At 69.7% G+C, this 57671-nt stretch carries 51 protein-coding genes and 1 pseudogene (2 of these 52 running past the window's edge); 33 read left to right on the top strand and 19 right to left on the bottom strand.

The window, feature by feature from the left end:
• The 11 genes in view from NQ151_RS15540 to NQ151_RS15490 are tightly spaced (at most 50 nt apart) and all read right to left on the bottom strand, a layout consistent with a single transcriptional unit that may run on beyond the window.
• Window positions 1-764, bottom strand: partial view of an acyltransferase family protein gene (locus NQ151_RS15540; protein WP_257528646.1) — the 5' portion only. The gene continues 289 nt to the left of window position 1, outside the view; 764 of the gene's 1053 nt are visible here — the first part of the coding sequence; the start codon lies at window positions 762-764; its stop codon lies off the left edge, out of view.
• 50 nt (window positions 765-814) lie between these two features.
• Entirely contained in the window at window positions 815-1375 is a 561-nt protein-coding gene (locus NQ151_RS15535; protein ID WP_286130185.1) for an acyltransferase, read from the bottom strand.
• On the bottom strand, window positions 1372-2271 hold the full coding sequence (locus NQ151_RS15530; RefSeq protein ID WP_257528645.1) for a glycoside hydrolase family 16 protein: 900 nt from the start codon (window positions 2269-2271) through the stop codon (window positions 1372-1374). Before NQ151_RS15530 ends, NQ151_RS15535 begins: the two co-directional genes overlap by 4 nt.
• Window positions 2268-3509, bottom strand: a complete 1242-nt coding sequence (locus NQ151_RS15525; protein ID WP_257528644.1) for a hypothetical protein — start codon at window positions 3507-3509, stop codon at window positions 2268-2270. The genes NQ151_RS15530 and NQ151_RS15525 overlap by 4 nt, the downstream gene beginning before the upstream one ends.
• Window positions 3510-3517: 8 nt before the next feature.
• On the bottom strand, window positions 3518-4501 hold the full coding sequence (locus NQ151_RS15520; RefSeq protein WP_257509517.1) for a polysaccharide pyruvyl transferase family protein: 984 nt from the start codon (window positions 4499-4501) through the stop codon (window positions 3518-3520).
• The gene (locus tag NQ151_RS15515) at window positions 4498-6084 is read right to left on the bottom strand and encodes an oligosaccharide flippase family protein (RefSeq protein ID WP_257528643.1); all 1587 of its coding nucleotides are present in this window, start codon (window positions 6082-6084) and stop codon (window positions 4498-4500) included. Before NQ151_RS15515 ends, NQ151_RS15520 begins: the two co-directional genes overlap by 4 nt.
• A 3-nt stretch (window positions 6085-6087) precedes the next feature.
• Window positions 6088-7860: a hypothetical protein gene (locus NQ151_RS15510; RefSeq protein ID WP_257528642.1), complete on the bottom strand. Its 1773-nt coding sequence runs from the start codon at window positions 7858-7860 to the stop codon at window positions 6088-6090.
• Entirely contained in the window at window positions 7857-9461 is a 1605-nt protein-coding gene (locus tag NQ151_RS15505; protein WP_257528641.1) for a glycosyltransferase, read from the bottom strand. The genes NQ151_RS15510 and NQ151_RS15505 overlap by 4 nt, the downstream gene beginning before the upstream one ends.
• Window positions 9458-10783 (bottom strand): polysaccharide biosynthesis protein, encoded by a 1326-nt coding sequence (locus NQ151_RS15500; protein WP_257528640.1) that lies wholly within the window; start codon window positions 10781-10783, stop codon window positions 9458-9460. The genes NQ151_RS15505 and NQ151_RS15500 overlap by 4 nt, the downstream gene beginning before the upstream one ends.
• Window positions 10780-11724 carry a glycosyltransferase family 2 protein gene (locus NQ151_RS15495; RefSeq protein WP_257528639.1) on the bottom strand — a complete coding sequence of 315 codons (945 nt, stop codon included), beginning with the start codon at window positions 11722-11724 and terminating at the stop codon, window positions 10780-10782. Before NQ151_RS15495 ends, NQ151_RS15500 begins: the two co-directional genes overlap by 4 nt.
• Window positions 11724-12542, bottom strand: a complete 819-nt coding sequence (locus NQ151_RS15490; RefSeq protein ID WP_257528638.1) for a glycosyltransferase family 2 protein — start codon at window positions 12540-12542, stop codon at window positions 11724-11726. The genes NQ151_RS15495 and NQ151_RS15490 overlap by 1 nt, the downstream gene beginning before the upstream one ends.
• A 669-nt stretch (window positions 12543-13211) precedes the next feature.
• Between NQ151_RS15490 and NQ151_RS15485 the strand changes: the two genes are divergently transcribed.
• Window positions 13212-14966 carry a proline--tRNA ligase gene (locus tag NQ151_RS15485; RefSeq protein WP_257528637.1) on the top strand — a complete coding sequence of 585 codons (1755 nt, stop codon included), beginning with the start codon at window positions 13212-13214 and terminating at the stop codon, window positions 14964-14966.
• Window positions 14967-14972: 6 nt separating this feature from the next.
• On the opposite strand, the gene NQ151_RS15480 is transcribed toward NQ151_RS15485, so the two are convergent.
• Window positions 14973-15794 (bottom strand): DUF1206 domain-containing protein, encoded by an 822-nt coding sequence (locus NQ151_RS15480; RefSeq protein WP_257528636.1) that lies wholly within the window; start codon window positions 15792-15794, stop codon window positions 14973-14975.
• 58 nt (window positions 15795-15852) lie between these two features.
• Here NQ151_RS15480 and NQ151_RS15475 point away from each other — a divergent pair, with 58 nt between their 5' ends.
• From NQ151_RS15475 to rbfA, 5 genes and pseudogenes are all read left to right on the top strand, one after another.
• Window positions 15853-17709, top strand: a complete 1857-nt coding sequence (locus NQ151_RS15475) for a lipase family protein (protein ID WP_257509526.1) — start codon at window positions 15853-15855, stop codon at window positions 17707-17709.
• 101 nt (window positions 17710-17810) lie between these two features.
• Entirely contained in the window at window positions 17811-18800 is a 990-nt protein-coding gene (gene nusA / locus NQ151_RS15470) for a transcription termination factor NusA (protein WP_257509527.1), read from the top strand.
• Window positions 18801-18854: 54 nt separating this feature from the next.
• Window positions 18855-19106, top strand: a complete 252-nt coding sequence (locus tag NQ151_RS15465; protein WP_257528635.1) for a YlxR family protein — start codon at window positions 18855-18857, stop codon at window positions 19104-19106.
• A 93-nt stretch (window positions 19107-19199) separates the two neighbouring features.
• A pseudogene (gene infB / locus NQ151_RS15460) lies at window positions 19200-21987 on the top strand (translation initiation factor IF-2).
• Window positions 21988-22167: 180 nt separating this feature from the next.
• The gene (rbfA, locus tag NQ151_RS15455) at window positions 22168-22599 is read left to right on the top strand and encodes a 30S ribosome-binding factor RbfA (RefSeq protein ID WP_257528634.1); all 432 of its coding nucleotides are present in this window, start codon (window positions 22168-22170) and stop codon (window positions 22597-22599) included.
• A gap of 44 nt (window positions 22600-22643) precedes the next feature.
• Here the strand turns inward: rbfA and NQ151_RS15450 are convergent, their stop codons facing one another.
• Complete coding sequence (locus NQ151_RS15450; protein WP_257528633.1) at window positions 22644-23510, bottom strand: iron-sulfur binding domain-containing protein; 867 nt, start codon at window positions 23508-23510, stop codon at window positions 22644-22646.
• A gap of 94 nt (window positions 23511-23604) precedes the next feature.
• On the opposite strand from NQ151_RS15450, the gene NQ151_RS15445 reads away from it, so the two are divergent.
• The 5 genes from NQ151_RS15445 to NQ151_RS15425 are packed head-to-tail and all read left to right on the top strand — an operon-like array spanning window position 23605 to window position 26966.
• Window positions 23605-24258, top strand: a complete 654-nt coding sequence (locus NQ151_RS15445; protein ID WP_257528632.1) for a nucleoside/nucleotide kinase family protein — start codon at window positions 23605-23607, stop codon at window positions 24256-24258.
• Complete coding sequence (gene truB / locus NQ151_RS15440) at window positions 24258-25145, top strand: tRNA pseudouridine(55) synthase TruB (RefSeq protein WP_257510209.1); 888 nt, start codon at window positions 24258-24260, stop codon at window positions 25143-25145. Before NQ151_RS15445 ends, truB begins: the two co-directional genes overlap by 1 nt.
• Window positions 25142-25510, top strand: a complete 369-nt coding sequence (locus NQ151_RS15435; protein ID WP_257510208.1) for a hypothetical protein — start codon at window positions 25142-25144, stop codon at window positions 25508-25510. The genes truB and NQ151_RS15435 overlap by 4 nt, the downstream gene beginning before the upstream one ends.
• Window positions 25511-25548: 38 nt before the next feature.
• Window positions 25549-25992, top strand: coding sequence for a hypothetical protein (locus NQ151_RS15430; RefSeq protein WP_257510207.1), 444 nt, complete (start codon window positions 25549-25551; stop codon window positions 25990-25992).
• Window positions 25989-26966 (top strand): bifunctional riboflavin kinase/FAD synthetase, encoded by a 978-nt coding sequence (locus NQ151_RS15425; protein WP_257510206.1) that lies wholly within the window; start codon window positions 25989-25991, stop codon window positions 26964-26966. The genes NQ151_RS15430 and NQ151_RS15425 overlap by 4 nt, the downstream gene beginning before the upstream one ends.
• Window positions 26967-26969: 3 nt before the next feature.
• Here the strand turns inward: NQ151_RS15425 and deoC are convergent, their stop codons facing one another.
• Window positions 26970-27686: a deoxyribose-phosphate aldolase gene (gene deoC / locus NQ151_RS15420; protein WP_257510205.1), complete on the bottom strand. Its 717-nt coding sequence runs from the start codon at window positions 27684-27686 to the stop codon at window positions 26970-26972.
• A 125-nt stretch (window positions 27687-27811) separates the two neighbouring features.
• Here deoC and NQ151_RS15415 point away from each other — a divergent pair, with 125 nt between their 5' ends.
• The 4 genes from NQ151_RS15415 to NQ151_RS15400 all read left to right on the top strand — a co-directional run bounded on the left by NQ151_RS15415 (window position 27812) and on the right by NQ151_RS15400 (window position 33554).
• Entirely contained in the window at window positions 27812-28711 is a 900-nt protein-coding gene (locus NQ151_RS15415) for a glycerophosphodiester phosphodiesterase (protein ID WP_257510204.1), read from the top strand.
• A gap of 366 nt (window positions 28712-29077) precedes the next feature.
• The gene (locus tag NQ151_RS15410) at window positions 29078-31231 is read left to right on the top strand and encodes a DEAD/DEAH box helicase (protein ID WP_257510203.1); all 2154 of its coding nucleotides are present in this window, start codon (window positions 29078-29080) and stop codon (window positions 31229-31231) included.
• Window positions 31232-31331: 100 nt separating this feature from the next.
• Entirely contained in the window at window positions 31332-32360 is a 1029-nt protein-coding gene (locus NQ151_RS15405; RefSeq protein ID WP_257510202.1) for a 6-phosphofructokinase, read from the top strand.
• Between the two features lie 357 nt (window positions 32361-32717).
• Window positions 32718-33554 carry an endonuclease domain-containing protein gene (locus NQ151_RS15400; RefSeq protein ID WP_257528631.1) on the top strand — a complete coding sequence of 279 codons (837 nt, stop codon included), beginning with the start codon at window positions 32718-32720 and terminating at the stop codon, window positions 33552-33554.
• A gap of 164 nt (window positions 33555-33718) precedes the next feature.
• On the opposite strand, the gene NQ151_RS15395 is transcribed toward NQ151_RS15400, so the two are convergent.
• Entirely contained in the window at window positions 33719-35854 is a 2136-nt protein-coding gene (locus NQ151_RS15395; RefSeq protein WP_257528630.1) for a S9 family peptidase, read from the bottom strand.
• A 194-nt stretch (window positions 35855-36048) separates the two neighbouring features.
• Between NQ151_RS15395 and NQ151_RS15390 the strand changes: the two genes are divergently transcribed.
• From NQ151_RS15390 to NQ151_RS15370, 5 genes are all read left to right on the top strand, one after another.
• On the top strand, window positions 36049-37362 hold the full coding sequence (locus tag NQ151_RS15390; RefSeq protein ID WP_257528629.1) for an inorganic phosphate transporter: 1314 nt from the start codon (window positions 36049-36051) through the stop codon (window positions 37360-37362).
• Entirely contained in the window at window positions 37359-37694 is a 336-nt protein-coding gene (locus NQ151_RS15385; protein WP_257528628.1) for a peptidase, read from the top strand. Before NQ151_RS15390 ends, NQ151_RS15385 begins: the two co-directional genes overlap by 4 nt.
• A 50-nt stretch (window positions 37695-37744) precedes the next feature.
• Window positions 37745-38650 (top strand): metallophosphoesterase, encoded by a 906-nt coding sequence (locus NQ151_RS15380; RefSeq protein WP_257528627.1) that lies wholly within the window; start codon window positions 37745-37747, stop codon window positions 38648-38650.
• A gap of 86 nt (window positions 38651-38736) precedes the next feature.
• Window positions 38737-40200, top strand: coding sequence for an aspartate ammonia-lyase (locus tag NQ151_RS15375; RefSeq protein ID WP_257510196.1), 1464 nt, complete (start codon window positions 38737-38739; stop codon window positions 40198-40200).
• Between the two features lie 80 nt (window positions 40201-40280).
• Window positions 40281-40751: a serine incorporator domain-containing protein gene (locus NQ151_RS15370; RefSeq protein ID WP_257528626.1), complete on the top strand. Its 471-nt coding sequence runs from the start codon at window positions 40281-40283 to the stop codon at window positions 40749-40751.
• 53 nt (window positions 40752-40804) lie between these two features.
• Here the strand turns inward: NQ151_RS15370 and NQ151_RS15365 are convergent, their stop codons facing one another.
• Complete coding sequence (locus tag NQ151_RS15365) at window positions 40805-41671, bottom strand: fumarylacetoacetate hydrolase family protein (RefSeq protein ID WP_257528625.1); 867 nt, start codon at window positions 41669-41671, stop codon at window positions 40805-40807.
• 54 nt (window positions 41672-41725) lie between these two features.
• Here NQ151_RS15365 and NQ151_RS15360 point away from each other — a divergent pair, with 54 nt between their 5' ends.
• The 4 genes from NQ151_RS15360 to NQ151_RS15345 all read left to right on the top strand — a co-directional run bounded on the left by NQ151_RS15360 (window position 41726) and on the right by NQ151_RS15345 (window position 45343).
• Entirely contained in the window at window positions 41726-42907 is a 1182-nt protein-coding gene (locus NQ151_RS15360; protein WP_257528624.1) for a PrsW family intramembrane metalloprotease, read from the top strand.
• 166 nt (window positions 42908-43073) lie between these two features.
• Complete coding sequence (locus NQ151_RS15355; protein WP_257510192.1) at window positions 43074-43442, top strand: FKBP-type peptidyl-prolyl cis-trans isomerase; 369 nt, start codon at window positions 43074-43076, stop codon at window positions 43440-43442.
• Between the two features lie 155 nt (window positions 43443-43597).
• Window positions 43598-44650 (top strand): DUF2776 family protein, encoded by a 1053-nt coding sequence (locus NQ151_RS15350; protein WP_257510191.1) that lies wholly within the window; start codon window positions 43598-43600, stop codon window positions 44648-44650.
• 123 nt (window positions 44651-44773) lie between these two features.
• Window positions 44774-45343: a YceI family protein gene (locus NQ151_RS15345; protein ID WP_257528623.1), complete on the top strand. Its 570-nt coding sequence runs from the start codon at window positions 44774-44776 to the stop codon at window positions 45341-45343.
• Between the two features lie 29 nt (window positions 45344-45372).
• On the opposite strand, the gene NQ151_RS15340 is transcribed toward NQ151_RS15345, so the two are convergent.
• Window positions 45373-46344 carry a DMT family transporter gene (locus NQ151_RS15340; protein WP_502883581.1) on the bottom strand — a complete coding sequence of 324 codons (972 nt, stop codon included), beginning with the start codon at window positions 46342-46344 and terminating at the stop codon, window positions 45373-45375.
• 218 nt (window positions 46345-46562) lie between these two features.
• On the opposite strand from NQ151_RS15340, the gene rpsO reads away from it, so the two are divergent.
• Entirely contained in the window at window positions 46563-46832 is a 270-nt protein-coding gene (gene rpsO / locus NQ151_RS15335; RefSeq protein WP_257510189.1) for a 30S ribosomal protein S15, read from the top strand.
• Between the two features lie 124 nt (window positions 46833-46956).
• Here the strand turns inward: rpsO and NQ151_RS15330 are convergent, their stop codons facing one another.
• Window positions 46957-48147 carry an acyltransferase family protein gene (locus tag NQ151_RS15330; protein WP_257528622.1) on the bottom strand — a complete coding sequence of 397 codons (1191 nt, stop codon included), beginning with the start codon at window positions 48145-48147 and terminating at the stop codon, window positions 46957-46959.
• 162 nt (window positions 48148-48309) lie between these two features.
• Between NQ151_RS15330 and NQ151_RS15325 the strand changes: the two genes are divergently transcribed.
• The 3 genes from NQ151_RS15325 to NQ151_RS15315 all read left to right on the top strand — a co-directional run bounded on the left by NQ151_RS15325 (window position 48310) and on the right by NQ151_RS15315 (window position 51399).
• Complete coding sequence (locus tag NQ151_RS15325; protein ID WP_257510216.1) at window positions 48310-49509, top strand: LLM class flavin-dependent oxidoreductase; 1200 nt, start codon at window positions 48310-48312, stop codon at window positions 49507-49509.
• A complete protein-coding gene (locus tag NQ151_RS15320) occupies window positions 49506-50168 on the top strand; it encodes an FMN reductase (protein ID WP_257528621.1) in 663 nt (220 codons plus the stop codon). Before NQ151_RS15325 ends, NQ151_RS15320 begins: the two co-directional genes overlap by 4 nt.
• A 79-nt stretch (window positions 50169-50247) precedes the next feature.
• Window positions 50248-51399, top strand: a complete 1152-nt coding sequence (locus tag NQ151_RS15315) for a N(5)-(carboxyethyl)ornithine synthase (RefSeq protein WP_257528620.1) — start codon at window positions 50248-50250, stop codon at window positions 51397-51399.
• A gap of 30 nt (window positions 51400-51429) precedes the next feature.
• Here the strand turns inward: NQ151_RS15315 and NQ151_RS15310 are convergent, their stop codons facing one another.
• Window positions 51430-51615, bottom strand: coding sequence for a DUF5302 domain-containing protein (locus NQ151_RS15310; protein WP_257510185.1), 186 nt, complete (start codon window positions 51613-51615; stop codon window positions 51430-51432).
• A 310-nt stretch (window positions 51616-51925) separates the two neighbouring features.
• Here NQ151_RS15310 and NQ151_RS15305 point away from each other — a divergent pair, with 310 nt between their 5' ends.
• From NQ151_RS15305 to NQ151_RS15285, 5 genes are all read left to right on the top strand, one after another.
• Window positions 51926-54196 (top strand): polyribonucleotide nucleotidyltransferase, encoded by a 2271-nt coding sequence (locus NQ151_RS15305; RefSeq protein WP_257510184.1) that lies wholly within the window; start codon window positions 51926-51928, stop codon window positions 54194-54196.
• Between the two features lie 253 nt (window positions 54197-54449).
• Complete coding sequence (locus NQ151_RS15300; RefSeq protein ID WP_257510183.1) at window positions 54450-55484, top strand: aldo/keto reductase; 1035 nt, start codon at window positions 54450-54452, stop codon at window positions 55482-55484.
• A gap of 66 nt (window positions 55485-55550) precedes the next feature.
• The gene (locus NQ151_RS15295; protein WP_257510182.1) at window positions 55551-56150 is read left to right on the top strand and encodes a histidine phosphatase family protein; all 600 of its coding nucleotides are present in this window, start codon (window positions 55551-55553) and stop codon (window positions 56148-56150) included.
• A 110-nt stretch (window positions 56151-56260) separates the two neighbouring features.
• A complete protein-coding gene (locus NQ151_RS15290) occupies window positions 56261-57232 on the top strand; it encodes a hypothetical protein (RefSeq protein WP_257528619.1) in 972 nt (323 codons plus the stop codon).
• A protein-coding gene (locus NQ151_RS15285; RefSeq protein WP_257528618.1) for a hypothetical protein crosses the window boundary here: on the top strand, window positions 57233-57671 show its 5' end (the start). The gene runs 1193 nt beyond the window's last position; 439 of the gene's 1632 nt are visible here — the first part of the coding sequence; the start codon lies at window positions 57233-57235; its stop codon lies off the right edge, out of view.

Raw genomic sequence — 57671 nt, 5'->3', positions numbered from 1 at the left:
AGGTTGCGCGCCAGGCACAGCCCGAAGCCGACGGCGATCAGCCCGACCGGGATCGCGGTGACGGCGTCCACGAGCCAACCCGTCGCGCCGCGCAGCACGATGAATGCCGCGAACGCCACCAGCAGCGCCGCCGTGGCCAGCCAGCGGCGGCGGTGCACGAAGCGCACGATGTCCTCGCGGAAGTACAGACCGATGAGGAAGAACACGAAGTACCGCACGATGCCGTCGTAGGCGACGTTGTCGAAGGTCACGCCGCCGTACATGACGGCGGATGCCACGGCGGTGATCCCCACGGCGACCCACCGGTTCACCCTGCCGTGGAGCGCCTTCGGGGCGATGAGGAACAGCGCGAGTGCGAAGAGGAACCACAGCCCATTCGAGGGGCGGACGACGGACAGGACGAAGTCCCACCAGCTGGACTGGTTGAGATCGATCGGCTCCGGGATCACCTGGTAGTAGGCGAAACGCAGCACCGTCCACACCAGGAACACCCACACCAACACCGCCAGCCGCGTGCGCCACAGCGCCGGCCACGAGCGCTCGACGGCCCCGACGGCGAGCATGCCCGCAACGAGGAAGAACAGCGGCATGCGCATGAGGGCGAAGACGAGATTGAGCGAATCCCACCAGGGCGACGCGAGCCCGGTGGGGACGGTGAACATGCCGGCGTGGAAGAGCACGACGAGCACGATCGCGATGCCGCGGGCGCCGTCGATCCACGTCAGGCGGCCATAGCCGGGTGCGGCGGGAGGAGGGGTCTGCATGAGGTTCCTTGTGGGGCGAGTCGGAAGAGACGGATCGGGCCGCGAGCGCTTCAGTCGGGAAGCGCGGCCGGCTCCTCCGCCAGGGCGCGGATCAGCCGGGCGGGCACGCCGCCGTACACCGCGCCCCCGGGCAGGTCGCGGGTGACCACGGCGCCCGCGGCGACCACGACGTCATCGCCGATCGTCACACCGGGGAGCACCGTGACGTTCGCGCCCAGCCAGCAGCGGTCGCCGATGGTGACACCGGCGCTGTCGCGGTCCTTGGACACGCCCGCCGGCCCCACGTCGTGGAAGCTGGTGACGACGGTGACGAACATCGCCAGCTGGCAGTCCCGGCCGATCCGGATCGGGGCGACGGCCTCGAAGTAGCATCCGACGTTGACGAACGTGCCCTCGCCGATGCGGATGTCCCGGCTGCCGGTGAAGGTGCACTTCGGGGAGAGGTTCGCGGTGCGCACGTCGAAACCGCGCACCCGGAGGATGCCGTAGCGCACCGCCCGAGGGCAGAGCACGGATCCGGCGACGCTGTTGGTGACGAACGACCGCCACCCCCACGACGCGTCCTCGGCGAGGCTGCGCAGCAGCGCGCCGACACGGCCCGGCCCGCTCACGGCACGATGCTCTCGGTCTGGTCGGCGGGGGTGTACGCGAGCCAGTCGATGACCATCTCGTTGACCTCGGGGGTGGTGGCATCCGGGTCCCCGGGCCAGTTTCCGCCGACGGCGAGGCTGAAGAGGGCATGGGTCGGCTGGTCGAACACCCAGCGACCGGTCAGCGGCACGTCCCACTCCTCGACGTCCATCACGACCTGATCGTCGATCGCGAGGATGATCCGGCCCGGCTGCTTCTCGACGGTGTAGATGTGGAAGTCGTCGGCCAGCGGCGCGGGCTGGTCCACGCCTTCGTTGATGGCCCAGTGCTCGGTCCAGCCGATCGGCCCGTGCAGATGATGCCGGCTGCGGGACGTGTCGTTGGGCGTCTCGATGATGTCGATCTCGCCCGCGTTCGGCCAACCGACCCGGTCGATGTCATCGCCGAGCAGCCAGAATGCCGGCAGCAGTCCCTGGCCCTCGGGCAGCTTCACCCGTGCCGAAAGCTGACCGAACTCGAACGACCACTTGTTGTGGGTCGTGATGCGGCCGGAGGTGGGGGTGCCCCCGTCTGCCGGCACGGTCGCGGTGATGACCAGGTTGCCCTCGCCGTCCAGCGCGACGGCGTCCTCGGTGTACTCCTGCAGCTCGTTGTTGCCCCAGCCGCCGCCACCGGTCTGGATGCTCCAGAACGCGGGATTGGGTTTGGCGCCGGCCGTGCCGTCGAAGTCGTCGAAGAGGGCCTGTTTGTCGTCGTAGCGGGGCATGAGGAAGGAGAAGCCGGTGAACCACCACACGCCACCGACCGCCAGCAGGATCACGAGGATGCCGGCGGGGATGCCGAGGGTGAGCCAGCGCCGCCGGCGCTTGCGGCGGGGCGGGGTGGCCTCGGTGGGGGGTGGGGCGGTGGTGGTCACGGCAGCAGTCCTTCCGGGTCGCGGCAGAGCAGTTCGCAGGCGGCGGCGATGGTGTCGCGGTCGTACAGCGAGCCGTCGAAGCTCACCGAGATGTTGAGGCGGCGTTTGAGTACCGCCGTGAGTGCGGTGATCCCGTTGCGGCCGGCCGGATCCACCGACACGCGCACGACGCCCTCGCCGGACCAGGGGAGTGGCTCGAGGGCGCGCAGGAACCCCATGTCGCTCACGATCGCCTTCGCGGCGGCGGGCACCTCCGCGGGCGCCGGTCGGCGCCAGCCACGGGTGAGCAGCCCCGTCGTGAGGGCGGCCAGCGGGCGTCCGACGTGCAGGTCGCGGCTGAACCGCGCGCCGGCGGCATCCAGCCCGTCGCCTGCGGCGATCGGGTGGCCCACCACGAAGTTCGCCAGCGTCGACCGACCCGACGGGAGGTAGCGCCGCAGGTCGACGAGGATGGAGCCTTCGTCCATCACCGGAACCCCGACCTGACGAAGCGCGGCGCTCAGCGCGAACATCATCGCCAGCGTCGGGGGGACCCGGCCGCGACTCCACGCCGCCACCGACCGGTAGGTGTCGGGGTCCATCCTGCCGGTGACGAGGTCGAGCGAGCCGCGCTCGGCCGAGACGGTGGGCCCCCCGGCGTGCGTGGTATTGCGCTCGCCCAGGCGGTCCCGCACGACGTCGATCGCCCGTCGGGGATGACGCAAGAACGTCGTGGCCAGCGCCGCCCGCAGCGGATCGGTGTCGCGGGTGGAGCCGAACACGGACGGGGCCGGCCTGCCGGTCAGCGTCCCGGCGGTCAGCATCACGCCGAGGAAGCCGTCGCCGAGCCGGTGATCGATGCACAGCGACGCACGATCCTCGCCCAGGAACACCGTGAAGGGCAGGTCGGGGTCGACGGCCTCGCGCAGCCGCGGCAGACCTTCGTCGCCGATGTACTGGGCCGGGAGTGCGCGCACCATCCGCTCTGCCTGCTCGTCCAGCGTGTCGGGGTCGTATCGCCACCGCGCGCCGTCGAACGTGCGGCCCGCGCGGGCGGATGCGCCCATGCCGATGAGCTCGCGCACCGCGCCGACCACCGTGGCGCGGTCGGGCACGTTCAGGGGGGACAGCTCCACGCTGATGTACACCCCTGCCGACAGCAGATCGCGATCGAGCACCCGGCCCGATGCCGCCGCGACGCTCGCAGTGGTCGTTGCGTGCCCGCGCACGTCGGTACCGGTCCGCTCGCGGCCTGCCATGACCATCCTCAGACCATCTCCGCAGCGGTCGGCAGGTCGGCGGCGAAAGCGAGGGGCAGGTCGAGGTCTTCGAGCCAGGTGCCGGCGTAGCTGGTGAGCTTGCCGTTCGCGTTGTCGATCGCGATGACGCGACGGCCCATCTGCAGGCCGATCAGCATCGCGTGCAGGCGATCGGTGACGATCGTCTCGCCGGGGGAGAGCAGCGCCACCCCGGTGGCCAGCCGCTTCGCGGCATCCGCGAACCACCGCTCGGTGGACCGGTTCATCGTGCGGGTCACCGCCCCCTCGAAGAACGTCCGGCGCAGCCGCTGCGCGAGCCGGTCGGCGAAGGTCATGGCCGGCCAGTCAACGGCGGCCGCACCGGTCCCCGGTGGCAGCGCGCTCTCGTCGTCGCGCCGCAGCAGGTACACCGCCTCGCGTGTGGGCGCCGCCGATTCCAGGCGGCCCAGCATGTGCACGCTGTCCGGCGCGAGCGTGACGTCGGCGACGAGGTCGCGCACTTCGGCGAGCGACGCGGTGTCGCGCACCGCGAGACGCAGCTGAGGGCGAGAGGCCATGCGCCGGGCGAACTGGCCGCGGTCGGACTCGGAGGCGAAGTGCACCGACTGCGGCTCCTGGATCAGCAGTGTGTCGGGGCGCAGGCGCTCGGCGAGCCGGTAGCGGTGCTCGCTGTGCTGCGGGTAGAGCCCGCCGAAGTTGCCGCCGCCCTGGATCGCCACGGTCGTGGCCGAGTCGTACACGGCCGGGGCGATCGTGCCCCAGGAGTAGGTGGCCTCCACCTGGATGCCGGCACGGCGCCAGAACTCGGCCTGGCCGAGCGCGATGACCGAGTCGCCGATGTTCGCGTAATCGGGGAAGTCGGTGAGCACGAGCGACTCCACACCGCTGTGCAGCTGCGTCAGCGCATCGAACGAGCGACGCTGCAGCTCGTCGATGAAGTCCGACCCGGCGCGCGGCAGCGGCTCACGGGTGTTGTCGATAGGGATGGTCACGGGGATTCCTCCAAGGCGTGGCCGGCGCGGGACCGGGTGGGAAGGGCAGACCTCAGCTGGGCACGCGAGGTCTTGTCGAGGGCGAGGAAGTAATACACCGTCAGCGCCGCGGCGACCCACAGCAGGGTCACCAGCACGATGAGCGGCAGCGACAGGTCGAGCAGGCTCACGGCGATCAAGCCCGCGGCCAGCGGCGCGACCGTGCCGAACGGCAGCAGCAGGCAGCGGATCGCGAAGTCGCGCACCGACAGGTCCAGCCGCCGCAGCGCGACGGCGATGTAGATGGGCTCGAGCAGCACGATCGGCACCGCCAGGCCCAGCGCGATGCCGGCCAGACCCATCGAGCTGCCCAGCGCCACGGCCAGCAGCGTGCCGGAGACGGCCCAGATCGTGTGCAGGACCGCGAACCCCCGCAGCGACCCCTGGGCGGTGAGGATGGGGACGGCGAGCAGGTGGTTGTTGTTGGCGAACATCGACAGCACGAGGATCTGCGCCACGACCGCCGCGCCCGCAGCCGCTCCGGCACCGGCTTCTCCCACCCACAGCTGCATGATCTGGGGCATGAAGATCACCACCGGCACCAGTACGAGGGTCATCAGCATGTTCGCCAGGCTCGTGCCCCGCAGGTACATCTGACCGATCGGTGCCCCCGCGGCGCCGCCGTGGCGCATCGATGCCGTCGGCAGCACGGCGACGGCGAGCGACCCGGTCACTTCCTTCACCAGAAGGTAGATGCGCTGTCCGGCGGCGTACATCGCGGTGAACCCGATCGGCAGCAGCAGGGCGGTGAGGATGCCGCCCACCTGCATGATCACGACCCCGGCGATGCCGAGCACCATGAGCTGCGAGCTCACGTGGAACAGCTCCCGGAACACATCCCAGCGGAAGTCGGCGAACCGCGCGGTGATCTGCGGGGCGCGCAGCCGCCGCAGCACGTACGTGGCGATGCCGAAACAGAGGATGCCGACGACGTCCACCATCGCGACCGCGACGATTCCCAGATCCGCCCAGCAGACGAGCAGCGTGAACACGACGCGGAACGCCGCGAGGCCGATCAGCAGGTAGTTGACCTCACCGAGACGGCCGACGCCCGCCAGCACCTGACGATTGGCGGAGAACACCAGCAGCAGGAAAACGTTCGCCACGCCCAGGATCGCCAGCGCCCACGCCGTCGAGGTGAGGTGCGCACCGAAGTCGGCGTTGGGCACGGTGAATGCGAATGCGATCGCCGTCGCCGAGGCCAGCAGGAGTGCTGCGGCGAGGTAGAACACGTTGCTCGCCGAGGCGACGCTGCGCATGCGGGCGATGTCGCCGGAGGGCCGTGCCACACCGATGAAGCGGGTGGTGGCATCCCCGATTCCCAAATCCTGCTGGAACAGCGCCCCGAGCGCGACGGTGAGCATGTACAGGCCGTACTGCTCGGCCCCGAAGGCGCTGAGCACGAACGGCAGCAGCACGACGTACGCGATCATCGAGGACAGCCGGGCCAGGTAGGTCGTGATCACCGCGCCGGTGATCCCGCCTTTGGCTGGGGCCGACGCGCGCCGCTGCTGCGGCGGCGCCGGAGAGGTCGCGGTCGCCATGGGTCAGCCCTGCCTCGACGTGCCGAGATCCAGCCGGTACACCAGGGTGTCCTCGGATTCGTGGTCCAGCACCCAGCGGGGGTCGTCCTCGAGAATGCTCTCGAACCGGTCCAGCGCACCGTCGGGGAGCGTGCCGTAGTAGGTGCTGTAGTCGCGCATCTGCTGCGTGATCACGACCAGGGCCGGTCGCTGCTCCCACACCAGGCTGTCGGTCAGGCGCGTGACCCGCCGGGGGTCGGCGAACTGCTCGGTCTCCCACCCGGGCCACGACGTCAGCCACATGTCGATACCGGAGTCGAACAGTTCGTCGGCCTGCACGAAGTCGACGTACTCCGCCACGAGGCGGCCCGGCGCGCCGGGTGCGACACCGATGGTCAGCGTCGAGGGGTCCTCTTCCTGCAGGACCCGGGTGGTCAGCTGCACCGACTCCGGGGTGACGAGGTTGGCGAACCAGCCGCCGTAGTACGCCTGCATCGAGGTGAGGGCGGTGAGGGACGCGATGGCGGTGACGCCGATCTGCGCGGCGCGGCGTGCCCGGAGCACCTCACCGCGCAGCAGCCGGGTCAGCCCCGGGGCGAGGATCAGCATGCAGCCGGGGATCGAATACAGGAACACCCGGAACAGCGCCTCGCCGCCGTATCCCTGAGCCACCAGGATGAGAGCAGGTGAGAACGCCACGACGGCGGGCACGAGCGTGTTGCGCCACTGGTCGCGGTGCCGCAGCAGCCGCACCAGCGTGACGATGCCGGCCGAGATCCACACCAGCAGCGTGACGCCACGCGCGGCCCAGGAGTTCACGACCTGCCCGACGCTGGGGTTACCCAGCGTCTCGTTGCGTGCCGACGGCGTCATGATGTTGCTCAGGAAGTCGAAATTCAGCAGCCGCCCGAACTGACTGAGCACGTTCATGTGCAGCAGCATGTAGCCGATGGCGATCGCGGCGAAGACGACGATGAGGTACTTCGGCCGAACTCGGCCCAGCACGGTCAGCAGGAACACCGCGGCGAGCAGCCAATAGGGGGTGAGCTGGTGGGTCACCACGATCGCGGTGAAGATCGGGACCGCCACCCACGCGGCAGCTCTTGTGCGCACCGATGCCAGCACGAGCGCGACGACCACGATGGCCAACGCGAATCCGATCGCCTGCGGGGAGAGGTAGTCCTGGGCGACCCAGTTGACCGCGTGCGCGCAGAACGCCGCCACGAGCGCCGTCGCGGTGGACTGGCCGTAGGTGCGGGCCAGGAAGAACACCGCAGCGGCGACCGCCAGCTGCGAACCCACCGCGAACCACTGCGCGATGGCGAGCGTCTCGGTGCCGGTCACGGTGTTCAGCCAGGCGATGAACGAGAACGCCCCGGGCCAGTTGTGGTAGATGTCGATGTCCACATCGACCGCGCCGAAGCGCTGGATGTAGTCGATCGGACCGAAGTGCTTGTAGGTCCACGAGTACAGCGGAGCGTCGGTGGAGATGGCGGTGGGGAGCCTCATCATGAGGATCGTCGACACCAGCGCGATACCGGCGGTACGGGTCGCGCGCAGCGCGATGGCCAGGCAGAACGCGATCGTGGCGAGCACGACCGAAACCGGGAAGAGCGGGCTTGCCGCGGCGAGGAGCCCGAACAGGTTCCACGGCGCATCGCGCAGCGACGGCAGTGCCACCGCCCAGGCGACGGCGGCGAGCACGAGGATGATCGCCGGTGTCAGCCATCGGCGCGCGGGGAGGGCCTTGTCGGGTCGGGCGGGGGAGGCCTGAGTGCGTGCAGCGGTGATGGTCATGCCGTCCTCCTGATGGTGAAGGTCGCCACCGCGCCGAGGCAGGTGACGACGGCGAGGATGAGCAGCCACAACAAGGGGTTCCACAGCTGCGCATACACAATGGCGGTGGTCAGCAGCAGCATCACCGAGATCCCGATGGCGGGGATGACGATGGGTGCGAAGTTCGGTGGCAGCACCACCCACGCCCGCACCAGCGCGCCGGGTCCGATGAGGATGAACAGCGCCACGAACGCCAGCGAGAGTCCGGCCGGCAGCGGCAGCATCGCGAGCAGGCCGAAGACGCCGCCGATGGCAGCCAGCGTCGCCCAGCAGCGGCGTTCCATCGCCGGACCGCGCGATGGCGGACCGGCGAGGGTGCCTGCTTCCCGCTGTGCGCGCCGCTCGGCGAAGTAACTCGCCGGGCCGCCGAAGATGCTGCCCAGCTCGACCCGTCCCACTCGCTTGGACTCCTTCGACAGGGTCGAGGATGCCGGCGAGTCGTCCACCGTGGACATCGGCTTGTTCAGCAGTCGCGCGATGGCCCGCGGGGAGCGTGCCACCGCGGCGCCGAGCATGCGCGGATCCAGCGCGACGGTGGTCGCCCACGCGCCGAACCCCCGCCCGTAGCCCACGGCCTGTGCGGTGAGGGCTTCGAGGTCGGCCCGGTGGCGATGCCACACCAGGGCAGACGGTTCGACGACGATCGCCTGGCCGTCGTAGAGCACGCGCATGAACATGTCGAGGTCCTCCCCGCCCTTGGTGCGCGTGCCGGCACCCAGGGCAGTGTCGAAGCCGCCGAGGGCGACCATGTGGTCGCGGCGGATGGCGAAGTTCGCGCCGGTGCCGAATTCGCCGACGCAGAACGGGAACATCGGCAGGTCGGCGGGCGGGTCGCTCAGGCGGAAGACCCGCGAGGCGGTGAGCTTGGACCAGCTGACGCGGGCGTCGAAGTACGCCTGGACTTCGTTGCGCAGCTCGCCGGTGGGCACGACTCCGCTGACGCAGCCGACGTCGTCGGCTCGCGAGAAGCCGGACGCGATAGCCCACAGCCACTGCGGGTCGACGATCACGTCGTCGTCGGTGAACGCGACGATGCTCGCGGTGGCCGCGTGCAGCCCCGCGTTGCGGGCGTGGGAGAGTCCCGCGGCATCCTCCCGCACATAGCGGAACTCCGGGTACTCCGTCCGCAACAGGTCGTGCGTGTCGGTGGTGGCGGGGGCGTTGTCGACCACGACGACCTCGAACGACGGATAGTCGATCGCGCGGATCGCGTCCAGCGCCTCCCGCAGCAGGTCGGCACGGTCCCGGGTGCACACCACGACGCTCACGGGAGTGGGCGCGGGGCGGGCTGCCGGCGGTACCGGCGGCAGTGCGGCCACCGCGTCGCTGAGGGCCTCTGCATCCAGAGCGCCTGCGACGACGGGCAGGGTCACGTAACCGCGGACGGTACCGTGATCGCGCACCAGCAGGCGTGCCCGGTCGAACGCATCACCGGATGCCAGTGCGATCCGATCCGGCGTCGTGGCGATGTCGTCGGCCTCGATCAGGCCGACCCAGATCGCCTCGCGGCGATCGACGTCGCCGTGCAGCGGCATGGCCAGGGGGAGGGTAAGTGTCGTCATGCGGCAACACCTTTCGAGTCGAAGGCGCGTGCGGGAAGATCACGCACGCGGCGGAGTCCGACGGCGCCCACGGCGGCGAGCGCGCAGACCCCGCAGACCATGGCGAGTGCGGCTCCGAGGGCCCCCAGGGTGGGGACGAGCAGCAGCACGACGCCGAACAGGATGGATACGTAGAGCAGGTTGCTCCACAGGACCGGACGCACCCGGTGCCGCGCGCGGGAGAGCGCGGACCAGATGTCGTAGCCGGGACGGATGAGGCTCGCCAGTGCCAGGGCGCCCACGACGGCCATGCCGTACAGGGGCGAGTAGTCCTGGCCGGCGATGAGGAACAGCACCGGGGTGGCGACCGTGGCGGCGACACCGAGCGCACCGACCACCAGGAACACCGTGCGCGTGTAGGCGCCGGCGAGCCCGGCACTCGGGTCGAAGTCGGCAGCGGCGCTCTTGGCCAGCGCGGTGGCGACGCTGACGCCCACCAGGTCCAGCGCGACGCTGAACTGGTAGGCGATGGCGAATACCGCGCCCTCCGCGGGGGAGGACAGCGCGGTCACGATGAACGACAGCGACAGGCCGGCGCACATCACCACGCCCACCGCGACGGCGTTCTGCACTGTGAACAGGCCGAACGCGCGGGCCGTCGGGGCATCCCAGGTGCGGGTGCTGGGTCGCAGCGCCTGTTCCCGGCGCAGCGCCCGGGGCACCAGCGCGAACGCGCCGACGGCGATGGCCATGGCGGCGGGGACGATCGTCGCGGTCACCAGCGGGTGCGGCATGCCGGGCACGGCAAGCGCCAGCAGCGCCAGCAGGGCGAGCTTGACGAGGTTCGCCGAACCGTTGACGATCAGCGTGCCGCGGGCGTCGGCGGCGCCGGCCAGCGCCTGGGTCTGCACGTTGAACAGCGCCCACGCGACAGTGCACACCATCACACCGACGACGGTGACCACGCCCGGCAGCCCGGGGCGCAGCACGACGGCGACCAGCCCGCCCGCCGCCAGGCCCGCCGCCGCGCCGAGCGCCGCCGTCACCGCGTAGGCGCGACGCAGCACCGACCACGCGGCCGGGCCGCCCATCGGCAGCATGACCACCAGTGCGCTGCCGGGACCATTGGATGCCAGTGCAGCGGCGGCCATGATGATCGACAGTGCCGAGGCCTCCAGGCCCAACTGCGTCTGCGGGATCCACACCGCGGCGAGCATCCAGAAGACGAACCCCGACAGTGAGGTGACGGCATACCCCGACGACAGCCACAGCGAGTCGCGCGTGATGCGTCGCCCCACCGCGGCGGTGTGGTCGGATACAGCGCTGCGGGGGGCCGCAGTCATACAGCCGCCTTCTGGGTCAGCGACCCGCGGGTGCCGCCGGTGCGCACCTGGGCGAACCGGCCTCGTACGTAGCCGGCGCCGGCCAGGCCCAGCGAGAGCAGGATCGCCGTGACGGCGACGAGACCCTGCGGTCCGCGGCGCAGTTCCCGCCACACCGCGGCGGGGAGCACTCTGGTGGCGTAGGCGGACTCGGCCGACAGGGCGTCCTGGCGGCCGACCGTGCGGGCGATGCCCGCCTTGGAAAGCCCCTCACACCAGCTGCGGTGCGCGACGTAGGCCATGCGCACGCGATCGGCGCTGACGTGGTGACGCACGCGGGCCGACGGCTCATAGTGCACGACGTGGGCCGGGTCGACCTGGCGCAGCTTGATGCACACTTCGGTCTCCTCGCATCCGATCGGGAGCTTCCCGACGCGACCGGTGTCGGCGTTGAACCCGCCGATGGCCAGCAGCGGTTCCCGGCGGAAGGCCATCGAGCACCCCATCACGTTGCGCACCGGACCGGGTTCGGTGGGAAGGCCGCGATAGCTGCATCCGACGATCCACAGCAGTTCGTCGGGCAGCACGGCAGGCGCTTCGCCCGGCCAGATGGGCACGGCGCTGCCGCCCACGGCGACCACCGACGGGTCGGTGAAGCCGCCGATCAGCGTGTCGAGCCAGCCGGGGTCGGCGACCGCGTCGTCGTCCAGGAAGGCGACGATGTCACCGACGGCGACGCGCAGCGCAGTGTTTCGGCCGGAGGACAGGCCACGCGGGCCCTCGTTGGCCATCACGCGAGCCTCGGGCCACCGGGCGAGGGCGCGCTCGAGCAACTCGTCGTTGTGGTCGACGACGAGGATCGTTTCGTCTGCGCTGCCCTGGGCGGACACCGAGGCCATGGCCAGCGCGAGCTGATCCCAGCGGTCGAGTGTGTAGGCGCAGATTACGACACTGACCGTCATCACCGGCCGATCGACTCCACGCGCTCCTCGGCGCGCAGCGGCGCGGGTGCCGCTGCGGCGGCGATGAGGCCTGCGCCTCGCTTTGATCCCCACCGCTTGGCACGCTCGTCGAGCACGGTGCGCAGCACCCGCAGCCCGTCGGTGATGGCGTTGAGGTTGCTCTCGCCGTGGATGCGGGGCAGCTCGACGCTCGGCACCTCGACCACGCGAAGCCGGTTCTCCGCCATGCGGCAGGTCAGCAGCGTCTCGATTTCGAAGCCGTCGCCCCACACCATCTGCCCCTCGGCGCCGGGGATGTTCGCGGCGGGGAGCTGGAGGCCGGGGAGGATGCGGCGCCAGAAGGCGTTGTAGCCGTAGCAGAGGTCGGAGTGACGGGTGCCGAGCAGGATGTTCGTCAGCAGGTTCAGGCCGCGGTTGCCGAGGTTCCGGTGGAAGGTGATGTCCTCGCTCGCGCCACCGGCCATGTAGCGGCTGCCCTTGCTGACATCGGCGCCGCGCAGGAGCGCGTCGACGAAGCGGGGGATCTCGTCGGCGTCGGCCGAGCCGTCGGCGTCGAACATGACGATGATGTCGCCGGTGGCGTGCTCGAACCCGCACACCAGCGCGTTGCCCTTGCCCTTGCGGGTCTGGGTGATGACCTCGACGCCCGGGCGGACGCGGCGGGCGACATCGGCGGTGCCGTCGACGGAGTGGCCGTCGACGACGATGATCTCGTGGACGTCGGGAAGCAGCGGCAGCACGATCTCCAGGTTCCTCGCCTCGTTTCGGGCGGGAACGATGATCGATACGCGGGGCGCGGGGTGCTGGGGTGAAGTCACAGTGAGTCGCCTTTTCCTTTGGGGGAGCACAAACGGATGGGGGTTGTCGGTGATGGCACGGACACGGGGCTGGTTTGCGCGTGTTGCGCGTCTCGGCGCCGGCGGTGTCGTGTCTCTTATGGAGACCCCCGGCGGCGCTCTGATAGTCCGCTGTCGATGGTTCGAGCGTTCCGGCCGGGTGTTACATCCGTGTGAACGCTACCGATGAGTCGCGTAACGGAAGGGCCGAAACCTGTCCCCTCTTCGGTGGACAGAGCCGTTTTTTCGCGGTTTTTCGTCCCCCTTTCGGGGGACAGCGGCCCACTTCCGGCGCGTCACGTCCCCCATTCGGTGGACAATCAGGAAAACCGGTCCACAATGGAATCAAGCGGCTGTCTGGGAGGACAGGGACCCCCGGAGATCGACCGGGGAAGCCCCGTTGGCCGAGGGAGGCCTGGCACATGCGAAAGACACCGAAGGTGACGGCGTTGCCGACCGATATGTGCGCGTGCGGTCACCTCCGCGAAGCACACGAGCATTACCGTCGCGGCACCGAATGCGCCATCTGTGACGTGCAGTCGTGCTCGTCCTTCACCGTGGTCACCGTGCCGGAGTACTCGCGCACGCGCTGACCCGGTTCCCGCGCGTGACGGCCACGCCGGGGGCGTGGCATCCGTAGACTGACTCCTCGTGGTCACCCGTCTGTCGCACTTCTTCCTCCGTACCCTCCGTGAAGACCCCGCCGATGCGGAGGTCACGAGCCATCGGCTGCTCGTGCGCGCCGGCTACATCCGCCGCCAGGCGCCGGGCGTGTTCGCCTGGTTGCCGCTGGGGTTGCGGGTCAAGGGCAAGATCGAGCAGATCGTGCGCGAAGAGATGGCCGCAGCCGGCGCTTACGAGGTGCACTTCCCGGCGCTGCTGCCGCGTGAGCCCTACGAGGTCACCGGCCGGTGGGAGGAGTACGGCGATGCGCTGTTCCGCCTGCAGGACCGCAAGGGTGCCGACTACCTGCTGGCCCCCACCCACGAAGAGGTCTTCACGCTGCTGGTGAAGGACCTGTACTCGTCGTACAAGGACCTGCCGCTGACGATCTATCAGATCCAGGACAAGTACCGCGACGAGGCGCGCCCCCGTGCCGGGCTCCTGCGCGGACGCGAATTCACGATGAAGGACGCCTACTCCTTCGACTACACCGACGCGGGACTGGATGCCTCCTACGAGGCGCAGCGCGACGCGTACGAGCGCATCTTCCAGCGGCTGGGCCTGGAGTACGTCATCGTGCAGGCGGATGCCGGCGCGATGGGCGGCTCCCGCTCCGAGGAGTTCCTGCACCCCACCCCGGTGGGCGAGGACACGTTCGTGCGCTCCGCGGGTGGCTACGCCGCGAACGTCGAGGCCTTCACAACGGTCGTCCCGGAGTCCATCCCGTTCGACGGTCTGCCGCAGCCGGTGATCTTCGACTCGCCGGACACTCCCACGATCGACACGCTCGTGACGCACTGCAACGCACAGCTGCCCGGCGACTACACCGCAGCGGACACGCTGAAGAATGTGGTGCTGGCGCTGCGCCACCTCGACGGCACGCGGGAACTGGTCGTCATCGGCCTCCCAGGCGACCGCGATATCGACGACAAGCGGGTCGAGGTCGCCTTCGCCCCCGCCGAGGTGGAGCAGGCGACCGAGGCGGACTTCGCCGGCCAGCCGCTGCTGGTGAAGGGCTACATCGGACCGTGGTCCGAGAAGGGCCCGATCCTCGGCGAGGAGTCGGCCACCGGCATCCGCTATCTGCTGGATCCCCGTGTGGTGGACGGCACGTCGTGGATCACCGGCGCGAACATCGACCAGAAACACGTGCACTCGCTTGTGGCGGGACGCGACTTCACCGCCGATGGGTTCATCGAGATCGCCACCGTGCGCGCGGGCGACCCCGCCCCCGACGGCTCCGGCCCGGTGGAGCTCGCGCGCGGCATGGAGATCGGTCACGTCTTCCAGCTCGGCCGTAAGTACGCCGACGCCCTGGGGCTGAAGGTGCTCGACGAGAACGGCAAGCTCGTCACCGTCACGATGGGCTCCTACGGCATCGGCATCACGCGCATCCTCGCGATCATCGCCGAGCTCAACAACGACGACAAGGGCCTGATCTGGCCGGCGTCGGTCGCGCCCTTCGACGTGCACGTGGTGGCCACCGGTCGGGATGCTCTCGCGTTCGAGCTGGCCGAGAAGCTCTCCGCCGACCTGGATGCCGCGGGGCTGGACGTGCTCTTCGACGATCGGCCGAAGGTGTCGCCGGGAGTGAAGTTCGGCGACGCCGAGCTGGTCGGCGTGCCGCAGATCGTCATCGTGGGCCGCGGCGCCGCCGACGGTCAGGTGGAGCTGTGGGACCGACGCACCGGCGAGCGCGATGTGGTCGCCGCGACGGAGGTCGTCGCCCGACTCACTCGCTGAGCCGGATCACAGGGCCGCGTAGCGCGCGCGGAATCCGCAGAACACGCCGTACGCGATGAACCCGATGCCCACCGCGCCCACCGCGGCGGTGCCCAGCGGCATGCCCAGCAGTGCCTGCAGGGCGCCGTCGAGACCGCCGGCCGCCGAGGCGTCCGCCGTGGTGGCGGCTACGAGCAGCAGGATGCCGATGATCACCAGGGCGATGCCCTTGGCGATGAACCCGGCCACCCCCAGCGTCGTCACGGCGTTGCCGAGGCGGGTGTCGGGGATGTCCATCTTGTTGTGGAAGCTGTGCCGCACCCCCATCACCACGAAGACGATGCCGCCGATGCCGACCCCGAGTCCCACGAGCCCCAGCACGTAGGGCCCGCCGGGGATCGTCAGCACGCCGCGGCTGGCGTCCTCGGCGGCGGCCTCGGCATCGGGTCTGGCACCCAGCGCGACGGCTGCCGCGATGATCCCCAGCGCAAGGAACACCACCGCCTGCCCCCACTCCGACACGCGCACCCCCCACTTCTTGGCGAGTCCCTTCGCATCACCCCGCGGGTCGCGCACGATCACGCCTTCGGCCAGATGCCAGGTGGCCAGCGCCCACAGTGCGATCGCCAGCACCCACAGGGCGGCAAAGCCCAGCGGTGCGCCTCCGATGGCCTTGAAGGCGCCGGTCTGGTCGCCGTCGCCGTCGCCGCCGAACGCGATGATCAGCGCGATGACGCCGATGAGCGCATGCACGATGCCGTTGGCGGCGTACCCGGCGCGCGCGCCGATCCGTGTCGCGGGGTGGTGCGCGATCTCGCGGGCGGCGCGCTTGGGTGCAGCTTCGGTCACCGCCACAGCCTAGGGCTCACGCAGGGTTTGCCGAGGCGGCCGCCGGTACGATTCCCGGGTGAACAGCCAAGGTCGCGGATTCAAGGCCCGGTGGGCCTCGCTGCCGCGACTCATCGGGCGGGCGCCCGCCCCGGTGCTGCTGGTCGTGGGTCTCATCGTCGTGGCGCTGGGCCTGCTCATCGTGTTCCGCCCGCTCACGTCGCTGCTGCTGCTGGCGGTGTACATCGGGGCCAGCGCGATCGTCGCCGGCGCCGTGGAGCTGCTCTCGCCGCATCGCTCCAGCTGGTGGAACCGGGCGTTCGGCGTGGTGTGGATCGTCGGCGGGCTCGCGGTGGCCATCTGGTTCGGTCCCCGGCTCGATCTGCTCCCTGCAGCCCTCGCGGTGCTGCTGATGGTCGCCGGTGTCGCCTCGGTCGGCGACGCGCTGCGAAAGGGCACGGTCAGCCAGCGCGTGCTGGATTTGACCTGGGGCGGGGCGCAGATCGTCTTCGGCGTGCTGGCGCTGACCTGGCCGGACGTCAGCGTGCTCGTTGTGGCGGTGCTCTTCGGTGCGCGCACGGTCGTCTTCGGGGCGCAGCTGATCGCGCGCGGCGTGCGCGCGATCGTGGCGGACGGGCGTGCGGATGCCGCGCCGGAACGGCCTGCGCCCAGCCGCCGCCGACGCGCCTGGGCGGCCGCGGGCCGCTACGCCGTCGCGCTGCTGCTGGTGGCGACGGCCGCCGGCGGGTCCTGGCTCAACTCCTGGCTGGCCGACGGCGCGCCCGTCATCGACGCGTTCTACGAGCCGCCCGCTGAGCTGCCCGACGGCCACGGCCGGCTGATCCGCTCCGACGACTACATGGGCGCCGCCCCCGCCGGGGCCAGCGTGCGGCGCATGCTCTACACGACCCGCTCCGCCCTCGGCGACCCCGCGGTGGGCAGTGCCCTGGTGATCATTCCGAATGAGCCGTCCGACGAGCCCCGACCCGTCGTCATCTGGAACCACGGCACCACCGGCGTCGCCCGTGGGTGCGCACCGAGCCTGGCCGGAGGGACGGCGACGCGGTGGGCGATCCCCGATGTCGACCGTGCCGTCGCCAACGGCTGGGTCGTGGTCGCCCCCGATTACAGCGGGCAGGGGGCGCCGGGGGACTTCCCGTATCTGATCGGTCGGGGCGAGGCCCGCTCCGCGCTGGACGCGGTGCTGGCCGCGGGTGAGTTCGATGATCTGGTGTTGTCTCCGCGCACCCTCGTGTGGGGGCATTCGCAGGGTGGGCACGCGGCGCTGTGGACCACGCAGATCGCGCCGGAGTACACCCCGGGAATAGACGTGCGGGGGACGGCGTTGCTCGCCCCGGCGGCCGACCCGCTTGCGCTGGCCGAGGAGCTCGCCCGGCCCGGGGCGGGGGCGCTGCTGACGGTGATGGTCTCGTGGGTGCTGGTGCCGTACGCGGAGACGTACGCCGATGTGAAGCTGGAGGATTACGTCGCCTCCGGTGCCCGCCAGGTGGTCCGTGAAATGGCGCAGCGGTGTCTGAGCGAACCGGGTGTCGTCGTATCAGCGCTGACCGCGCTGGGCCTGTCCGAGGACGACCCGATCGACGTGGCGGACCTCACGACCGGGGCGCTGGGCAAGCGGCTCGCCGAGAACGTCCCGGAGGGACCATGGGGGACGCCGATCTTCGTGGGCTGGGGCTCTGACGACGAGGTGCTGCCCACGGTGCTGCAGCGCCAGCTGGTGACCCGGCTGTGCGGCAGCGGGGAGCGTGTGTTCCGCTGGGTGGTGCCCGGCGGGCATCACCAGGACATCCTGCAGCCGCGGTCACACGCTCTGCCGTTGATGCTGCAGTGGAGCGAGACCGTGATGGATGCCGAGATCGACACCGAGGCGCAGGCTCTGCGCGCCGACCGTGTGCTCGACTCCTGCCCGAGGTGAACGCGGGCCGCTCCCAGGGTCTGGACACACGGCATCCGGTAAGGTATTGGGGATGCGGCTGCGCTTCTGCGCGCCGCGACAAGCTGAATAGGGAGGACACCGTGGACATCGATCTCGGACTGTTGAAGACGATCGAGCGCGAGAAGGAGATCCCGTTCGATGAGCTCGTGCGCATCATCGAGCAGGCGATCCTCACCGCCTACGGAAAGCACACCTCCGCGACCGACGAGGTGCCGGCAGGCACGCGGGTCGAGCTGGACCGCAAGACCGGTCATGTCGCCATCTACGTGCCGCTGATCGACGACGAGGGTGCCGTGGTCGGCGAGGAGGAGACGACGCCCGAGGACTTCGGCCGTATCGGCGCCTTCGCCGCCAAGCAGGTCATCAGCCAGCGCCTGCGCGACATCGCCGACGAAGCCGTGCTGGGAGAGTTCCGCGGCAAGGAGGGCGACATCGTCGCCGGCATCGTGCAGCAGGGCCCCAACCCCCGCATGGTGCACGTCGACCTCGGCACGGTCGAGGCGATCCTGCCCCCGGAGGAGCAGGTGGCGGGGGAGACCTACCCGCACGGCTCTCGCCTGCGCGTCTACGTCACGAGCGTGTCGAAGGGCCTGAAGGGCCCCCAGATCACCGTTTCGCGCACCCACCCCGGCCTGGTGCGCAAGCTCTTCGCCCTCGAGGTGCCCGAGATCGCCTCCGGTCTCGTGGAGATCGTCTCGCTGGCGCGCGAAGCCGGCCACCGCACCAAGGTCGCCGTCTCCACCACCGACCCGTCGATCAACGCCAAGGGTGCCTGCATCGGCGAACTGGGACGCCGCGTGCGCGCGGTGACCGAGGAGCTCGGCGGCGAGAAGATCGATATCGTCGACTACCACCCGGAGCTGGCCGCGTTCGTCGCGAACGCCCTCTCGCCGGCGAAGGTCACGTCGAGCTTCATCCTCGACGCGTCCACGAAGGCCGTGCGCGCCCTCGTCCCCGACTACCAGCTGTCGCTGGCGATCGGCAAGGAGGGTCAGAACGCCCGTCTGGCCGCCAAGCTCACCGGCGCGAAGATCGACATCCAGCCCGACAGCATCCTCGAGGAGAGCTGATCCCTCCGGTTCACCGGAGGGGTGGCATCCGCTGCGGATCCAGGAGGGGGTAGGATGGAACCCGTTCGAACGTGCGTGGGGTGCCGCGCACGTGCCCCCCGGGCCACGCTCACCAGAGTCGTGGCCTTCGATACGCAGCTCGTCCTCGACGAGAGCGCATCGATGCCGGGACGGGGTGCGTGGGTGCACGCCACGCGTGAATGCGTGGATGCCGCCATCAGGCGCCGTGCCTTCGGACGAGCATTGCGTGTGTCAGGTTCGCTTGACACGCAGACCCTTCAGAACCACTTCCAGCGAAACGGCTGAACGGCTATGGACTCAAAGTGAACGGCTCGAAATGAGACCCGTCCGCAACTAGCGGTCTGCCCTGTCTGGGGCAGGCCTTCAGACAGGAGAATTGTGGCAAAACCACGCGTGCACGAGATCGCTTCCGAGCTCGGCGTCGACAGCAAGGTCGCGCTTGCGAAGCTGAAGGAGCTCGGCGAATTCGTCAAGAGCCCTTCCTCGACCATTGAGCCCCCGGTGGCTCGCAAGCTCCGTCAGGCCCTGCAGGCCGACGGTGCCAAGCCCGCCGCCGGCGCACCCGCCCCCGGCGCATCCGCGCGTCCTGCCGGCCGTCCCGGCCCGGCTCGTCCGGCAGCGCCCGCCGCACCGGCCCCCGCCGCCCCGGCAGCAGCTCCGGCGCCCGCACCGGCACCGGCAGCCCCCGCGGCTCCGGCAGCGCCTGGCGGCACCCGCCGCGGAGCCTGCCGCTCCCGCGGCACCCGCCGCCGCAACGCCGGCTCCGGCCCAGCCCGAGACCGCCAAGCCCGCTGAGGGTGGCGCCGCAGCCGGCGCGCCCACCCCGGGTGCTCCGCGTCCCGGTGGTGCTCCGCGCCCCGGCAACAACCCCTTCGCTTCCGCGCAGGGCATGGGTCAGCGCCCCGCAGGTCCCCGTCCGGGCAACAACCCGTTCGCATCGACTCAGGGCATGGGCCAGCGGCCCAGCCCGGGCAACATCCCCCGTCCGCAGGCACCGCGTCCCGGCGCACCCCGTCCGGGCGCACCGCGTCCCGGTGGCGCCGGTCGCCCCGGTGGCGGCGGTCGTCCCGGCGCTCCGTTCCAGCAGCGTCCCGGCGGTCCCGGCCGTCCCGGTGGTGCTACCGGCGGTCCCGGTCGTCCCGGTGGCGGTCCCCCCGCAGGTGGTTTCGCCGGTCGTCCCGGTGGCGGCGGTGGCCGTGGTCGTGGACCCGGCGGTGGCACCGCAGGTGCCTTCGGTAAGGGTGGCGGCAAGTCCAAGCAGCGCAAGTCGCGTCGGGCGAAGCGGCAGGAATTCGAAATGCGGTCGGCGCCGGTCGTCGGCGGCATCAACGTCTCGCGCGGTAACGGCGAGATCATCCGCATGCGCCGCGGCGCATCGATCGCCGACTTCGCCGACAAGATCGAGGCCATCACCGGTTACACGGTGCAGCCCGGCACGCTCGTGACGATCCTGTTCAACCTCGGCGAGATGGCCACGGCCACCGAGTCGCTGGATGAGGCGACGTTCGAGGTGCTCGGTGCCGAGCTCGGCTACAAGATCCAGATGGTCTCGCCCGAGGATGAGGACAAGGAGCTCCTCGAGGGCTTCGGTCTGGACCTCGAGGCGGAGCTGGAAGCCGAGAGCGAAGACGACCTCGAGATCCGTCCGCCCGTCGTGACCGTCATGGGTCACGTCGACCACGGTAAGACGCGACTGCTCGACGCGATCCGTCAGACCAACGTGGTCGCCGGTGAAGCCGGTGGCATCACGCAGCACATCGGTGCCTACCAGGTGTGGACTGAGCACGAGGGCATCGAACGGGCCATCACCTTCATCGACACCCCCGGTCACGAGGCGTTCACCGCCATGCGTGCCCGAGGTGCGCAGGTCACCGACCTCGCGATCCTCGTGGTCGCCGCCGATGACGGCATCATGCCGCAGACGGTGGAGGCGCTGAACCACGCGCAGGCGGCCGGCGTGCCGATCGTCGTCGCGGTCAACAAGGTGGACAAGCCCGACGCCAACCCGGGCAAGGTGCGCCAGCAGCTGACCGAGTACGGCCTGGTCGCCGAGGAGTATGGCGGCGACGTCATGTTCGTCGACGTGTCGGCTCGTGAGGGCACCAACATCCAGGCTCTCCTGGATGCGGTCCTGCTGACCGCCGACGCCGGGCTGGACCTCACGGCCAACCCGAACAAGGCTGCTCGTGGTGTCGCGATCGAAGCGAAGCTCGACAAGGGCCGCGGTTCCATCGCCACCGTGCTGATCCAGTCCGGAACGCTGCGCATCGGTGACGCGATCGTCGCCGGCACGGCATACGGCCGTGTCCGTGCGATGGTCGACGAGAACGGCGACGCGGTCGAAGAGGCTTACCCCTCGCGTCCCGTGCAGGTGCAGGGTCTGAACTCCGTGCCCCGAGCCGGTGACACGTTCATCGTCACCGAGGAGGATCGCCTCGCCCGTCAGATCGCTGAGAAGCGTGAAGCGGCCGAGCGCAACGCCCAGCTGGCCAAGGCCCGCAAGCGCATCTCGCTCGAGGACTTCACCCGTGCTCTCCAGGAGGGCAAGGTCGAGTCGCTCAACCTCATCATCAAGGGTGACGTCTCCGGTGCCGTTGAGGCGCTGGAGGAGTCGCTGCTGAAGATCGAGGTCGACGAATCAGTGCAGCTGCGGATCATCCACCGCGGTGTGGGTGCCGTGACCGAGTCCGACGTGAACCTCGCGACGATCGACAACGCGATCGTCATCGGGTTCAACGTCCGCCCCGACGCCAAGGCGCGTGAGCGTGCTCAGCGTGAGGGTGTGGACATCCGGTTCTACTCGGTCATCTACAACGCGATCGACGATGTCGAGCAGTCGCTCAAGGGCCTGCTCAAGCCGGAGTACGAAGAGGTCCGGTCGGGCGTCGCCGAGATCCGCGAGGTGTTCCGCTCCTCCAAGTTCGGCAACATCGCCGGTGTCATCGTCCGCTCCGGCACGATCACCCGCAACGCCAAGGCGCGAGTCATTCGCGACGGCGTTGTCATCGCGGACGGCCTGGCGATCGAATCGCTGCGTCGCTTCAAGGATGACGTCACCGAGGTGCGTACGGACTACGAAGCCGGTATCGGCCTCGGCAAGTTCAACGACATCCAGATCGGTGACGAGATCGAAACCACCGAGATGGTCGAGAAGCCGCGAGGCTGATCGATCGGCGGGGGGGCCGGCCGGCGGCCCCCCCCTGCCCCACCACGGGGGGGAACCAGTGGTAAGAGGCGGAGGGGTGCGGTCCGCCAACCCCCCGTGCGGGGCTCGAGCCGGCGGGGCTGATCGATCGGCGGGGGGCGCCGACCGGCGCCCCCCGCTTCCACCTCCAGGGAGAGAACCATGTCTTCAGAGCGTCAGGCCAGACTGGCCGATCGCATCCGCGTGCTCATCGCGGAGCGGCTCGAAAAGGGTCTTCGCGACCCCCGTTTGGGCTTCACGACGATCACCGACGTGAAAGTCACCGGTGACCTGCAGCACGCCTCCGTCTTCTACACGGTGCTGGGCACCGAGAAGGAGCGCAACGACTCGGCCGAGGCCCTCAAGGCCGCGACCGGGATGCTGCGCAGCGAAGTGGGCCGCCAGCTCAGCATCCGGCTCACCCCGACCCTCGAGTTCATCCCCGACGCGATCCCCGAGAACGCCGGGCACATCGAGGATCTGCTGCGCGAAGCGCGCGAGCGCGACGCCGCCGTGGCGGGGCTCGCGACCGGCGCCGTGTACGCCGGCGAGCCCGACCCCTACGTCAAGCCCCGCACCGAAGACGCCGAGTGAGTATTCCCGCTCGCGAGTGAGTATTCACGTCGTCGAGTGAGTATTCAGCGGGGGAGCGCGAGCATCCCGCCGGATGCCTCGGCGAGGCCGTCCGCGATGAGCGAGTCGATCGCACGGTCCCGCTGCCGCTGATCCGGCCAGTTCGCGATCACCGCGTCGAGGGCGACCGCGTGCGCGTCGGCATCCCGCAGCACCCGCAGCACCGCACCCCGCGCCTGCCGGTCGCTGCCTTCGTAGCGTGCCTGCCGGCGGCGCTCGTCGCCGGTGTCCGGGTACCCGGCCGCGCGCCACGCGCACACCCGGGCGAGCGGGCACACCTCACACCGGGGCGACCGGGCTGTGCAGACCACCGCCCCCAGCTCCATCGTCGCGGCGTTGACGGCCGCCGCCTCCGCATCGTCGGCCGGCAGCACCGCCGCCATCGCCGCCAGGTCCCGCTTGGCGGGGGAGCCCGGCTGCGATCGGCCGTCGACGGCGCGGGCGAGCACTCGGCGTGTGTTGGTGTCGACGACAGGATGCCGGTGACCGTACGCGAATGCGGCCACGGCGCGTGCCGTGTAGTCGCCGATCCCGGTCAATGCCAGCAACTGGTCGACATCCGACGGCACCTGCCCGTCGTGCCGGTCGCGGATCTGGACCGCCGCGCGGTGCAGCCACAGCGCCCGCCGCGGATACCCGAGGTTCGCCCACTGCCGCACCGCCTCTGCCGGGGCATCCCCGGCGAGATCCGCCGGCGTCGGCCACCGCTCCAGCCACGCGGTCAGGTGCGGCACCACTCGGGCGACCGGCGTCTGCTGCAGCATGAACTCGCTGACCAGCACGCCCCACGCCCCGAACCCGGGGCGGCGCCACGGCAGGTCCCGCGCGTTGTCCCGGTACCACGCGATGAGCGGGGTGGCGATGTCGGGCACCGGATCAGCCTACGTGGCGGCCAGGCGCCCAGGCGCCCGGGCGGCGAGGGCACCTGCGCCCGGCCGCACACCGCACGCGTCGTAGGCTGGAGGGATGCCGCAGCCCACCGCCCCCGCCCTGTGGCGTGACCTGCGCGACGAGGTGCGCCAGCACCTGCCGCGCGGACGCGTGATCATCGCCGTCGACGGGATCGACGGCGCAGGCAAGACCTGGTTCGCCGATGGCCTGGCGACCGCGTTCACCGGACCCGTGCTGCGCGCCTCCGTCGACGGCTTCCACCGCCCGCGCGCCGAGCGCTACGCCCTCGGGCGCACCTCGCCCGAGGGTTTCTACCGCGACTCCTACGACTACGACACGTTCCGCCGCACCCTGATCGACCCCTTCCGCGCCGGAGCACCATTGCGCACCGCGGTGTGGGACGTCGACCGCGACGAGCCCGTCGACGTGCCGCCGCAGACCGCGCCGGAAGATGCCGTCCTCATCGTCGACGGCATCTTCCTGCACCGCCCGGAACTGCGGGGACTGTGGAACTGGTCGCTCTGGCTGGACGTCCCCGTCGACGTCGCGTTCGCGCGGATGGCCGAGCGCGACGGCACTGACCCCGACCCGTCGGCGGCGTCGAACCGGCGTTACCGCCAGGGCCAGGAGCTGTACCTGCGCGAAGCGGACCCGCGCCAGGCGGCATCCGCCATCATCGACAACACCGACTGGGACCACCCGCAGCGCACGTACCGGGACTTCTGCTGATGGCCGGCATCCTGCTGGTGGACAAACCCGGCGGCATCACGAGCCACGACGTCGTCTCCCGCGCCCGCAAGGCGCTGGGCACCCGCAAGATCGGGCACGCCGGCACGCTCGACCCGATGGCGACGGGCCTGCTCGTGCTCGGAGTGGACAGCGCGACCAGGCTGCTGACCTACATGGTCGGGCTCGACAAGACCTACGAGGCGACGATCCGCCTGGGCGTCGCCACCGATTCCGACGACGCCGACGGCGCGGTGACGGCGACGGCGGATGCCGCGGCGATCGCGGCCGTCGCGCCGGAGGCGATCGCCCGCGGCATCGCCGAGCTCACCGGCGACATCTCCCAGGTGCCCAGCCGCGTGTCGGCGATCAAAGTCAACGGCAAGCGCGCGTATGACCTCGTGCGTGCCGGGGAGGACGTGCAGCTTGCCTCGCGCGCCGTCACGGTGTCGCGTTTCGACGTCGTCACGACCCGACGCAGCGAGACCGCGATCGACCTGGACGTCGTCGTCGATTGCACCAGCGGCACCTACATCCGCGCCCTGGCCCGCGACCTCGGCGGCGCACTCGGGGTCGGTGGGCACCTCACTGCACTGCGTCGCACCCGCATCGGACCGTTTTCGGTGACCGATGCCGTCGCGATCGACGACATCGACGCGTCGCGGCTGGTGCCGCAGGCGCAGGCCGCCGCCGGCGTGCTGGGCACCTTCCCGGTCACCGCCGATGAGGCACGGGATCTGCGCCAGGGCAAGCGCCTGACTGGTGCCGCTGAACGGCTGCACGGGCCGCACATGGCCGCGATCGACCCCGACGGCCGCCTGGTCGGCGTGGTGGAGCGCCGCGGCGCGGATGTGAAGAGCGCCATGAACATCCCCGAGGATGCCGCATGATCCTGTGGTTCGCGTACGTGCAGGTCGCCGTCGCCACTGTCGCCGGGCTGTTGTGCCTCACGCTGGGACTGGCAGGACGCCGCCCCAGCGACCTCACGGTGGGCGGGCTGGCGCTGGTGGAGCTGCTGCTGCTGGCGCAGGTGGTCATCGGCATCGTCGCGCCCCTGGCGGGCAACCCGCCGTCGGGCAGCCTGCTGGAATTCTGGGTCTACCTCGTCTCGGCGGTGCTGCTGCCGCCGGCCGCGGTGGCGTGGGCGCTCATCGAGCGCAGCCGCTGGAGCACCGTGATCATGGGGGTGGCGGCGCTGTCGGTGGCCGTCATGGTGTGGCGGATGCAGGTCATCTGGACGGTTCAGGTCGCGTGAGCCGCCCGCCGGCCACCACGCCTACACTGGAGCGCGATATGTCTTCCCGCCCGCGCATGACCGGCGTCGGCCGTGTGCTCGTGGTCGTCTACGCGATCATGGCCCTCGCCGCGACCGGGCGCTCCTTCGTGCAGATCGTCGAGAGGTTCGACGAGGCGCCGCTCGCCTACGGTCTGTCGGCGGCTGCTGCGGTGGTCTACATCGTCGCCACGCTCGCCCTGGTGTTCGCCGGCAACCGCTTCTGGTACGTCGTGGCGTGGGTTGCGATCTGCTTCGAGCTGACCGGGGTGATCGTCGTCGGCACGCTGACCTTCGTCATGCCCGCGCTGTTCGACCACCCCACGGTGTGGTCGTGGTACGGCGAGGGGTACCTCTTCATCCCGCTCGCGCTGCCCTTCCTGGGGCTGTGGTGGCTCGCGAGCAACCGCCCCGGCGCAGCCGCCGTGGCACCCGAACCCGTCGCCGAGAGGTCGTCCTGGTGATCACGTTCCACGATCCCGCAGAGGTCCCCGCCGGCTTCGGCCCATCGGTGGTCGTGATCGGCAAGTTCGACGGTGTGCACACCGGCCATCGTGCCGGCATCGACCGCGCCCGCGTCGAGGCCGCCGCCGAGCGCGCCCGCGTCGTCGCGGTGACCTTCGACCGCAACCCGCTGCGTCTGCTGCGCCCGCAGGCGTGCCCGGAGGACCTCGTCAGCCTCGACCAGAAGCTCGCGCTGCTCGCCGACACGGGGGTGGATGCCACGCTCGTGCTGCGCTTCGACCGGGCGATGGCGGACCTCCCGGCCGATGAGTTCGTGCGCACCGTGCTGGTGGACGCGATCGGCGCGGTCACGGTGTTCGTGGGCCGCGACTTCCGCTTCGGCCGCGGGGGAGCGGGAAACCCGCAGCTGCTGGCTGAGCTCGGCCGCGAGTACGGGTTCCGCGTCGAGGTCATCGACGACATCCGCGCGCACGACGACGGCCGCCGGGTCTCGTCCACCTGGATCCGCAACCTGCTCGACGCCGGCGACGTCGAGACCGCCGCCCGCCTGCTCGGACGCCCTCCCGCGGTGCGCGGCGTGGTGGTGCACGGCCTCAAACGCGGCCGCGAACTCGGCTTCCCCACCGCCAACCTGTCGCCGCAGACCGAGGGGTTCGTCCCGGCGGACGGCGTCTACGCCGGCTGGCTCGTCGACGAGGGCGCGATCGACCGGGCGGATGCCGCGCCCAACCCGCACGCGACCACTCGCTATCCGGCCGCGATCTCGGTGGGCGTCAATCCCACGTTCGACGACGTCACACTGCGTCAGGTCGAGGCTTATGTGCTCGACGAGACCGACCTCGACCTGTACGGCCACCGCGTGGAGGTGCACTTCACCCGGCGCATCCGCGGCATGGTCGCCTTCGAGGGGATCGACGCACTCATCGCGCAGATGGGCGACGACGTGCAGCGCGTGCGGGCCGCGCTGCGGTAGGCGTCAGTACGACGACTCGTCGACGGCGCCCGCGGACTGCTCGCCGGCGAGGACCGCGCGCAGGCCGCCGAGGATCGTCGCACTCGCGCTCGTGCCCAGGCGGGTGGCGCCGGCATCGAGCATCGCCAGCGCGGTGTCCAGGCTCCGCACCCCGCCGGAGGCCTTCACCTGCACGCGGGAGCCGACCGTGGCGCGCATGAGACGCACGTGCTCGACGGTCGCGCCGCCGCCGGCGAACCCGGTGGAGGTCTTCACGAAGTCGGCGCCGCCGGCTTCGGTCAGCCGGCTGCCGCGGGCGATCTGCTCGTCGTCGAGCAGGCTCGTCTCGAGGATCACCTTGGTCACGAGACCTCCGGCGGCATCCACCACGGCACGGATGTCGCTGGTGACCTCGTCGTCGAAGCCGGACCGCAGCGCGCCGATGTTGATCACCATGTCGAACTCGGTTGCGCCGTCTTCGAGGGCGCGGATGGTCTCGGCGACCTTCGCGGTGGTCGAGGTGGTGCCGTGCGGGAAGCCGATGACGGTGCCCACCGCGACGCCGGTGCCGTCGAGGCGCCGCACCGCGTAGGGAATGTCGGAGGGGCGCACGCAGACGCTGAACACGCCCCACTGCGCCGCGGTGTCCAGCTCCGCGTCGACGTCGGAGCGGGTGAAATCGGGCTTCAGGATCGCGTGATCGATCGTGGCGGCCAGTTCGCGTTCGGTGATGCGGGGCATGGATCAAGCGTAGCCGCGCACGCTCGCGACGACTCGCGCCGGCCGGAGGTAACGAAAAGGTAACGCCGTGTGTAGAGTCAACCAACGCGTCGACGACGACGCACTGGGGAAGAAGGACCCGCTCGATGCCCGATGCCACCGTGCGCGCACCCGGATCAGACCGTGTCGCCGCTCTCGCCATCGTCTGCGTGCTCGCCGTCGCGAGCGTCGTCATCGCCGTCCTCGGTGCGGGGCCCGATCGGGTGAGCGCGCGGGAACTGCTGGGTGACGCGCGCACCCCCGGCGATCGAGCGTTCATCGCAAGCCACCGCGGCGGCGCCGCTGCGGCGCCGGAGAACACCCTGCCCGCAGTGCAGGCGGCGCTGGACGCCGGGTTCGACTACGTCGAGGTGGACTTCGCGCTGACCGCGGACCGTCAGATCGTGCTCATGCACGACGCCACCGTGGATCGCACCACCGATGGGCACGGCAGGCTCGCCCAGCTGACCCTCGCCCAGGTGCGTGAGCTCGACGCCGGCTCCTGGTTCGACGCGTCCTTCGCCGGCACCCCGGTGCCGACCGCAGCGGAGTTCCTCGACGTGCTGGCGGCGTCGGGGCGCCGCGCGATCGTCGAGTTGAAGGGGGAGTGGGATGCCGCCTCGGCGGCCGCCTTCGTCGCCGAGGTGGCTGCCCGGTCACTGGACCAGCAGATCATCGTCGCGAGCTTCGATGCGCGCACCCTGGCCGCCGTCGAATCCGCCGGCACGCACCTGCCGCTGCTGATCATCCTCAAGCGCCTCCCGGCCGATGTGGTCGCGGCGGCCCGGCAGTTCTCGGCGCAGGGCATCCTGGTCGCTCGTCGTGCGGTGCTCGAGCAGCCTCACATCGTCGACGAGCTGCATCATGCGGGGTTGCGGATCGTGGTGTACACCCTCAACTCCGATGAGCAGTGGGATGCCGCAACCGCCCTGGGCGTCGACGGCATCGTCACCGACGACCCCGCGCTGCTGGCCACCTGGCAGCAGCAGGTGCTCGCCGACGACTGACGATGCCTTCCACCTCAGCTACGACGACACCGTCTCGGAGAAGGGCGAATCGCACTTCTTCCGCGGCAACGGGTGGATCACCACGGTGTGGCTGAACTACGATCCCGGGGCATACACCGAAGACGTCGCATCGATGGTCTGGGAGTAACCAGTCCACATGCTCTAGACTGAGCGCCGGGGAACAGACGCTTCATCGCCGCAGTCGGCCGCCATCGGCCGCAACCGGCCGCAGGAATGCCCGCGGTGAGTTGCGCGTCATGCCCCGACCCGCGGTCGTCCCGGCAACCGAGCCGCACGCGGTGACACGCAGATCCATCCCGTCTCGGGAGAGCCCGAGGCATCCGGCATCCACGCCCCAGGAGGAGCATGCCGACCACGGCACCTGCCGCACAGTCCACGTCGCGGCGCAGGAAGAACACGTCGTCTCGACGCGATGACGAAGCCCCCATCATCCCGATCCTCGCCCGCAAGGTGCGCGAGGTCGAGGCCAAGGCCCAACGCGGCAAGCTCGGCCCCACCAACCGGGTCAAGTTCCAGGTCATCGCCTTCCTGGTGCGCGAAGAGCGCGCTCGGGTCAAGGCCGACACCACCGTCACCGACGCGGCGCGCGCCGAACTGCTCAAGCGCCTCGACGGCGTCGCGACCATCCTGGCTAAGACCGCCGCACGCGACACCTCGCTCATCCAGCTGCTCGAGGTCGACCAGGCGACGTCGCCGGTCGCCCGGCGCATGCGCCGTGACTGGCTGCTGGAATCGGGCGCCGAGCTCGCGCCGGACGAACTGATCATCACCGACAGCGCGCCGGCGGTCACCTCCGGGGTGCCCGCAGCCGTCTCCGCGCGCCAGGTGATTCCGCCGCAGGTCGAAGCCCGCCGCGAGGCGAACCCGTTCCTGCCCCCCGATCTCGACCACCGCGTCCCCACCGCCACGCCCCGCAGGCGCCTGGACGGCTGGGAACTGATGGGGCCGCTGTACAAGGCGTTCGAATCCGGTGCCGGTGGCGCCGTTGCTTCGATGGACCTGCCCCCTGTCCCCGAGTTCGATCGCCTGTCGCCCAAGGGCCTGGCGATCATGCCGCACCAGTCGCGCTTCCTCGAAGCAGTGCGCCAGGGCCACCGCAGCTTCCTGCTGGCCGATGAGCCGGGTCTGGGCAAGACGGCGGAGTCCGTGCTCGCGGCATCCGTCGCCGACGCCTACCCGCTGCTGGCGGTCGTGCCCAACGTCGTGAAGATGAACTGGGCGCGCGAAGTGGAGCGGTGGACCCCGCAGCGTCGGGCGACGGTCATCCACGGCGACGGCGAGAACCTCGACGCGTTCGCGGATGTGTTCATCGTCAACTACGAGATCCTCGACCGGCACCTGGCGTGGCTCGCCTCGATCGGCCTCAAGGGCATGGTCGTGGACGAGGCCCACTTCATCAAGAACCTCTCCTCGCAGCGCTCGCAGAACGTGCTGGCGCTGGGCGCACGCCTGCGTGATCAGGTGCACGACCCGCTCATGCTCGCCCTCACCGGCACGCCGCTGATCAACGACGTCGAGGACTTCGACGCGATCTGGCGGTTCCTGGGCTGGACCAACGGTGAGAAGCCGGGTCCCGAGCTCATGGAGAAGCTGGATGCCACCGGGCTGACCCCTGCGGACAAGGCGTTCTACCCCGAGGCGCGCAACGCCGTCATCTCGATGGGCATCGTCCGTCGCAAGAAGAAGGATGTCGCCGCAGACCTGCCCGACAAGCTCATCGCCGACCTCCCCGTGGAGCTCGACGACGACTTCGGCCGGTCGATCCGCGACGCCGAGCGCGAGCTCGGCGGACGCCTGGCGGCGAAGTACCGCCGCATCCTCGAGGCACGAGGCGACCGGATCTTCCTGGGCGACTTCGACGAGGACATCGTGCGCCTGGTGGCCAACACCGAGCTGGAAGAGTCCAAGGCGGCCGGTACCGGCGCCGAGAACGTCTTCACGATGGTGCGTCGCATCGGCCAGGCCAAGGCCGTGCTCGCGGCCGACTACACCGTGCAGCTGCAGCGGTCGGTGGGCAAGGTCGTGTTCTTCGCCAAGCACATCGACGTCATGGATGCCGCAGAGGCGCACTTCGCTTCGGCGGGGCTTCGCACCGTGTCCATCCGCGGCGACCAGACCACCCCGGCTCGTCAGGACGCCATCGACGCGTTCAACAACGATCCCGGTGTGGGCGTCGCGGTGTGTTCGCTGACGGCGGCCGGCGTGGGTCTGAACATGCAGGCGGCATCCAACGTGGTGCTCGCCGAACTGTCGTGGACCGCCGCCGAGCAGACCCAGGCGATCGACCGTGTGCACCGCATCGGTCAGGGCGAGCCGGTCACCGCATGGCGGATCATCGCCGCGCACACGATCGACACGAAGATCGCGGAGCTCATCGATTCCAAGCAGGGCCTGGCGGCCCGCGCCCTGGACGGCGAGGCAGCCGAGGCCGCTTCGACCGACTCGGTGCAGCTGTCGGCGCTCATGCACCTGCTGCGCCGCTCGCTCGGCGGGGACTGATTTACCCCGGCCGGGCCGTGTGGCAGGCGCTGCCCTCCGACGATAGTGTCGTCGGAGGCAGCGTGGCCGGCACCATCACCTGACAGCAAGGATCTCCCCCATGAAGATCGGCATCCTCACCAGCGGCGGCGACTGCCCGGGCCTGAACGCGGTCATCCGCGGGGTCGTGCTCAAGGGCACGACGACCTACAACCTCGAGTTCGTGGGAATCCGCGACGGTTGGCGCGGCGTCGTCGACGGTGATTTCTTCCCCCTCACCCGCCACGAGGTGAAGGGCCTGTCGAAGGTCGGTGGCACGATCCTCGGCACCAGCCGCACCAACCCCTACGAGGGTCCGCGCGGCGGCGCCGAGAACATCGCCAAGACGCTGTACGGCCACCGCATCGACGGCATCATCGCCATCGGCGGCGAGGGGACCCTCGCGGCGGCGAACCGCCTCGCGAAGGACGGCATCAACGTCCTGGGCGTCCCCAAGACGATCGACAACGATCTGCGCGCAACGGACTACTCGTTCGGCTTCGACACGGCCGTCAACATCGCCACCGATGCGATGGATCGCCTGCGTACCACCGGCGACTCGCACCAGCGCTGCATGGTCGCCGAGGTCATGGGCCGCCACGTCGGCTGGATCGCGCTGCACGCCGGTATCGCGGCGGGGGCGCACGTCATCTGCATCCCCGAAGTGCCGATGTCGATCGACGACGTCTGCGAGCAGGTCTCCAAGGCCCACGACCGCGGCCGTGCGCCGCTGGTCGTCGTCTCGGAGGGCTTCACCCTCACCGGCATGGACGAGGCCTACAGTGACAAGGGCCTCGACGCCTTCAACCGGCCGCGGCTGGGTGGCATCGGCGAGATGCTCGCGCCCGAGATCGAGCGCATCACCGGCATCGAGACCCGCGCCACGGTGCTCGGTCACATCCAGCGCGGCGGATCGCCCTCGGCGTTCGACCGTGTGCTGGCGACTCGGCTGGGCCTGCACGCCGCCGACGCGATCATGGACGGCGCCTGGGGCCAGATGGTCTCGCTCAAGGGCACCGACATCGTGCGCGTCTCCTTCGAGGAGGCCCTCGGTGAGCTGAACACGGTGCCGGTGTACCGCTACGACGAGGCCGCGGCGCTCTTCGGCTGACCCCCGGTCGTCGCGCCGTCTCGCCGGTCTTCCCGGTGCAGGCGATCTCACCGGTACAGGACGTTTCCGCTGGAATCCTCCTGTGTCGGTGAGTCTTCCTGTTGTGGGGAGACTGCCGGATGCCGGGCCGGATTGCGGGCGATTGTGGCATCCGTCTCCCCGGTGCAGGCGATCTCACCGGTACAGGACGTTTCCGGCGGAATCCTCCTGTGTCGGTGAGTCTTCCTGTTGTGGGGAGACGGCCGGATGCTGTGTGGGCCGGCCGCGCCTCCTCCACAGGCCCCGGTTCGGTCGGTTCATCCCCGGATGGCGCCCGACCGCGGCCACGCGCGCCGCCCAGCGGACCATCATGACGGCATGCGCTCGACGACCGAACTCACCCACTGGCTGGCGGCTCAGGGTGGCGGCGCCCACTCCACCGCGCTGAAGGCCGCCGGATTCTCCACGCACGCGATCCGCGTCGCGGTGCAGCGGGGCGCCGTGGCGCGCGTACGACGCAGCTGGCTGGTCGCCGGCGACTGCACACCCGACGTGCGGCGTGCGGCGGAAGCGGGTGGCCGCCTCACCTGCGTGACTGCCGCAGCACGCGCGAACCTCTGGACGCCGTCGCACGAGGGCATCCACATCGCGGTGGCGCCGACGGCCTCCCGGGTCACTGCCGAGGGCGTGCACCTGCACTGGGCGCAAGGGCCGGCGCCGGTCGGCAAGGCCTCCCTGTTCGATCCGCTGGTGAACGTGCTGTTCCAGGTCGCCCGCTGTCTGCCGATGGCCGAAGCGCTCTGCGTCTGGGAGTCGGCGATCCGGCAGAAGTCGGTCCACCCCGCCGTGCTCGCCCGCATCCAGTGGCGCGGTGAGGCGGCGCGGGCGATCGCGGCTGCGGCATCCGACCTGTCCGACTCCGGCGTCGAGACCCGGTTCGTGCTGCTGATGCGCTCGATCGGTGTCGCCGTGCGCCAGCAGGTGTGGATCGACGGGCACCCGGTCGACGGATTGATCGGGGAGCACCTCGTCGTGCAGATCGACGGCTTTGCCCACCACCAGGCGCGCGATCGGCGCCGTGACCTGTCCGCCGACGCGCGGTTAGTGCTGCTGGGTTACACCGTGCTGCGCTTCGACTACTACCAGGTGCTGTTCCAGCCCGAGCAGGTCATCGCCGTCATCTCGGCCGCCATCGCACAGGGCCTGCACCGCTGACCGTCTCCCCGGCTCAGGAGAACTCACCGGCACAGGACGAAATCAGCAGGATCGTCCTGTACCGGTGAGATCTCCTGTTGTCGGGAGAATCAGGCGACAGATGCCGCTGCGCGCCAGCGAATACTCACTCGACAGCACGAATACTCACTCGACAGCGCGAATACTCACTCGGCGGCGGCGAGGCCCAGCACGTCCAGGAGCCACGCGAGCTCGAAGGCACGTTCCTTCCACGAGTTGTAGCGACCCGAGACCCCGCCGTGACCGGCGACCATCTCGCACTTCAGCATCGCGTCCGCGCCCACCTCGCGCAGCCGCGCGACCCATTTCGCCGGCTCCACGTACATCACGCGCGTGTCGTTGAGCGAGGTGACGGCCAGGATCCGGGGATACCTCACGCCCTCGCGGACGTTCTCGTACGGCGTGTACGACTTCATGTACGCGTACACCTCAGGGTCGTGCAGGGGGTCGCCCCACTCGTCCCACTCGATGACCGTCAGCGGCAGCGACGGGTCGAGGATCGTCGTCAGGGCATCCACGAACGGCACCTCCGCCAGCACGCCGGCGAACAGTTCAGGGGCGAGGTTCGCCACGGCGCCCATCAACAGCCCACCCGCGGAGCCGCCCTCGGCGACCATCCGGTCCGGCGAGGTGTACCCCGCCTCGACGAGGTGACGGGCGGCATCGACGAAGTCGGTGAACGTGTTGCGCTTGTGCAGCATCTTGCCGTCTTCGTACCACTGCCGGCCCATCTCGCCGCCGCCGCGCACGTGCGCCACGGCGAACACGACGCCGCGGTCCAGCAGCGACAGGCGCGCGACCGAGAACCCGGGGTCGATCGAGTGCTCGTATGACCCGTAGCCGTACAGGTGCAGCGGCCGGGGGTCACCGGCATCCGGGGCGCCGAACGAGCGCTTCCACACCAGCGACACCGGCACCTGCGTGCCGTCCTGCGCGGTGGCCCACACCCGCTCCTGGGCGTAGTCCGCCGCGTCGTAGCCGCCCAGTACCGGCTGGCGCTTGCGCAGCAGCAGCTCGCCGGTGGCCACGACGTAGTCGTAGACGGTGCCCGGCGTGACGAACGAGCCGTAGCCCAGCCGCAGCAGGGGAGGAGCCCACTCCGGGTTCCCCGACAGTCCCACGCTGTACAGCGGCTCATCGAAGACGAGTTCGTCCACGCCGCCGGTGGCGTAGTCGAGCATGCCCAGCCGCTCCACCCCGTCGCGGCGGTAGCCGACGACCGCCCAGTCGCGGAAGGTCGACACGCCCAGCAGGCGTCGGCCCGGCTCGTGGGCGATGATCGTCTCGCGGGCGCCGGAGGGGTCGGATGCCGCAACGCGCACGAGTTCGAAGTCGAGCGCGCCGTCGTTGTGCAGGAGGTACAGCACGTCCTGGCCGTCCACGACGGCATGCTCGGAGTCGTACTCGATTCCCTCCCGACGCGGCCACACCACGCGGGGTGTGCCGCGCAGGTCGTCGGCATCCAGCAGCCACTCCTCGGAGGTGATCGACGAGCCGAGCTCGATCATCAGGAACCGCTCGCTGTGGGTGAAGCCTGCGCCCACCCAGTACCGCTCGTCCGGTTCGTGGAACAGCTTCGCGTCCTCGGACACCGGCGTTCCCAGCTCGTGCAGCCACACCGTGTCCGGCCGCCAGGCATCGTCGACGGTCGTGTAGACGATGAACCGGCCGTCGGGGGAGAACGTCGCCCCGGCGAAGGTGCCGGGGATCTCGTCGGGCAGCATCTGCCCGGTCCGCAGGTCGCGCACGCGCACCGTGTAGCGTTCGTCGCCCTCGACATCCACGCCGTACAGCAGCACGTTGCCGTCGTTGCTGACCTCGAAGCTTCCCAGCGAGAAGAACTCGTGCCCCTCGGCTTCGACGTTGCCGTCCAGCAGCACCTGTTCCCCGGGGACGGCCACATCGGGAGACAGCACCGGGGGAGTCCAGTCCTCGGGGGAGGCAAGCGGTGCGCGGCACTGGATGCCGTACTGGCTGCCTGCCACGGTGCGACCGTAGTACCACCACTGGCCGCGGCGGGTGGGTACGGACAGGTCGGTCTCGAGGGTGCGGCCCTTGATCTCCTGGAAGATGCGCTCGCGCAGCGGCTCCAAATGCGCCGTTCGCGCGGCCGTGTATGCGTTCTCCGCCTCCAGGTGCGCGGTGACCTCGATGTCGTCCTTCGCGCGCAGCCATTCGTACGGATCGGTCACGGCGTCGCCGTGATGCGTCCGGGTGATGGGGCGCTGCGGGGCGACGGGAGGAGCGGGGGAGGCCTGGGGCGTCTGCGCGGTGACGGTCACCCCACCACGCTAGCCGCACGGGGGGCGCGCGCCTGTGTGTCCGGGCTGAACCTGTGGGAACGGTTCACGACGCGCTTGCGGATGTGCGAGGATTTTCTCGGCTCGGTAAACGGAGCATGAATCCCCGCTGAACTGTTCGTTCGCACGCCGATATCGTCGGCACCCTCCACACATCTCCTGACGGAAAGCGAACGGTGGAAACCGCAGCCCTCATCGTCGTGCTGGTCATCGTACTGGCACTGTTCTTCGACTTCACCAACGGTTTCCACGACACCGCCAACGCGATGGCGACACCCATCGCCACCGGTGCGCTGAAGCCGAAAACCGCCGTCCTCCTCGCGGCCGTGCTCAATCTCGTGGGCGCGTTCCTGTCCACCGAGGTCGCCAAGACCATCTCCGGCGGCATCATCCGCGAGGACGAGATCTCGGCGGCCATCTTCCCGGCGATCATCTTCGCCGGGCTGATCGGCGCGATCACGTGGAACATGCTCACCTGGCTGCTGGGTCTTCCCTCCAGCTCGTCGCACGCCCTGTTCGGCGGGCTCATCGGAGCCACCCTGGTCGGTGCCAGCGCGTCGGCCATCGACATGGGCGTGGTGCTGTCGAAGGTCGTGCTGCCGGCGCTCATCGCCCCGCTCACCGCCGGCATCATCGCCTTCACCGTCACCAAGCTGGCCTACGCCCTCACCCGCCGCTACGACTCCAAGCCGGACGGCCGCGACGGGTTCCGCTGGGGCCAGATCTTCACGTCGTCGCTCGTCGCGCTCGCGCACGGCACCAACGACGCGCAGAAGACCATGGGGGTCATCACGCTCGCGCTGATCACCGTGGGCTGGCAGTCCAGCGCCCACCACGAGCCGCAGCTGTGGGTCGTCATCGCGTGTGCGGTGACCATCGCGCTGGGAACGTACATGGGCGGCTGGCGCATCATCCGTACCCTCGGCAAGGGCCTCACCGACGTCAAGCCTGCTCAGGGGTTCGCAGCCGAGGCATCCACCGCCTCGACGATCCTCGCCTCCAGCGCGCTCGGGTTCGCCCTGTCGACCACTCAGGTCGCCTCCGGGTCGGTCATCGGCTCCGGGCTGGGACGACGCGGCTCCAAGGTGCGTTGGCGCACCGCCGGCCGCATCATGATCGGCTGGCTGCTGACCCTGCCCGCAGCGGGCATCGTCGGCGCGCTCGCAGCACTCCTGGTCGTGTGGCTGGGACAGGTCATCGGGGTGCTGGTGGGTGCGGCGATCGCCGCCGTCATCGTCCTGGCGATCTTCATCCGCTCACGCCGCGACGAAGTGACCTCCGCCAACGCGATGAGCGACGTCGCCGAGTCCGGCCGCGCCGTCAAGGTCAAGCGCAATCCGCCGCCCACTCGCCGTCAGCGCACGCGCCTGCATGCCGATGCCCAGGCGAAGACGGATGCCGCGGCCGCTCACGTGCGTGCCGATGCGCAGGCGAAGACGGATGCCGCGGCGACTCACGTGAGCACCGACAGTGGGGAGGCCGGCAAATGACCGTCGCAATCGACTGGCTCGCCTTCGTCCAGGTGTTCGCTGCGGCGCTGGTGGGTTCCGTGGTGGTCGTCACCTTCTACGCCTTCGGGCTGCGGCTGCTCGTCCGCTCGGGACGGGCTCCCGTCGTGACTCCTGCGGAGTTCACCGACGCCATCACGGTCATCACCGAGAAGCAGGCACGCCGGGGCGCCAAGGCCGCAGCGAAGGCAGCCTCGCGCAGCCCGCTGAGCGACGCGCAGAAGCAGCTCGCGCTGCTGGGGGCATTCGCGTCGTTCGCGGTCTCCGCACTGGCCGTGCTGGGCGCTCTCATGCTCATCGTCTTCGGCCACTGAGGCCGTTCCCCCGGCAAGGAGCGTCTCCGGCCTCGCCTAGACTCAGCCGCATGGAGCCCCCGCAGTTCGGCAGCCATCCGCCGGCCCGTCGTGTCCTGGTGCATCTCAGCGACACGCACCTGCTCGGCGGCGACGGCAGGCTCGGCGGGCGGTTCGACGTCCTGGCGAACCTGACCGAGACCCTCGCGGCCGTGGAGCGGCTCGGCATCCGCCCCGACGCCCTGGTGTTCACCGGGGACCTCACCGATCTCGGCGAGCCGGAGGCCTACCGCGCGCTGCGGGCGGCCGTCGAACCGGTCGCGGCACGGCTGGGCGCGCCGGTCGTGTGGGTGGCGGGCAACCACGACGAGCGGCCCGAACTGCGACGCGACCTGCTGGGGCTGGAAGCCTCCGAAGAGCCGGTCACCGGCGTGTGGGACCTCGGCGGTCTGCGACTGATCGCCCTGGACACGAGCGTGCCCGGCTGGCACCACGGCGACCTCGACCCCGCCCAGCTGGAGTGGCTGCGCGGCATCCTGCGCGAGCCGGCACCGCTGGGGACGCTGCTGGCGCTGCACCACCCGCCGCTGCCGAGCCACATCCCGCTGTTCGACATCCTGGAACTGCGCCATCAGGACGCCCTCGCCGACGTGATCGCGGGCACCGACGTGCGCGGCATCCTCGCCGGTCACCTGCACTACTCCACCCACGGCACGTTCGCGGGCGTCCCGGTCAGCGTGGCCGCCGCCACCTGTTACACGATGAACCTGCAGCGCCCGCCGGTGGAGGTCAACGGCATGGATGCCGGGCAATCGTTCCACCTCGTGCACGTCTACGAGGACACCGTGACCCACGCCGTCGTGCCGGTGGTCGACGCGCCGACGGGTGACTTCTTCTCCGCGGAATGGGTGGCCGAGATGTCCCGGCTGACGCCCGAACAGCGCCTCGAGGTGTTCTCCCGCAAGCCCGCGCGCTGACCCCGTCGGCCGGTGGCATGCCGCGTGCGCGGGTAGGCTGAACGCATCGCCCTCACGACGCTGTGAGCACCCCACAAGGACGCGCCATGCCACTGCACCACACCCCGACCACCCGTACCGAGACCGATTCGCTGGGGTCGTTGCAGATACCCGGCGACGCGTACTGGGGGATCCACACCGCACGGGCCCTGGAGAACTTCCCGATCTCGCAACGGCCGATCTCGGTCTACCGGGATCTGGTCTGCGCGCTGGCGATGGTCAAGCAGGCATCCGCCCGAGCCAACCTCGAGATCGGCGTGCTCGACGCCGAACGGGCCGATCTGATCGACCGCGCATCGCAGCTGGTGATCGAGGGCGAGTTCCACGACCAGTTCGTCGTCGGCGTCGTGCAGGGCGGCGCCGGGACGTCGACCAACATGAACGCGAACGAGGTCATCACCAACATCGCGCTGGAGCTGGCCGGTCGTCCCAAGGGCGACTACGACTACCTCTCGCCGATCGACCACACCAACCGCAGCCAGTCGACCAACGACGTCTACCCCACCGCCATCAAGGTGGGCCTGGGGCTGGATCTGCGCACGCTGCTGGAGGAGCTGGACCTGCTGCGGCAGTCGTTCCTGGCCAAGGCCGTGGAATTCCATGACGTGCTCAAGGTGGGGCGCACCCAGTTGCAGGATGCCGTGCCGATGACGCTCGGGCAGGAGTTCCACGGGTTCGCGACCACCCTGGGCGAGGACTACTCGCGGCTGAACGAGAACGCGTCGCTGCTCTACGAGATCAACATGGGCGCGACCGCGATCGGCACCGGCATCACGACCCACCACGAGTACGCCGCCGCGGTGTGCCGCCATCTGCGCGGGATCACCGGTCTGGACCTGGAGACCGCCGTCGACCTCGTCGAGTCGACCAGCGACACCGGCTCGTTCATGTCGTTCTCCTCCTCCCTCAAGCGCAACGCGATCAAGCTGTCGAAGATCAGCAACGACCTGCGCCTGCTCTCCAGCGGCCCGCAGGCCGGCTTCGGGGAGATCAACCTGCCGCCGCGCCAGGCGGGGTCCAGCATCATGCCCGGAAAGGTCAACCCGGTCATCCCGGAGGTCGTCAACCAGGTCGCGTTCGCCGTCGCCGGTGCCGACCTCACCATCACGATGGCGGTGGAGGGGGGACAGCTGCAGCTGAACGCATTCGAGCCGATCATCGCGCATTCGCTGTTCCAATCGATCACCTGGATGCGGCGTGCGATGCGCACCCTGCGGGTGAACTGCGTCGACGGCATCACCGCCAACCGGGAGCGCCTCGGGGCCATGGTGGGGGCCTCGGTGGGGGTCATCACCGCGCTCACGCCGTTCCTCGGGTACGCGGCGTCCGCCGCGCTGGCCAAGGCCGCGCTGCTGACCGGCCACAACGTCGGCGATCTCGTCGTGGAGGCGGGGCTCATGAGCCGCGAGGACGTCGACAAGCAGCTGTCCCCGGCGCGCCTGTCGGGGCTGGAAGCGATCACCGCCGCCATCCCGATCGTGCCCAGCCCCGATATCACGGTTGAGCGCTGAGCGCACCGCTTTGTCGTGCGCGGACCCCGCCCACTAGCGTCGGAGTGAACCGGGACAGGCCCGCGTATCGAGGAGCAGACATGTCCGACCCGCAGAACCCCACCCCGCCCGCGGTCCCGCCCGCCGGCGGCGAGCCCACCTACCAGCCGCCCAGCGCCCCGTCGGCACCGCCCGCGTACGGCGCCGCGCCGGCATACGACCCCAACGCGCCCGCGGGCACCCAGGCCCCTTACGGCGCTCCGGCCCCTTACGGCGCTCCGGACGCGCCCGTCCCCGGCAAGACGCTCGGCATCGTCGCGTTCGTCGCGTCGTTCTTCTTCGCGCTGCTGGGCCTGATCCTCGGCATCGTCGCGTTCGTGCAGAGCAAGAAGGCCGGCGTCAAGAACGGCTGGGCGCTGGCCGCGATCATCGTCAGCATCGTGCTGATGGTCATCGGCACCATCGTCGGCATCGTGTTCTTCTCCACCCTGTTCCCGCTCATCAGCGCGTGCGCCGAGCTCGGCCCCGGCGAATGGCAGCTCAGCAACGGGCAGATCATCGACTGCAACTGACCATCGACTGACCATCACATCGACTGACCCCCGCGTGCTCCGGCACGCGGGGGTCAGTCGTTGATGCGGCAGTGCGTGGTCAGTGAGCCGATCCCGTCGATGCCGACGGTGACGGTGGACCGGTCGCGCAGGAAGATCTGCGGGTCGCGGGAGTAGCCGGCACCGCCCGGGCTGCCCGTGGAGATGAGGGTGCCCGGCAGCAGCGTGGCCGATGACGACAGGTGCGACACCAGGGCGGCCACCGATCGGATCATCTGGCCCGTCGTGGCATCCTGCACCGTCTGACCGTCCACGATCGCCCAGATGTGCAGGTCCTGCGGGTCGGCGATCTCGTCTGCGGTCACCACGAAGGGCCCCGTGGGGGTGAAGCCGTCGAACGACTTGCACCGCGACCACTGCGCTTCGGAGAACTGGATGTCCCGGGCGGTGATGTCGTTGACGACGGTGTAGCCCCAGACGTGGTCCAGCGCGTCGTCGACGGCGACGTTCTTCGCGGGACGCCCGATGATGACACCCAGCTCGGCCTCGTAGTCGACGGATTCGCTGAGCGAACGCGGCCAGCTCGTGGTGGCCTCGTGGGCGGCCAGCGAGTTCGGCCACAGCACGAACACGGTGGGGGCGGTGTCGGCCTTCAGCCCCAGTTCGCTGGAGTGCGCGGCGTAGTTCAACCCGATCGCGAGCACCACGGGGGGATCGAGCACGGCCGACGCGAACGACACCGCGGACAGCGGATGCCACCCGGTGGCGGTTTCGCTGGCCTCGCGCACCCGCGCGAGCAGCTCGTCACCCCCGTCGATGAGCTGCGCCAGGCGGTGTGGCGCGCCGGGGAAGAGGTCTTCGGTGACGAGGGCGTGATCGTCGCGGATGACGGCCAGTCGGGGAGGGCTGCCCGCGGCAGTGCTCACGTGGGCAAAGCGCATCCGTTCAGGCTATCGGGATCGCGGGTGGTGAATTCGCCGCGAATGGGCAGCCATATGCTGAAGCTCGTGTCGTACACCTCCGCGCTGTCCCAGCCGCACCCCGGTCGCCCAGCGATCATCGCCCCCGCTCCGGCATCGCCGCCGGTGCTGCCGATCCCGCCGCGGAAGGGACGCACCGCGCCGATCTGGATCGCGGGCGTGCTCGTCGTGCTGCTGGTGGCGCTGGCGGCATATCTGCTGACCTTCCTCGGCGCCGCGGCCTCATTGATCGGCATGCTGCTGGCCCTCGTGCCGTTCGTCGGGGTGCTCTTGGCGGTGCGCATCGCCGACCGGTGGGAGCCGGAGCCACGGTCGCTGGTCGCCCTCGCCGTGGCGTGGGGGGCGATCGCGGCGGTCGTGATCACCCTGGCGATCGATCTGGTGCTGACACTCGTCATCGGCGACGACGGGTCGGCCGCGCGCGATGCGTTCTCGTCGGTCATCCAGGCTCCCATCGTGGAGGAGCTGGCCAAGGGGCTCGGGCTCCTGATCATCTTCGTCGTGGGGCGTCGGGCGTTCGACGGTCCCATAGACGGCGTCGTGTACGGCGCGCTGGTGGGCGCCGGGTTCGCATTCACCGAGAACATCCTCTACTTCGCCACGAGCCTCATCGAAGGCGGTGTGGCCGAGACGACCGTGACCTTCTTCCTCCGCGGCATCCTCTCGCCCTTCGCCCACGTCATGTTCACCGCCGTCACCGGATACGCGCTGGGCCGGGTCGCCCGAGACGGCGCGCCGGTGGGGCGTGTGATGCGGGCGTGGCTGGTGGGCATGCTCGGTGCGGCGGTGCTGCACGCACTGTGGAACGGGTCGGCCGTCTTTGCCAACTTCTTCTCGCTGTACGTGTCGCTGCAGGTGCCGCTGTTCGCGCTGTTCATCGTGGGGGTGCTGCTGCTGCTGCGGGAAGAGGCACGGCTCACCGAGGCGCGGCTGGGGGAGTACGCCGCAGCCGGCTGGTTCAGCAAGGGTGAGGTCGCCATGCTCGCCACCGGTGCCGGCCGGCGCCGCGCGATGGCGTGGGCCCGCACGCTGCCCGGTGGACGCGCCGGTGCGATGAAGGCATTCATCGCGGATGCCACCGCGCTCGCCGCCGCCCGACAGCGCGCACTGTCCGGCCGGGACGCGAACGCGGCAGAGGATGAACGCATCTTCCTGGCGCGGGCGGTCGCGGCCCGAGCTGCGGTGTTCGGGCAGTAACGGGGGACATGACCCGGATCTACAACTCAGCGCTCGGTGCCGCGGCGATGCCTGCGTGACTCCCGAGCGCTGAGTTGATTAACTCCCATCATCCTCTCGCCCGCCGCGGGGTGTCAAGGATGGCGCTCGCGTTGACCGCACCGGGCGGCTCGGGTTTGATGGAACCATGACTGACAACCGCACCAAGCCCGAATTCGACGCTCCGACCGGGCCCGCCCCCTCCGAACTCGTCATCCGCGACATCATCGTGGGCGACGGTGCCGAGGCCAAGCCCGGCGACACCGTGACGGTCCACTACGCCGGCGTCGAATACGACACCGGTGAAGAGTTCGACTCGTCGTGGAGCCGCGGCGAGAGCATCCAGTTTCCGCTCCGCGGCCTGATCCAGGGCTGGCAGGACGGCATCCCCGGCATGAAGGTCGGCGGCCGCCGCGAGCTCGTGATCCCGCCGCACCTGGCCTACGGCCCCGCCGGCGGTCATTTCCTCGGGGGCAAGACCCTGGTGTTCATCATCGACCTCATCGCGGTCGGCTGACACGACGCACTCACGGAGGGGCGGATGCTGCGGCATCCGCCCCTCCGGCGTTCGCAGCGGACGCCGCCCTCGGACCTTGAGAACCCGACGGTCCGCGGATACCGTTCCTGCTACGCCCGCCGTCACGCCGACGGGTCCGTCAGGGAGTGGTCACCATGAACTACGGCATCAGCATCCTGTTCCGGGCGATCCCCCTCCTCATGGGGGCCGTGTGTCTGGGATTCGGGCTGTATGTCCTCGGCGGTGGCACGGATGCCGGCCACTTCGTCGCCGGTCACGTGCTCATCGCACTCACCGCGATCTGCATCGCCCTGTTCACCACGGCGGCGATGATCATCCGCCAGATCACGGGGACCTTCGCGCCCGCGTGGCGGTACATCCTTCCGGCCATCGGGTACGGCGTCGCCGTGGCGACCATGGCATGGGGGCTGTGGATCCGCGCGACGGGCACGGCTGCGGACTCGTTCGTGGCAGGTCATGTGGTGTTCGGCGTCGGACTCATCGCCGCGTGCGTATCGACCGTCGCGACGGCATCGAGCGCGTTCACGCTGATCTCCCAGAACTCCGCGGGACGTCACGAGGACGGCGTGCCCGCAGGTGCGTACGCGAAGCCCGCGGCTGCGGTGCTGATCGGTGTGCCTGCTGTGGCCGCGCTGGTCGCCGGGGTGTGGGCGGTGGTGCTCCTGACTGGGGCTGCGCAACCAGATCACTATGTCGCGGGGCACGTCATGCTGGGGCTGGCGGCGATCTGCTCGAGCCTGATCTCGCTCGTGGCCACGGTGGTGCGCCAGGTGCGCAATCAGTTCGATGAAACCGAGCGCTGGTACTGGACGCTCTGGGTCGCAGTCATGGGCTCGGCGACGGTGATCTGGGGCTTGTTCGTGCTCTTGGGGTCGGATCGACCCGAACGCATCGCACCGGGCTGCGTTCTGCTGGGTCTGGGCATGATCTGCTTCAGCATCATCTCGAAGGTCTTCCTGCTCGCATCGGTGTGGCGGCGCCGATTCCCGCTGGCGAACCGGGTGCCGCTCATCCCGGTGTTCACGTGCTTGCTCTGCCTGTTCTTCGCCGCATTCCTCGCCGAAGCGGCGATCACCGACGCATCCTTCTTCATCCCGGCGCGCGTTCTCACGGGGCTCGGCGCGGTCTGTTTCACGCTGTTCTCCATCGTGTCCATCCTTGAGGCGGGGACGTCGCAGAAGTCCTGAGCCGATCTCCGCATCCGGGGCGACGGCGCCTCGATACCCGATTTACATTCATGGGAATACACCGTGCTCGAGCGCGTTGTCTCCACAGTGCGCCGGATCCCCCGGCCCGATTTGGAGGACGACATGACCGAAGCTACGAGCGCTGCCCCGACCGAGATCTCCGGCTACAAGCCCGGCACCTGGGTGCTCGACCCCTCGCACAGCGAGGTGTCCTTCAGCGTGCGCCACATGATGATCTCGAAGGTGCGCGGCACGTTCGACGTCAAGAGCGGCACGATCTACGCGCCCGAGAACCCTCTCGAAGCCCGCGTCGAGGCAACCGCTGACGTCGCTTCGATCAACACGAAGGACGAAGGCCGCGACGCGCACTTGCGCTCCGCCGAGTTCTTCGACGCCGAGACCCACCCCACACTCACCTTCGTCTCCACCGGCGTGCGCCTGGAGAACGGCGACTTCCTCGTCGACGGCGACCTCACCATCCGCGGCATCACCAAGCCCGCGACCTTCGAACTCGAGTTCGGCGGCTTCGGCGTCGACCCGTGGGGCAACTACAAGGCGGGCGCGACGGCGAAGTCGGTCATCAACCGCGAGGACTTCGGTCTCAATTGGAACGCCGCCCTCGAGACCGGCGGCGTGCTGGTCGGCAAGGACGTCGCCATCACGCTCGACCTGCAGGGCGCACTGCAGGCCTGACGCTTCGGGTGGATGCCGCGGAGCTCAGCTCACGCGGCATCCGCCCGCCGTCGATTTCGGCGCAGGCGATTCTGCGCGAGCAGGATGCCGAGGAACACCAGCAGCGCACCGACGGGTTCGTTCCAGCTGAGCGTCTCGCCCAGCAGCACGATTCCCAGCATCACTCCCACGACCGGAGTGATGTAGGTGACCGTCGAGGCGCGCGTGGGCCCCCATGCGCGCAGCACGTTCTGGTTCCAGATGTAGGCGACGCCCGTGCCCAGGCACCCCAGCGTGATGAGGCTGAGGACGATCCAGACATCCAGCCGCACCGGGGTCAGCGCGATGACCGGGGTGAGCAGCAGCATGACCAGTGCGGCGATGCCGATGTTGAGGAACGAGAACACCAGGGCGCTCATGCCCGAGTCCGACACGAACCGCCGCATGTAGGCGAGGCTGAAGCCGTAGCATGCGGTCGCCCCGAGGATCGCGAGCTGCGCGACGAGGCTCTGGGAGAGATCCAGGCCCTGCCACGGCGCGATGATCACCATCACCCCGGCCACGCCGATGAGGATGCCGGCGATCTGGGCGGGCTTGAGCTTCTCGACGCGGAACACCGCCCATGCCATGACCGCGGTCATGATCGGCGTCGTGGCGTTGTAGATGCTCGCCAGCCCCGACGTGACGAACTGCTGCGCCCACGAGAACAGCAGGAACGGCACGACGCAGAACGACAGCGCGAGCACGGTCATGTGCCCCCAGATGCGGATGCTGCGCGGCAGCCGGTCGCGCCGCAGCACGACGAACAGACCGAGGGTCAGCGCGCCGAGCACGAGGCGCGACCACACCACCTGGGCGGGGGAGACGCCCTCGAGCGCGACTTTCATGAACAGAAAGCTCGAGCCCCAGATGATGCCCGTCAGGACGAACTGCAGGGTGAGCACGGCTGCCGCCGGCTGCGGCGCCGGAGCGGGGGCGACTGACGGTTCCGGCGTCGCGGTCGGGACGGGAGCGGTGTTCACGCCGTGACTCTAACGCCGGGTGCAGGCGCCGGGCATGGGATGCGGATGCAACGGCCGGAATCCGCCGTCGAACGGCCGGATGGCTACGTCGGAGGTGGGTCGCCTGTGCGGGAAGGGGACTGGTAGACTTTCCAGGTTGCCGTTCGATCGGCCGCGGAGAAAGAGAGCCCACGCATCAGGCGTCGGGCGCCGCGCAACGAGGAGAGAGGGGATCACCTATGGCACTGGAAGCAGAAGTCAAGAAGGCGATCATCGAAGAGTACGCGACGCACCCCGGTGACACCGGATCCCCCGAGGTGCAGGTCGCGATGCTGACGCAGCGCATCAAGGACCTGACCGAGCACCTCAAGGAGCACAAGCACGACCACCACTCGCGTCGTGGCCTGTTCCTGCTCGTCGGTCAGCGCCGTCGTCTGCTCGGCTACCTCCAGGACATCGACATCGCGCGTTACCGCACGCTGATCGAGCGTCTCGGGCTCCGCCGCTAAGGCATCGCAGCCAGCGTTCAATCGCACAAAACTTCTTGAGGGCCGCCCCACGGTGTGGGGCGGCCCTCGTCGTTCGTGCGCCGCCGGGTCTCCGAGCGTCGACCCGTGCGGGCGACCGGACGCGTCAGCGCTGCGTGCTACGGCGGGGTGGGTTCGCGCGCGGGTGGGGCGGCTCGGGCGTGCGCCGCGATCCGGTCGGGTCGCTGCCGCGGCCCTCGCGCCGGGCCAGGGTCGGGTCGGCGAACAACCACTGCGGGCGCGGCTCGATGAGGTGGCGGAACACCGTGCGCACGGGCTTGGTCGCCAGCCCCAGTGCGATGGCCACCGACAGCGCCGTGACCACCGGCAGCCAGAACCAGGTGGGGTCGAGGGCGCGCATCACACCGGATTCGCGGAACGGGTACAGCACGAACGAGTGGAGCAGGTAGACGTACATCGTGTACTGGCCGAAGTGCGTCCACCACCGGTCGCGACGCGGTAGCAGCGTGAAGAAGGCGGCCGAGAGGATGAGGGCGATCGCCATGATCACCAGGCGCACCCCGCCCGCCCACCAGGTGTTCGCACCGAGCGCGGCGTAGGCGTCGTCGTAGAACAGCCATCCGCCGAGGTCCATCGCCAGCCAGGTGTCGATGTAGAACCACGCCGCCCAGCCCGCGACCGCGAGCACCCCGGCGGCGCAGAGCACGACCCACCAGGACCGTGAGCGCAGCAGGTCGAAGCGGGCGACGATGTCGCGGTCGCGCAGCCACCAGCCGAGGGTGAAGAAGAACAGCAGGCCCAGGGTGCGCGACAGCGAGAAGGTGGAGTCGAGGTTCGTCAGGTATCCGGCGCCGATCGAGATCGCCAGCGTCCACAGCAGCGGCCGCTTCAGCAGCGCCAGATACGGCAGGATCAGCCGGAAGATCCCCAGCGCCAACAGGAACCACAGGGTCCACGACGGTTCGGTGGGGTTGGGGTTGGCCGAGCCCTCCACGAGCCACTTGGTCAGCGTCCACAGGCCCTCGAAGATGAGGTAGGGCACGATGATGTCGGTGATCACGCGGGCCATCTGCCGCTGGTTGGGCGTCCCCGACTTGGAGAAATACCCGGAGATGATCGCGAACGCCGGCATGTGGAACGCGTAGATGAGGAAGTACACCGCCTGGGCGATGTCGGAGTCATAGGTGAGCCGCTGCACGGCGTGGCCCAGCACCACCAGGACGATGCACGCGAACCGCGCGTTGTCCCAGAACGGCACGCGCGGCTTGGGGCGCGCGACCGCCCCTGTCCGGGGAGCGCGAGCCGCGTTCGGTTCCGCCGGTGCCGCCTCGTTCATCCTCGCCACCCTACCCGCGCAGGGTGGGGGAGCTCTGCGTGGGTGCGGGAATAACCTGAGGCGACACGCGTTTCACCAGATACATTCATTTGCATGGAAACGGATGCCGCTGGCATCCGGGATCGGAGAGCGACCGTGGACCAGACGACCACCTGGCCGGGGATGCAGTTCGGCATCTTCACCGTCAGCGACATCACGCAGGACCCGACGACGGGACAGACCCCGAGCGAGGCGGAGCGCATCCGCGCGACGATCACGATCGCCGAGCACGCCGAGCAGGTCGGCCTCGACGTCTTCGCGCTCGGCGAGCACCACAACCCGCCGTTCTGGTCCTCGTCGCCCACCACGACGCTGGCCTACATCGCCGCCCGCACCGAACGGCTCATCCTGTCGACGGCGACCACGCTGATCACCACGAACGACCCGGTGAAGATCGCCGAGGACTTCGCGATGCTGCAGCACGTCTCAGGCGGCCGCACCGACCTCATGCTCGGCCGCGGAAACACCGGACCGGTGTACCCCTGGTTCGGCAAGGACATCCGCCAGGGCCTGCCGCTGGCCGTGGAGAACTACGCCCTGCTGCACAAGCTGTGGCGGGAGGACGTGGTCGACTGGGAAGGCGAATTCCGCACCCCGCTGCAGGGTTTCACCTCCACCCCGCGGCCGCTGGACGGTGTGGCGCCGTTCGTGTGGCACGGCTCGATCCGCACCCCCGAGATCGCCGAGCAGGCCGCCTACTACGGTGACGGGTTCTTCGCCAACAACATCTTCTGGCCCGCCGAGCACTATCAGCGGCTCATCGCCCTGTACCGGCAGCGCTACGCGCACTACGGTCACGGCACCCCCGAGCAGGCGATCGTGGGGCTGGGCGGCCAGGCGTTCATGGCGAAGAACTCGCAGGATGCCGTGGCGCAGTTCCGTCCCTATTTCGACAACGCCCCCGTCTACGGGCACGGCCCGTCGCTGGAGGACTTCAGTGAGATGACCCCGCTCACCGTGGGCTCGCCGCAGCAGGTCATCGACCGGTACGCCGGGATGCGGGACATGTTCGGCGACTACCAGCGTCAGCTGTTCCTGATGGACCACGCCGGGCTGCCGCTGAAGACCGTGCTGGAGCAGCTGGACTTCCTCGGCGGTGAGGTGGTGCCGGTGCTGCGCAAGGAACTCGCGCAGCACCGCCCCGCCGAGGTGCCCGACGCCCCGACGCACGCCGCCCGCGTCGCCGCAGCTTACGGCGACGCCGCCCCGCGTGCCGCGCGGCCCCGGGCCAACCGCGGCGACAACCTCAGCGGACCCTCGCCCTATCAGGACGCCCCGGCGCCGGCAGGCGCGGCATTCGGCCTGAACGACGGTGCGCGATGACCGCGCGTCGCATCGCCGTCGTCTCGGCGGGACTGTCCAACCCCTCCTCGACGCGCATGCTCGCCGACCGGCTGGCCGCGGCCACCGTGCGCGCGCTCGCGCAGGAGCAGGGTCCCGATGGGCAGGGCATCTCCGCGGAGGTCGACGTGTTCGAGTTGCGCGATCACGCGCACGACATCACCAACAACCTGCTCACCGGTTTCGCGCCGCCGGCGCTGGAGCGTGTCGTCAACGCAGTCATCTCCGCGGACGCGCTCATCGCCGTCACGCCGATCTTCTCCACGAGCTACTCGGGGCTGTTCAAGTCGTTCATCGACGTGCTCGACCCCGACGCGCTCACCGGGATGCCGGTGCTCATCGGTGCGAACGCCGGCACGCCCAGGCACTCGCTCGCGATCGACTACGCGATCCGGCCGTTGTTCGCGTATCTGCACGCCGCCCCCGTCTCCACGGGAGTGTTCGCGGCATCCAGTGACTGGGGTGCCCATCCCGACGACGTCGCGCCACTGGGGTCCCGCATCGACCGCGGCGCGCGCGAACTGGCCGCGGCGATCGCGCGCCGAGAGCCGTCGGTGGCGGTGGACAGCTTCGACCCGGCGCAGTACCTGGGCGAGGGCCGGTCGTTCGGGCACCTGCTGGGCGGCCTGGCGGGGGAGTAGCCGGTCCCGGCGTCCGCGGTGCACTGATACCGTCGGGGCACGGAGTCCACCGGGCCCCCGCAACGGGACGAGGACGACCATGACCGCTCAGCATCCACTCACCCTCGGTGTCGTCGGCGCTTCACTCAAGCCGGACGAGCGACGGGTGCCGCTGCATCCAGGCCACCTGGAGCGCATCCCCGACCAGCTGCGCCCGCATGTGCTGCTGGAAACGGGCTACGGCGAGCGTTTCGGCGTCTCGGACGATCAGTTGCGCCCGCTCGTGGGCGGCGTGCTCGACCGTGCGGAGCTGTTCGCAGCCGCGGACGTGCTGCTGCTGCCCAAGCCGCAGCACGACGACCTGCGGCAGATGCGCGACGGCCAGATCCTCTGGGGCTGGCCGCACCTGGTGCAGGACGAGGTCATGACCCAGCTCGCCCTGGACAAGTCCCTCACGGTGATCGCGTTCGAGGCGATGAACCACTGGGGCAGCGACGGCACCTTCGGGCTGCACGTGTTCCACATGAACAACGAGATCGCCGGGTACTCTTCGGTGCTCCATGCCCTGCAGCTTTGCGGCTCCACCGGCGACTACGGGCGCCGGCTCACGGCGGTGGTGATCGGCTTCGGCGCCACCGCACGTGGCGCCGTCACAGCGCTGCGGGCGCACGGCGTGCACGACGTGCGGGTCCTCACCAACCGCGCGGCCGCGTCGGTGGCCGCGCCCATCCATGCCACGCAGATCATCCAGTTCGACCACGACGGGCCGTACGTGAGCGAAGTCATCACCGATGAGGGCCGGCTGCCGCTGGCGCCCTTCCTCGCGGAGAGCGACATCGTGGTCAACTGCACGCTGCAGGATCCCAACCGGCCGCTGCTGTACCTGCGGACCGAGGACCTCGCGGCGTTCCGCGCCGGAAGCCTGATCGTCGACGTGTCCTGCGACGAGGGCATGGGCTTCGAGTGGGCGCGGCCGACCGGCTTCGCCGACCCGATGTTCACCGTCGGCGGCAGCGTCAACTACTACGCGGTCGACCACAGCCCGTCGTACCTGTGGAACTCCGCGAGCTGGGAGATCAGCGAAGCGCTGCTCGGCTTCCTTCCCACCGTGATGGCCGGTCCGCACGCGTGGGCGCAGGACGAGACCATCTCGCGGGCGATCGAAGTCAGCGGCGGCGACGTGCGCAACCCTGCGATCCTTCAGTTCCAGCACCGGCTCACCGAGAAGCCGTACGCCGTCCAGCCCCGCTAGGGGGAGTCACCCCCGCTAGCGGGTCGCGGGTCACCCGCTCTTGCGGCGGAACTCGCGCTTCATCGAGGCGGGGCCGTGCGTGTCGTGCACGGCGGAATCGGCGTCGAGGTGAGCCTCGCCCTTGCGGTGCTGGGAGTTCTTCTTGTCCAGCGCCTCCTTGAACTTGCGCTTCATCTCCTCGGATGCCGCGTCGGGGGTCTTGTCAGGGGTACTCATGGGCTCCACCCTAAGCCGGGAATCCCGCCCTGGACCAGGCGTGTATGCGCACAGGGCGGCCTGGTAGGCTCGTGCAGGGTGCCCGTGTGGCATCCGCTCAATCGAATACTGAGCTGTGGAGCAGACCGGGCAGAGAGCTGGTCCCCTGTGGTGGGTTCCCGTCCGACGGACGGTGACCTTCGACTGGTGGCCAGCGTAGGCGGTCCTTGCGGATCATCATCCGCGCGCCCATATCTGCCTGTTCCTGCTCCTTCGAACGATCTCGTGCGCGAAACGCGCGTGCGAGTCTAAACAAAGAAGGAGAGACCTCTTGGAAGGTCCTGAAATCACTGCCGCCGAAGCCGTCCTCGACAATGGACGCTTCGGCACCCGCACCATCCGGTTCGAAACCGGCCGCCTCGCCCAGCAGGCGCAGGGCGCCGTCGCCGCCTACCTCGACGAGGAGACGATGCTCCTGTCGGCCACCAGCGCCGGCAAGCACCCTCGTGAGGGCTTCGACTTCTTCCCGCTGACCGTCGATGTCGAAGAGCGTTCGTATGCCGCGGGCAAGATCCCCGGCTCGTTCTTCCGCCGTGAGGGTCGCCCCTCCACCGACGCGATCCTCGTGTGCCGTCTCATCGACCGCCCGCTGCGTCCTTCGTTCGTCGAGGGCCTCCGCAATGAGGTGCAGATCGTCATCACGGTGCTCTCGATCGCCCCGGGCGAGTTCTACGACGCACTCGCGATCAACGCGGCATCCCTGTCGACCCAGATCTCGGGCCTGCCGTTCTCCGGCCCGATCGCCGGTGTCCGTCTCGCGCTCATGCCCGGTCACGGTGAGCACGGCGACCAGTGGATCGCGTTCCCCAAGGCCGAGCAGCTCGAAGAGGCCGTGTTCGACCTCATCGTCGCCGGCCGCGTGCTGCCCGACGGCGACGTCGCGATCATGATGGTCGAGGCCGAGGCCACCGAGAACAGCTGGAACCTCATCAAGGCCGGCGCCACCAAGCCCAGCGAAGAGGTCGTCGCGCAGGGTCTGGAGGCTTCGAAGCCCTTCATCAAGGAGCTCGTCGCCGCGCAGAACGTCGTGGCGAACACCGCCGCGAAGGAGATCAAGCAGTTCCCGGTCTTCCTGCCCTACAGCCAGGAGACCTACGACTTCGTCGCCGGTCGCGCCTACGACTCGCTCGTCCCGATCTACCAGATCGCCGACAAGCAGGAGCGTCAGAACGCCGACGACGAGCTGAAGGACCGCGTCAAGGCGGAACTGATCGCCGCGACCGAGGCGGGCGAGCTGCCCGCAGCTGCTCCGCTGGAGTTCTCGGCCGCGTACAAGTCGGTCACCAAGGCCATCGTTCGTGGCCGCATCCTCGCCGAGGGTGTGCGCATGGACGGCCGCGGTCTTGCCGACATCCGTCCGCTCGACGCGGAGGTGCAGGTCATCCCCCGCGTGCACGGTTCGGCGATCTTCCAGCGCGGCGAGACCCAGATCCTGGGTGTCACCACGCTGAACATGCTCAAGCTGGAGCAGCAGATCGACTCGCTGTCGCCCACGACGAGCAAGCGCTACATGCACCACTACAACTTCCCGCCCTACTCGACCGGTGAGACCGGCCGAGTCGGCAGCCCGAAGCGTCGCGAGATCGGGCACGGCTTCCTCGCCGAGCGCGCCCTCGCGCCGGTGCTGCCCAGCCGCGAGGAGTTCCCGTACGCGATCCGTCAGGTCTCCGAGGCGCTGAGCTCCAACGGCTCGACGTCGATGGGTTCGGTGTGTGCGTCCACGCTGTCGCTGCTGAACGCCGGTGTGCCGCTGCGTGCTCCCGTCGCCGGTATCGCGATGGGGCTCGTGACCGACCAGGTCGACGGTCAGACCCGCTACGCGGCGCTGACCGACATCCTCGGTGCCGAGGACGCCCTCGGTGACATGGACTTCAAGGTCGCCGGCACGAGCGAGTTCGTCACGGCGATCCAGCTCGACACGAAGCTCGACGGCATCCCGTCGTCGGTGCTCTCGGCCGCGCTGCAGCAGGCCAAGGACGCGCGTCTGACGATCCTGAACGTGCTCAACGCTGCGATCGACGGTCCGGACGAGATGGCCCCGACCGCCCCGCGCGTGATCAGCGTGCAGATCCCGGTCGACAAGATCGGCGAGCTGATCGGCCCGAAGGGCAAGACGATCAACGCGATCCAGGACGAGACCGGCGCGCAGATCTCCATCGAGGAGGACGGCACCGTCTACATCGGCGCAACCGACGGCCCCGCGGCCGAGGCTGCCCGTGCCCAGGTGAACGCGATCGCCAACCCCACCAACCCTGAGGTCGGCGAGCAGTTCCTCGGCACCGTCGTGAAGCTCGCCGCCTTCGGCGCCTTCATCTCGCTGCTTCCGGGCAAGGACGGTCTGCTGCACATCAGTGAGGTGCGCAAGCTCGCCGGTGGCAAGCGTGTCGAGAACGTCGAGGACGTGCTGGGTGTCGGGCAAAAGCTGCTCGTGCGCATCACGAAGATCGACGATCGCGGCAAGCTGTCCCTCGAGCCCGTCGTCGAGGAGGGCGCCGAGCAGGCTGCTCCCGCCGACGACGCCGAGGTCACGGTCGAAAGCTGAACCGCCGCTCGGTGATACCGAGCGCGTCGTCCGGATGCCCGTTCCCCCTTGTGGGGAGCGGGCATCCGCCGTTTGTCCCCCGAACGGTGGACACCCCGCCTACGGCGTGACCAGAACGTTATGGAAAGTTCACTCTCCGTGCACGGCGATGGCCGGTGGTGTCGGTGGCCTGCCTTAGCCTCGGAGGTAAGCGCCGGGGGCGTGGAAAAAATGGCTCGGCATCCGCTCTGCGGATCGCCTGAGGGGGTGCGTCATGGGTTTGTTCAGCGTCGGCTCGGCGAGTGCATCGCCGCGCCTTGCCAGCGAGCCTCGCGCACCCCATCCCTCAGCGCCGATCCCGGTGCAGGGCCCGCCGCTGGGGCGGGGCGTGCGTACCGTGCTCGGCGAATCCGGGCTGTCGGTGTTCCCGCTCATCGTCGGCGGCGCCGAGTTCGGGTGGCACGTCGACCTGGAATCCAGCCACGCGATCCTCGACGCCTACGTCGAGCTCGGTGGAAACGCCGTGCACACCTCCGACGCGCACTCCAGCGGTCGCAGTGAGCACATCATCGGGCAGTGGATCCACTCCCGTGGTTTGCGCGACGATCTCGTCGTCGCGGTGCGGATCGGCGCTCACCCCGACCACCCGGGACTCGGACCGGTCAACCTGGTGCGCGCGGTGGAATCCTCGCTCACGCGACTGCGCACCGATCGCATCGACATGCTCTACCTCGACGGCGACGCCGACGGCGGCGGCACCGCGCTGGAGGACGCGCTGGCGACGGTGGAGTGGCTGATCGAAGCAGGCAAGGTGCGCGCCCTCGGCGTCTTCGGGTTCACCGCACCCCAGCTGGTCGAGGCGCGCATCCTGTCATCGGCGGGCCTGCCGCGCGTGACCGCACTCGATGTGCCGTACAACCTGCTGCGTCGCGACGAGTTCGAGGGGGACCTGCGCCTGGTCGCCGGAGCCCAGGGCATCGCGGTGACCCCGTCGCAGGCGCTGGCCCACGGATTCCTCTCCGGGCGTCACCGCTCGCGGGCGCGCGCCGGAGCGTCGGTGCGCGGTGCACAGCTGGCCGCAAGCATGAACCGGCGCGGCACCCGGATGCTGCGGGCGGTCGACGCGCTGGGCACCGAACTGGGCGTATCGGATGCCGCGGTGGCGCTGGCGTGGCTGCTCGCACAGAAGACCGTGGTCGCGCCCATCGTCAACGTCTACTCGCCGACCCACGTCGAGGAGCTGGTGCAGGGCGTCGGGGTCAAACTCGGCCGTAGCCAGCTGGCAGAACTTGCTCGCGCCGCCGGGTGATCCGGGCCCTTGACATAGGCTGGGGCGGTGCGCCCCGGCACGGACCCCCGATGAAGTGAGCCCAGTGTGACGCAGTATCTGTACCTCGTGCGGCACGGAGAGCATCTCGATGCCGAACACGGCATCGATGACGGACCGCTGTCCCCGCGCGGCCAGCGGCAGGCGGCGCTATTGGCGGACCGGCTCTCCGGCGTGCCGCTGACCGCGGTGTGGCACTCGCCGCTCGAGCGGGCCGCCGAAACCGCCCGTGCCGTCGCCGACCGGCTGCCGGCGGTCTCGCCGCGGCCCAACGCGCTGCTGTTCGACTGCGTCCCCACCGGCATGTCCGACGACACCCCGGCGGTGTACGAATCGTTCTTCGGCGCGTACACCGAGGCCGAGATCGAGGCGGGCAGCGCGCAGATGGCCGATGCCGTGGGTGAGTTCCTCCGCCGCAAGCCCGGTGCGCACGAGCTGATCATCACCCATAACTTCGTCATCGCGTGGTTCGTGCGCGAAGTGCTGCAGATGCCGCAGTGGCGCTGGCTCACCCTGAACCAGGCGCATTGCGGGCTCACGGTGGTCGCGCAGCGCCCCGGACGGCCGTGGACCCTCATCTCGCACAACGACCTCGGTCACCTGCCGGTGGAACTGCGCACCGGTCTGCCGGAGCTGCCCCCGGTCTGACCAGACACGCCGGCGGAATCATCCTCCCGGTGGATGCGGCGGTTCACAGGTATCCCATAGCCTGACCGGATAAGGGCGGTCGTCGGCCGCGTCGGAGTCTGGGGAGGACCATGAACCGCCACACTGTGGGCGCCGCCGTCGGTGCCGCCGTCCTGCTGGTCGCACTCACGGGGTGCGGCGATCCCGAAGCAGACCCGGGCGCGGACGAGGAGCTGTCACCGCTGAACGCGTACCTCGCCGCTGCCTGGGGCGGGGATCTCAGCGAAGAAGAGCAACAGGAACGCTTCGAGAAGGAGCACGTCCAGCGCGAGGAGCTCGTGGCGCAGTGCATGACCGAGGACGGGTTCGAGTACATCCCCGCCCCCAACACCGGCTCCATCTCCTTCGAGTCGGACATGGTCTGGGAGCCCGACTCGCGGGAGTGGGTCGCGCAGTACGGCTACGGGATGATCACTTACCCCGGCCAGGACCAGCCGGCCGAACCGGACGAGGAGTACGTCGACCCCAACCAGGACTACGTCATGAGTCTGTCGGAGTCGGAGCAGGCTGCGTATTACGAGGCGTTGTACGGCCCCGGGGTGCCCGAAGAGGAGATGGCCGAGGACGGTTCGTACGAGTGGGACTGGACGACGGCCGGATGCCACGGCTGGGCGCAGCACGAGATTGACGGGGAGAACCCGACCACCTCCGACGAGCACCAGCCGCTGATGGATGCCATCAACGAGTTCTATACCGACATGCAGAACGACCCCGCACTGGCAGACCTCAACGCCGAGTGGGCCGCGTGCATGGATGAGGGGGGATACCCGGGATTCACCGCGCAGACCGATGCGCAGACATCGATCAGCGACGAGCTGAACGCCTACTACGAGGGTCAGACCGAGTGGATCGAGGACGACCCGAAGCTCGCCGAACTGGGCGAGCGCGAGATCGAGCTGGCGCTGGTCGACCTGGACTGCCGCGAGAAGACCGACTTCCGGGACAACCAGGCTGAGATCAATGCGACGCTGGAGGAAGAGTTCATCGCCGATCACCAGGCAGAACTGGACGCGTTCAAGGCCGCAGCCGAGCAGGGGCGATAGGTGACCCGCCGCGACGCGCGGGTCTTCGACGAGCTGCTTCCGGCCGGTGACGCGGAAGCGTCGACCGATCCCGTCGCGGGGGCAGCGCCGGATCCGGCGGTAGAGACCGCTGCCCTCAGCCGGGTGCAGGGCTGGCGGCGCGTGTTCCGCACCAACCGCGTGCTGTGGATCATCGCCGCGGCGGCGGTCGTGAGCCTGGTCGCGGGACTGCTGGTCGGCCGGTTCGTGCTGTCGCCGGCCGATGCGGCGTCGCTGACCGACCCGCCCGCGCCCGGTCTGATCACCGTGGCCATGGAGCGCGGCATCCTGAGCAACGACGTCACCATTCGCGGGGACGTGGGTTACGCAGACTCGGTCGAGGTCACGATCGACACCGCCGCGCTCGGTGGTCCCGCCGTGGTCACCGGCAGCGTGCCCGAGCCAGGCGCGACGCTCACGC

Source organism: Microbacterium sp. zg-YB36, from assembly GCF_024623575.2.
Classification (GTDB): Bacteria; Actinomycetota; Actinomycetes; order Actinomycetales; family Microbacteriaceae; genus Microbacterium.
The sequence above is the reverse complement of the archived record's forward strand: the minus strand, read 5'-3'. Positions and strand labels throughout refer to the sequence as shown.

Coding starts and splice junctions, on each gene's coding strand:
- NQ151_RS15410 (WP_257510203.1), top strand. CDS start 29,078: ATGCCGACCACGGCACCTGCCGCACAGTCCACGTCGCGGCGCAGGAAG.
- NQ151_RS15330 (WP_257528622.1), bottom strand. CDS start 48,147: ATGAACGAGGCGGCACCGGCGGAACCGAACGCGGCTCGCGCTCCCCGG.
- NQ151_RS15320 (WP_257528621.1), top strand. CDS start 49,506: ATGACCGCGCGTCGCATCGCCGTCGTCTCGGCGGGACTGTCCAACCCC.
- NQ151_RS15505 (WP_257528641.1), bottom strand. CDS start 9,461: ATGACGACACTTACCCTCCCCCTGGCCATGCCGCTGCACGGCGACGTC.
- NQ151_RS15515 (WP_257528643.1), bottom strand. CDS start 6,084: ATGGCGACCGCGACCTCTCCGGCGCCGCCGCAGCAGCGGCGCGCGTCG.
- NQ151_RS15290 (WP_257528619.1), top strand. CDS start 56,261: ATGAACCGCCACACTGTGGGCGCCGCCGTCGGTGCCGCCGTCCTGCTG.
- NQ151_RS15360 (WP_257528624.1), top strand. CDS start 41,726: ATGCTGAAGCTCGTGTCGTACACCTCCGCGCTGTCCCAGCCGCACCCC.
- NQ151_RS15495 (WP_257528639.1), bottom strand. CDS start 11,724: ATGACGGTCAGTGTCGTAATCTGCGCCTACACACTCGACCGCTGGGAT.
- NQ151_RS15345 (WP_257528623.1), top strand. CDS start 44,774: ATGACCGAAGCTACGAGCGCTGCCCCGACCGAGATCTCCGGCTACAAG.
- NQ151_RS15510 (WP_257528642.1), bottom strand. CDS start 7,860: ATGACCATCACCGCTGCACGCACTCAGGCCTCCCCCGCCCGACCCGAC.
- rbfA (WP_257528634.1), top strand. CDS start 22,168: ATGTCTTCAGAGCGTCAGGCCAGACTGGCCGATCGCATCCGCGTGCTC.
- NQ151_RS15400 (WP_257528631.1), top strand. CDS start 32,718: ATGCGCTCGACGACCGAACTCACCCACTGGCTGGCGGCTCAGGGTGGC.
- NQ151_RS15430 (WP_257510207.1), top strand. CDS start 25,549: ATGTCTTCCCGCCCGCGCATGACCGGCGTCGGCCGTGTGCTCGTGGTC.
- NQ151_RS15465 (WP_257528635.1), top strand. CDS start 18,855: ATGGAACCCGTTCGAACGTGCGTGGGGTGCCGCGCACGTGCCCCCCGG.
- NQ151_RS15325 (WP_257510216.1), top strand. CDS start 48,310: ATGCAGTTCGGCATCTTCACCGTCAGCGACATCACGCAGGACCCGACG.
- NQ151_RS15355 (WP_257510192.1), top strand. CDS start 43,074: ATGACTGACAACCGCACCAAGCCCGAATTCGACGCTCCGACCGGGCCC.
- deoC (WP_257510205.1), bottom strand. CDS start 27,686: ATGCCCCGCATCACCGAACGCGAACTGGCCGCCACGATCGATCACGCG.
- NQ151_RS15445 (WP_257528632.1), top strand. CDS start 23,605: ATGCCGCAGCCCACCGCCCCCGCCCTGTGGCGTGACCTGCGCGACGAG.
- NQ151_RS15415 (WP_257510204.1), top strand. CDS start 27,812: ATGCCCGATGCCACCGTGCGCGCACCCGGATCAGACCGTGTCGCCGCT.
- NQ151_RS15300 (WP_257510183.1), top strand. CDS start 54,450: ATGGGTTTGTTCAGCGTCGGCTCGGCGAGTGCATCGCCGCGCCTTGCC.
- truB (WP_257510209.1), top strand. CDS start 24,258: ATGGCCGGCATCCTGCTGGTGGACAAACCCGGCGGCATCACGAGCCAC.
- NQ151_RS15370 (WP_257528626.1), top strand. CDS start 40,281: ATGTCCGACCCGCAGAACCCCACCCCGCCCGCGGTCCCGCCCGCCGGC.
- NQ151_RS15385 (WP_257528628.1), top strand. CDS start 37,359: ATGACCGTCGCAATCGACTGGCTCGCCTTCGTCCAGGTGTTCGCTGCG.
- NQ151_RS15365 (WP_257528625.1), bottom strand. CDS start 41,671: ATGCGCTTTGCCCACGTGAGCACTGCCGCGGGCAGCCCTCCCCGACTG.
- NQ151_RS15405 (WP_257510202.1), top strand. CDS start 31,332: ATGAAGATCGGCATCCTCACCAGCGGCGGCGACTGCCCGGGCCTGAAC.
- NQ151_RS15435 (WP_257510208.1), top strand. CDS start 25,142: ATGATCCTGTGGTTCGCGTACGTGCAGGTCGCCGTCGCCACTGTCGCC.
- NQ151_RS15375 (WP_257510196.1), top strand. CDS start 38,737: ATGCCACTGCACCACACCCCGACCACCCGTACCGAGACCGATTCGCTG.
- NQ151_RS15380 (WP_257528627.1), top strand. CDS start 37,745: ATGGAGCCCCCGCAGTTCGGCAGCCATCCGCCGGCCCGTCGTGTCCTG.
- NQ151_RS15350 (WP_257510191.1), top strand. CDS start 43,598: ATGAACTACGGCATCAGCATCCTGTTCCGGGCGATCCCCCTCCTCATG.
- NQ151_RS15525 (WP_257528644.1), bottom strand. CDS start 3,509: ATGGCAGGCCGCGAGCGGACCGGTACCGACGTGCGCGGGCACGCAACG.
- NQ151_RS15315 (WP_257528620.1), top strand. CDS start 50,248: ATGACCGCTCAGCATCCACTCACCCTCGGTGTCGTCGGCGCTTCACTC.
- NQ151_RS15310 (WP_257510185.1), bottom strand. CDS start 51,615: ATGAGTACCCCTGACAAGACCCCCGACGCGGCATCCGAGGAGATGAAG.
- NQ151_RS15500 (WP_257528640.1), bottom strand. CDS start 10,783: ATGACTGCGGCCCCCCGCAGCGCTGTATCCGACCACACCGCCGCGGTG.
- rpsO (WP_257510189.1), top strand. CDS start 46,563: ATGGCACTGGAAGCAGAAGTCAAGAAGGCGATCATCGAAGAGTACGCG.